Raw genomic sequence first — 57671 nt, forward strand, 5'->3', positions numbered from 1 at the left:
AAGCGCAGTTACCATACCATCGGCCAGGCAGTAGACGTTCGCTTGCCCGGCCGCGACCTCAGGGCTCTTCGTCAGGCGGCTTGCAGGTTGAAAAAGGGGGGCGTTGGCTATTATCCGAAATCCGACTTCGTCCATCTCGACACCGGGCCGGTGCGCGTCTGGTGATCGAGTCCCGGTGAGTTATTGTTACCTCTCTGATCGTAAAAACGTTTGATAAAAAAATTATAATTTTGTATGATTGTTGAGGTCTCCGCAATCTCCTCTCCTTTGTGCTCTGTTCCGCCTGGGAAGGTGCTGGGGGTTCGAGATGTGTTCGGACCATGGTTTTGCTGGAGGACTCTGCCATCGCTACGCCAATACAGGACCATCAGAATTCAGCCTTTCCAAACTGGGGATCGCCAAATGCTCTGGAGAACCGGCTTCTTGCCTGCTCCGGCATAAATTTCGCCGATCCTCGCGATCGGACCTTCCTGCTGGTCAAGATTCGCTGGTTTCTTCTCGGACTGCTGGCGACAAGCTGCCTTGCTGCAGGATTTCTTTTTCTGCGAAGTCCTTATGGATTCTTTCTCAGCCGCCCACAGCTTCTGGCTCTTTTTCTTTCCGTTGCCGTTATTCTCCTGCACAATGGCGCCGTTCATCTTTTCTACGATCGCCTTGCGCGTCCCATCTATGTAAATTCACTGCAGGTTCTTCTTGACCTGTCCATTGTGACTTTTCTGGTTCATTTCAGCGGGGGTGCCGCGAGCTGGTTCTGGCCGGTTTATCTTCTTGTGACTCTGGAGGCTGCCGTCCTTCTGGAACAGCCGCATCGGGTATGGTTCATGGGGCTTTCAGGGGCGCTGCTTTACGGCCTTGTTCTGCTGGGTGGTTATCAGGGCTGGTGGCCCAATGTCTCCATGCCGTTTGTCGATGAGAATCTGCATCAGAACGGGCTGCATCTTTTTCTGCTCTGGTTCTGGGTCAGTGTGCTCAATGCCGCTGTTGCGGTGGCGGGTGTTTTCCTGATGTCGGTCATTCGTCGAGAAAATCAGGAATTGCGCAACAGCCAGAAGGGGATGAGCGAATTTCTTGAAACAGCCAGTGATCTGATCTTCAATATCGATAAGGACGGCAGACTGCGGTTTGCCAACAGTGCCTGGCGACAGTCCATGGGGTATGATGGACACGATCTGCAGAAACTCTACCTCAAGGATATCGTTCACCCTGAATTCCGGGAGAACTGCAGCCATGAGTTCGATCGCGTTCTGCGCGGCGAAGCCGGCCGCGTAACCAACGGCCGGCTGCTCAATCGCCATGATGAAGTGCTTGAAGTGGAAGGATCTTTGACCCGCTGCTGCCTGCATAATGATGGCCTTGGCACGATCTGGGTCATCTGTCGTGACGTGACCGAGCACAAAAAGGCTCAGGCAGAACTTTACCGGCTGGCGCACTACGACCAGCTGACGGGTTTGCCTAATCGCGCTTTTTTTCTCGACCGGCTCAATCACTCCATTGCGCTGGCGCGGCGCCAGGGAAGACAGGTCGCCGTTCTTTTTCTCGACCTCGACCGTTTCAAGATTATCAACGATACCCTGGGCCACGTTCTGGGCGACCGTTTACTGCGGGAGATGGGGCAGCGCCTGCATGGATGCATCCGTGAGGTGGATGCCGTGGCGCGCATGGGGGGCGATGAATTTATCCTCTGTCTGGGGAATGTGGATGGCGCAGAGAGCGTCGAAAAGGTCGCGAAGAAAATCCTTAAAAATCTGGTGCGGCCTCTCTGCATTGACGGACATGAACTCTTCATTACCACCAGCATCGGCATCAGCCTGTTTCCCGACCATCACCAGGACGCCCAGAGCCTGATTAAAAAGGCCGACATCGCCATGTACCACGCCAAGGCCCAGGGGCGGAACAATTATCAGCTTTACCGCGAGGAGATGGATTCAGACGTAGAAAAACGTCTGGTGCTTGAAACGGCGATCCGCAAAGCGCTGGAAATGGATCAGTTTCGCATTTTCTACCAGCCCAAGGTCGACATTGCTTCGGGCCGCATTACCGCCATGGAGGCGCTGCTGCGTTGGGATCACCCGGAGCTGGGGCTGCTGCCGCCCAACGAGTTCATTCCGCTGGCGGAGGAGACGGGATTGATTTTCTCCATAGGAGAGTGGGTTCTGCTCCAGGCCTGCATGCAGAATCGCCAGTGGCAGCAGCGGGGACTGCCGCGAATGCGGGTCGCGGTCAACATCTCCGGCTACCAGCTGCAGCAGCGGGAATTCATCGATATCGTGCGACGGGTTCTTGATGAATCCGGGCTCGCCCCCTGCGATCTTGAAATCGAAGTCACCGAAACGGTGGTCATGCAGAACCCGGAATCTGCGGTGGCGATTCTCAATCAGCTCAGGGATCTGGGCGTTATGATCGCCATTGACGATTTCGGCACAGGTTATTCATCTCTTGCGCATCTCAAGCGCTTTTCGGTCAACACCCTGAAGATCGACAAGTCATTTGTGCGCGACGTCGAATTCGATGCCACTGATGCCGCTATCGCTACGGCCATCATCTCCATGGGCAACAGTTTGAAGCTCCAGGTGATTGCCGAAGGGGTCGAAACTGAAGGCCAGTTGGACTTTCTGAGGGACCACCGCTGTCAGGAGATGCAGGGGTATCTCTTCAGCAAGCCGCTGCCTGCCGAAGAAATCGAGCATTTTCTCCTGCAGGTGGACCGCCGCGGACCTGATCCCAGGTTCCATGAGTGCGAGCAATAGGGGGATGAGTCGAAATGCGAAATTCCAGCACCCGCAGAGGCGTTGAGCGCCGGCGAAAACCCGACATCTGGGTCCGCTCTCTGGAACTCCTGGTTGTCATCGGCTGGTTGCTGATGCTGGCCGCAGTTCTGGTTTTGTCAAAAGCCAAGCCGCAGGTCGAAACATTTTTCGACCGCTATTACGATATTCCTCTGCGCACCAGTTGGGATGTTGAACTGCTCGGTTACCTGCAGGGGATGATGTATCTCGGGCTTTTTCTGGGGGTTGCCGGGATGCTGGTCAACTGGCGCCGCGGCAGGCGGGCGGAAGATGAAATAAGAGTCTCTTTTGTGCTGCTGGTCATTCTGTCGGCGATCGGTCTTCTTCTGCCTCACCTGCAATCCTTTGAGGAGTCACATCCCCAGGGTGTGCTCCAGCAGAATTTTCAGGCCGATGGCAAAAAGCACCACGCCCCCGAAAATTTCCACCCGCGGCCCCCACAGGCCGCTGATGCGCCTCCCAAGTAGCATGCCCGCCAGAGTGAACACCCCCGCCACTACGGCGATGATCAGCGCCGGAAACCAGATCGTGACACCCAGCATCCCCAGCGACAGCCCCACCGCCAGCGCGTCGATGCTGGTGGCGATGGAGAGCATGATCAGGGTCAGACCGCGTGTCGGATCGCGTGGGTCACGCAGCGCCTGCTCTTCCCTGAAGGCTTCGTAGATCATCTTGCCGCCGATAAAGGCGAGAAGAATAAAGGCAATCCAGTGATCGTAGGCGGCAATCCAGCGTTGCACGCTCAATCCGGCCAGCCAGCCGATGATCGGCATCATCCCCTGGAACAACCCGAAGTGAAAACTCAGGCGAAACAGGTGCCCGCCGGTAAGCCGCTTCAGGGTCAGGCCCGCACCCAGCGCCACGGCGAAGGCATCCATGGCCAGGGCCGCGGCCAGCCCGAAGAGGGTCAGAAAGTCCATTCAATTATCCCACGCAAAAAAGAATCCCGCGAAACGTCGGTTCCGCGGGATTCTGTCCTGCATTGCCTGCCCTGTCAAGGGGCAGGGCGCTTATGGTTCTCCGATCAAAGTGCCTTGTGCCAGATATTCATGCTTTCAAGTTCGCCCGAGATATCGGTGTTGTGCGTCAGCGTGCCGCTGTAGCTGTAACCGTGCTTGGCAAAGGTGATGTTCATGCCGAAGCTGTAGGCGCGCGCAATGGTGTAGGCAGTATGGTACTCCTGGCGCCGCAACTCGTCTTCCATCTCCGCCAGCAGCACCTGGGCCAGACCGGCGCCGCGATAATCGGGCAGGGTGGCAAAATCGGTCATCTCCGCATTGCGCTCATCCGGGTAGGTTTCGGCGGAAGAGATTGCCGCCAGCTTATCGCCCTCCCAGGTTCCCCAGTACAGGATGTTGTCATCCATGGTCTCCCGCAGGTAGTCGGGATCATGGATGGGGAAGGGGTAGCTTGCAAAGACCTCACGGTAAACCTCGGCCATGGCTTCGGCGTCAGCATGTTCGAGTCGACGCAGCTCAAATCCAGGTTTAAGCTCGGGGCAGGCAGGCTGCCCGGCTTTGGATTGTGCAGTCTCGATGATTTCGCGCACCGTTTGCGGCTTTTTCTCTTTCCTGCGTTTGTCGCAGAAGTATTTTCCTAAAAAAGCGGCATCTTTGGATCCGTTGAAAAACTGCGGAATCCGTGCTTCGACCTGGTAGCCTGCCTCAGTGAAAACCGGTCGGGCTTCATCGGGGACCTTGGCGAATATTTTGGTGTAGCCATTGCTCTGTGCAAGGCTGTCAAGTTTGCCCACCAGTTCGACACTGTCGCGCGGATCGAGCTTCATCAGGTAAACGCGATTGTTGTTCTTGCCGTGCTGTATCTGGGAGCGTCCCAGACGCTCGATAATATCACTCATGGTTTCTCCTGTCGATACGGGCGTTGTTCTCGGGAGTCAGAGAGATGGTTTCATCATGATCCGACAGCAGCATCTCGATGCCGGTCGCCCGGTATTCCTCGGCATCGTCGAGCTTGAGGTGAAGCCGGCAGTCGTCGCACTTGCGATCGCAGAAAGTGGCTTCATAGCTGTCGGGCTCCTGGTACGTGGTGATGACGCCTTCGTAGTTGCGCAGCACCACTTTGTTGGTTGAAAGAGAGATCAGGTAATTGGGGTTCAGGGGAATCTTCCCCCCGCCGCCCGGCGCGTCAATGACATAGGTCGGTACGGCGAAGCCGCTGGTGTGGCCGATAAGGCTTTCCATGATTTCGATTCCCTTACCCACCGGGGTGCGGAAGTGGGTGAGTCCTTCCGACAGGTCGCACTGATAGAGGTAGTAGGGACGCACGCGGTTATGCACCAGCTTGTGCACTAGAGACTTGATCACGCGGGGGCAGTCATTGACGCCGGCCAGCAGCACGGTCTGATTGCCCAGCGGGATGCCCCCATCAGCCAGCTTGCGGATTGCCTGCTTGCTCGATGTGGTGATCTCGCGCGGGTGGTTGAAGTGGGTGTTGAGCCACAGCGGCTGATGCTTCTTGAGGATCTCGACCAGTTCGTCGGTGATCCGGTAGGGCAGCACCACCGGCATGCGGGAGCCGATGCGAATGATCTGGACATGCTCGATCTTGCGGACCTCGGTCAGAATCCAGTCGAGGTAATCGTCGTTGAGCATCAGCGGGTCGCCGCCGGAGAGCAGGACATCGCGCACTTCGGGATGATTGCGGATATAGTCCAGCCCCTGTTGCAGTTCCTCCCGCCCGGGAATGGAGTCCTGATCGCCCACCTTGCGCTTGCGGGTGCAGTGACGGCAGTACATGCTGCACACGTTGCTGATGTGAAACAGCACCCGGTCAGGGTAGCGATGGGTGATCCCCGGCGCCGGGCTGTCGGTGTCCTCCGCCAGCGGGTCGGCCATGTCGCAGCCGCCGATATCCAGTTCGGCAGGGGAAGGAAAGGCCTGTTTGAAAACAGGGCAGTTATGGTAATCCTCCGCGTCGATCAGCGACATATAGTAGGGGGTGACCGAAAGCGGGAACTTGCTCAGAGTCTCTTCCAGTTTACTGCGCTCCTCGGCGGGAAATTTGATGTCGAGCAGATTTTCAAACGTATCGATGGATTCCACCGAATGGCGCAGTTGCCAGTGCCAGTCTTTCCAGTTGGAAATTTCAGAGTTTTCATTGATTTTGCGAGCGATGTTTTGCTGAGTCTGATCGTAAATTGCCATGAAGAAATAGGCTCCTTGTATGATTGAAGAACAGAGAAGTTTTCCGTAAAAACGACATAGTATTTTAGTATGGACGAGATGTTATGTCAAATTTGCCCGAAAACCTTTGTTATGATTGCCTTGATTCAGGACGGCATGACATGTTGATTCAGACGATGGGCGGATGCTGGAAAACTATAAGCTCATGCAATTGAGATCAAAGCATTATGCAGGGGTAGATTGTGAGGGATTGGCGTCGCTGAAAAAAATGACGGGAAGAGGGGAGAAGGTATTCTTCTGAAGGAGATGGTAAGGGTGAACCGGCGCATATCGGATTGCGCCGGTTCACTGCAAGGCAGCCTTATTCGACGACTGAAACCTGTTCCATGACTACGGCTGTTTTCGGGACGTCCTGATGGAAACCGACGGTCGTGGTCGCCGTGTTCCGGATGGCATCCACCGTTTTCATGCCGTCGACCACGCGGCCGAAAACCGCATATCCGTAGCCATTGGCCGTTTTGTCGCGGTGGTTGAGGAAATCGTTGTCTGCGACATTGATGAAGAACTGGGAGGTTGCGCTGTCGACCACCTGGGTGCGGGCCATGGCGATGGTGCCGCGCTGGTTGGTCAGACCGTTGTCCGCCTCGTTTTTGATGGACTTTCCGCTTTTTTTCTCTTTCATGTCCGGCGTCATGCCTCCGCCCTGAATCATGAAGCCGTCGATGACGCGGTGGAAAATGGTACCGTCATAAAAGCCGCTGCGCACGTACTCGAGAAAGTTCTCGACCGTGATCGGTGCTTTTTCGGCATCGAGTTCAAGGGTGATGTCGCCGAGATTGGTTTTGATCAGAACCGTCGGGTTTTTCTTGTCCATGGGGGAGTCTCTCCAGGGGGTTAATAAAAAAGCTCCACGGCGGTACCGTGGAGCTTAGGGAACGGGGTTACTTGAGTTTTAGAGTTTAACGACGTTGCTGGCCTGCGGGCCTTTCTGTCCTTCGGTTACCTCGAACTCGACCCGATCACCCTCCAGCAGGGATTTGAAACCCTCGCCCTGGATAGCGGAGAAGTGAACGAAAACATCCGGACCGTTCTCCTGCTCGATGAAACCAAAACCCTTTGCGTCGTTAAACCATTTTACTGTCCCTTCAGCCATCTTTTGCTCCTTGCATTCCGGGGAGTCTCCTCCCCCGTTTTTCCTGGTGCAGTCTCCTTTGCCTTCGGCATAAAAAAACCGCGCAGTCGCATGGACTGTGCGGTTCATTAGCTTTGCCGAAAAAACAAAGTGAGTGCTGCACAACCTTGCCAGACGCAGACCTTTATAAAACAGGTGCGCCGTGAAGGCAAGGGGTTATTGAAGAAAAGAAATCATTTTTTGTCCATTTCTGATTCAGTCCGTATCCTTTATTGTGAGCTTCAGTGTCGATGTGGCGCTGAGTCCGTTAGGGTCAGTGGCAATCAGAGTGACCTGTATCGTGCGGTCCGAGGTCATATCGGGCAGGGTGCCGGTGATACGCCCCGTATTGGCATTCACCGCGAGGCCCGCTGGCAGATTGATCGCTTCGAAGGTGAGCGGCTGTGCATTGGGCTCAAGAAAGCCCGCTGCGCCGTCGATATCAACACCTGTGCCTTCATTTTGTGACAGGGGCGGCAACGGGCGGGCAAGGGGGGCCACGTTGCCATCCGGGCCGGTTTTGATCAGCAGTATATCCTGCAGCCCCTGGCCGATGGATGCTGTGTTGCCGCCGATCAGGTAGCCACCGTCCATGGCTTGTGTGATTGACCAGGATTGATCGCTTGCCGTTCCGCCATAAGTATGTTGCCAGATTTGATTACCTTCCCCGTCTGTTCTGATCAGCAGGATGTCCGGATTAAGGGCGCTGTGCCCATAGGAAAGGGTCGTGCCGATCAGGGCAAAACCCCCGTCGTCGCAGAGTGCAACCGCATGCGTTTCGTCGTGCGCTGTTCCGCCAAGGGCGATTTCCTTCTCGACGCGCAGTTCCCCGGATGCGTCGTTTGAAATAATGACAAAATAGAAATCACCATTGCTGTCCTGGTGGGATTCGGTATAGCCGACGGCAATATAACGATTGCTGTTGCCGATGCGACGCAGATCGTAGAATTCATCATAGAGTCCCGGCTCACCCAGCGTCAGGCTGGAAAGCTGGTTTCCGTCAGCGTCGATTTCTACAATGTATGCGTCCCCTCGGGCTTTGTCCGCGTAGGAATCGGTGAAGCCGGCGACCAGGAATCCGCTGCCGTCGGGTTTCTCGGCAATGCCCCAGGCATCTTCTACCAACTCGCCGCCGTAACTTCTCTCCCAGGCAACTTCCCCTCCTGCTGTCTGCTTGATCACATACATGTTGGCGTCATTGACGCCTTGGGGCGCCAGATCGGGAGACTGGGTATAACCGGCCAGGATCAAGCCGCCGTCCGCTGTCGGAAGAACGACCTGGGCCTGATCCAGATCGGTGCTGCCGTAGGTTTTTTGATTAAGCTGAACTCCCCGGCTCGTGGTTTCAACCAGGTAGGCATCGCCTGCGCCGGATGAATCCCCGGTTTCCTCTCCAAAGGAGTTGCTGAAGCCGGCCAGGTAGAACCCCCCGTCAGGCTTCGCGGCGAGACTCCAGAGCTCCTCTGCTCCCGCTCCGCCGTAAACTTCTCGCCAGATCTCATTCCCTGCCGAGTCCGTAGCGATCAGCACCATGTCGTAATCGCCCTGTTCAGCGATACTCGGTGAATTGGATTCGCCGCCGATGATATAACCTGAGCCATCCTCAAGTTCATGCACCGGGCCGCCGAAATCTACCCCCGCACCGCCGTAGGTGCGCATGAAGGTGTTCACCGCCGTGATTTCCACGATGAACTCATCGCTTGAAAAAAATTCGTCATCGACGGTGAGTCCGATGCGGTAGCTGCCGGGGACATCCGGTGTGAAGCTGACTATCTGCCCTTGTGGAGAGGAGAGTTCCGCCATACTTGCCGCCGGGGGATCAAAAGTCCAGGAATAGGTCAATGTGTTGCCTTGCGGAGCATGACTGTCGCCTGCGTTCAAGGTAACTTCGGCACCGAGTCCGACGCTGCGATCCGGGCCCGCATCGGCCACGGGGCGCGAAATGGCGGTGATGATCACGGTATCCGGGTCGCTGTCGAGGGTACCGTCATTGACAGTCAGTGCCACGTCATAGCGACCGTCCCGGTCCGGGGTAAAGGATGCCTCGGGGGATGACGGGGACTGGATAATGTCCGCATCTTCAAGCAGGCTGTCGGCTGGTCGGTTGGTAAAGCTCCAGTGGAAAGTCAGCGGGTCGCTGTCCGGGTCGAAGCTGTCCGATCCGTTGAGATAGACGGTCTCGCCCGTGTCGGCCACGGTGTTGTCTCCTGCATCGGCTACAGGCTGCTGGTCCGGCGCCGGAACGACTTCGACTATCGCCTGAGCGGTGTGGCTGTCGAGTCCGTCATCGACCGTCAGGATCAGGGTGTAGAGCCCTGTCTGCAAGGGGGTGAAGCGAGTGGTCTTTTGGTCGGCACCCTCAAGGGAGAGAACGGTTCCCTCTGCGTCGCGCACCTGCCAGCTGTAAACGATCGGCTGAGGTCCCGTGTCGGGATCACTGCTGGCGCTGCCGTCAAGCGTGACGTGGCTGCCGAGGTAGGTTTGGCGGTTGGCGCCGGCATCTGCGACGGGTGGCGCATTGACCTGAATCTCAACCGTATCCGGTTCGCTGTTGAGTTGACCGTTGTTGACAATCAGTTGTGCCAAATAGATGCCAGCGAGGTCGGGGGTAAAATGTGGTGTCGCAGCGTTATTATTAGATAACACCGTCCCGGTGGATGGGGTCGAAAGCAGGGACCAGGAAAAAAAGAGGTCCTCTTCGTTCTCGGTGCGGCTGCCCCGGCCGTCCAGCAGGACTTCATCTCCGATTGAAACCAGTTGATCCTCCCCGGCGTCGGCCACCGGACGGATCAGGTTGTTATCCTGTTCCGTCGCAGTGACGGTCGCCAGGCTGGCCGTACTTTCAATCCGGCCATCACTGACGATTAATTCTATGCGGTATTCTCCCTCCGTATCCGGTGTCAGATAGGTTGCGGATGAGGTGCTGTTGGTCAGGGCGCTTTGGCTTCCCGCAGGCTTGTGCAGCAGTTGCCAGCGGTAGCTGAGGCTGTCGCCGTCGGGGTCCGTACTTTGAGAGCCGTCGAGATAGGTGCGCACCCCAACTGAGGTCTCGACCTCTTCGGGCGTTATTATGGCCTCTGGTGGTGTGTTTGCCCCGGGCGGGGATGCTGTAACGGTCAAAGTCTGAAGGGGGCTTGTCAGTTCACCGTCGCTAACCTGCAGCGCAACGGTATATTCGCCCTGCAGGTCCGCTGTGAGGTAGACCCTGTCATCGGACGACCCTGACAGCACCGCTGAGCTTCCCGGAGGTTTTTCGGTCAATTCCCAGGTAAAGGAGAGCAGGTCATTGTCGGGGTCGCTGCTGGACCTGCCGTCAAAAAGCAGCGCCTCGCCAATTATGGAGCGCGTGCTTTCTGTAATGATTGAGGCGGAAGGCGGGCGATTATCCGGAAGACCTTCAGCGAAAACTGTTATTTGTCTGGTGTCGGAATTTTGGCTGGAAGAGACCGTCAGGCTGATGACATGCTCTCCCGGCAGAGCCGTTGTCAGAATCGTTTCAGGTTCATCGAAAGCAGACAGGGAGGCGCCGCCGGGTTCATCGACAATCCTCCATGCGAAAGACAGTTCGTCTGGGTCGATGCCTGAAATAGGAATGGCGCTCAGGCGCGTGGACTGGCCGGCGGTGATGGTGGGGGATTGCACCGAGATGCCGCCCTTGAGGTTTTCGCCCGCTGAAAGGACCAGCGTAGCGGGGCTGCTGTCTGAAAAACCGTCGCTGGCAACCAGAGTGACTGTATAGCTGCCTTCGGTGTCCAGGGTCAACTGGGTGACGGCGTCTCCGGGATTTGTCAGTTCTGCAGAGCTTCCCTCGGGTTTGCTCGTCAGGTCCCAGGAGAATGTCAGGGGATCCCCGTCCGGGTCGCTGCTGTTTGCCGCGCTTAGAGTAACTGTTTCGCCTGTCTGAGTGTTGATGAGATCCGCACTGATTCGCGCAATCGGGGCCGTGTTGCCCGGTTGCGGAATAATAGGGTCTCCGCCGCTGCCACCCCCGCCTCCGCAGGCGGCAAGAAATAAACTCAAAATCAGGGGGATCAAGCTGTGGGGATTGTATTTTTTGTGCATGCGCACCTCCGCGCTCGGTTTTTGCAGAAAATATCGTGAGTCAACCAAAAATTTAACGGTATTTTTCCGGCTTGTTCGATGCACGCCCTGTGCCTCAATGTTGAGACGGTCGATAGATTATGTTCTTTTTGATCCATTTGCATCTTTTAGGTTGCAAATTCTGAAGCTGCATGTTAAGAGAACATCCCTTACGTCGGGGTGTAGCGCAGCCTGGTAGCGCACCTGCCTTGGGAGCAGGGGGTCGGAGGTTCGAATCCTCTCGCCCCGACCATTTTTTCAAAGCGCCAGTAGCTCAGCCGGATAGAGCAACGGCCTTCTAAGCCGTGGGTCGGGGGTTCGAGTCCTCCCTGGCGCGCCATTTGTGCCGTGCCAGGCGGTGATTTGAAGTTTGTGATTGACAAACCGCGAAACGCTTGGCTAGTATCTGTTTTCGTTTTCACTATCATGGTGGGTGTAGCTCAGTTGGTAGAGCACTGGATTGTGGCTCCAGTTGTCGTGGGTTCAAATCCCATCACTCACCCCAAGTAATAAGATGGGCCCGCTTCGGGTTAACGGGGCGGGCCTTTTTCATGATGCGGCGCGAATCACGATTCGATCGCGACCCGACCCAGGCATCAGCATGGCGGAAGAGGCTGTTTGCTGATTGGGTCTTTTCCTCCAGGGTTCCTTTGTTCTTGCCAACCCTTTTGAAAAAATCCTTCGTTCTGCGCGAGAGTGGCGGAATTGGCAGACGCACTGGATTTAGGATCCAGCGGGCAACCGTGGGGGTTCGACTCCCCCCTCTCGCACCAATTTCTTTTCGGACTTGTGATCCGCCTTCCGCGCCGGTTCAGGAATGTCAATCCGGTTGGACTCCCCGGCAGATGCCGCGGGGGGCTTTTCGTTTATTAAATAATTCAGCGAGGTCAACGGCATGAGTGGTGTGAATGTCAAGGTTGAAGACGTCAACAGCGTCAAGAAGAAGCTGCAATTTGAAATTGAAGCTGCAAAGGTCGATGCCGAAATCGAAAAAGCTTACAGGAAAATCGGCAAGACGGCTAAAATGAAGGGCTTTCGCCCCGGCAAGGTGCCGCGCAGCGTGCTGGAGAAATATTATGCCGCCGACATGGAGCACCAGGTTCTCAATCGCCTGATCAACGACAGCTACCTGCAGGCGTTGATGGACAACAAGATCGCTGCCGTTTCCGATCCGGAGATGCTCGACAGTGGTTCGATCGAAAAAGGCAGCCCGTTTACCTATTCACTGCTGGTTGAAGTCAAGCCTGAAATTGAAGTGAAGGACTACGAAGGACTGGTCATCGAGAAGGAAAAGTTCGAGTTCGATGAGAAGTTTGTCGATGAGCAGATCGCCGAGATGCGCAATTCCCGTGCGGAAACGGTGGTCAGCGAACATGACAAGGCTCGCGGTGGAGATATCGCGGTAATTGATTTTGAAGGCTTTGTTGACGGTGAGGCCTTTCAGAACGGTTCTGCTGAAAACTATGAACTTGAACTCGGCTCCGGTACATTTCTTCCCGGCTTTGAGGAGCAGATTGAAGGGATGGGCCGCGGCGACGAGCGTGAGATCGAGGTTGAGTTTCCCCAGGACTATGGCGTTGAAGATCTCGCCGGCAAGCCGGCTGTCTTCAAGGTTACGCTCAATGAGATTAAAGAGCGCCGGCTGCCGGAGATCGACGATGCATTCGCTCAGCAGTTCGGTGCCGAGAATGTTGATGCGTTACGCGAAAAGATTAAGGAAGCCCATATCACCCAGGAGACCCGCCGCATAGAAGCCGAGATGCGCGAGCGCGTGATCCAGGCTCTGCTCGAGCGCAACTCCATCGAGGTTCCCGATGTCATGGTCGCCGACCAGCTTAAGCAGATGTACGAAGACGCACGGCGGCGGCTGAGCTACCAGGGAATGTCCATGGAAATGCTCGGCATGAACGAAGATATGTTTGCCGAGCAGTACCATGAGCAGGCCGCCGATCAGGTCAAGGGAGCACTTCTGCTTGAAGCAGTGGCCCGTCAGGAAGACATTAAGGTTGATGACTCGGAAATGACTGCTAAAATGCAGGAAGTAAGCGAAATGGTCGGTGTGCCGGTTGAAGAGGTGCAGAAGCGCTACGCCGAAGGCGATGTGCGCCGTGCGCTGGCTTCGCGCGTTGTTGAAGACAAGGTGTTTGACTTTCTGCTTGAAAAAGCGCAGGTGAACGAAGTCGCCAAAGAAGACCTGGGCGAGGCGGCCGCCGAGGAAGAGGAGGGCTGATCCCATGGCCGTAATCCCATTTGTTATTGAGCAGACCGGTCGCGGAGAGCGATCCTACGATATTTATTCGCGCCTGCTGAAAGATCGAATCATCTTTATCGGCGGGTCTATCGAGGATCAGATGGCGAACCTGATTATCGCGCAGTTGCTGTTCCTCGAATCGGAGGACCCCGACAAGGATATCTTTCTCTACATCAATTCCCCGGGCGGGGTGGTGACTTCCGGGATGGCTATTTACGATACCATGCAGTACCTTAAGGCTCCGGTTTCGACGATTTGCGTCGGCCAGGCTGCCAGCATGGCCGCGGTCCTGCTCGCCGCTGGAACGGCCGGCAAGAGATTTGCATTGCCACATGCACGGATCATGATCCACCAACCCCTGGGGGGATTTCAGGGTCAGGCATCCGACATCAGCATTCACGCGCGGGAAATCCTGCGCATGCGCGAGACCCTCAATGACGTTCTCGCTCAGCATACCGGTCAGCCTGTTGAGCGGATTTCGCAGGACACCGAGCGCGATTACTTTATGGATAGCGAGGCCGCGCGTAAATATGGTATCATTGACCAAATGGTAGAAAGGAAGTCGTGAGACTTCCGCGGTTTTTTTCAAAGCTCAACTCGGAGGGTAATTCGTGAGTCAAAATGATGACAAGGGCGGCGCTCTCACCTGTTCATTCTGTGGCAAGTCCCAGGATGAGGTGAAAAAGCTGATCGCCGGACCGACGGTCTACATCTGCGATGAGTGCATCGAACTGTGCAACGATATCATCGACGAGGAGGCCAAGCTGGAAGAAGCCGGCGGGTCCACCATGGATCGCCTCCCCAAGCCTTCTGAAATCAGGGCTGTGCTCGATGATTTTGTCATTGGTCAGGAGAGGGCCAAAAAGACTCTTTCGGTCGCGGTTTACAATCACTACAAGCGGGTTGAGTTTGCTACAAAACCCTCGGATGTGGAGATCCAGAAGAGCAACATCCTTCTGCTCGGCCCGACCGGCAGCGGCAAAACCCTTCTTGCCCAGACCCTGGCGCGGGTTCTCAATGTGCCCTTCGCCATCGCCGATGCCACCAATCTTACCGAGGCCGGTTATGTCGGCGAAGATGTCGAGAATATTATCCTCAACCTGTTGCAGGCGGCCGATTACGACCTGGAAAAAGCACAGAAGGGGATCATTTATATCGACGAGGTTGACAAGATCGCCCGCAAGTCCGATTCCCCTTCCATTACACGCGATGTTTCCGGGGAAGGGGTGCAGCAGGCCTTGCTCAAAATCATCGAGGGGACCATGGCCAGCGTGCCTCCCAAAGGGGGGCGCAAGCACCCGCAGCAGGAATTCCTCAAGGTCGACACAACCAATATCCTGTTTATCTGTGGAGGTGCCTTCTCCGGTCTTGAGAGCATCATCTCTCAGCGGACCGGCAGCAAAAGCATGGGGTTCGGCGCTGATATCAAAAATAAAAAGGACATCAATCTCGGCGAAATTCTGGAGCAGGTCGAGCCGGGAGATCTGCTCAAATTCGGGCTCATTCCCGAATTCATAGGCCGGCTGCCGGTGGTGGCGACCCTGGATGAGCTGGACGAGGAGGCGCTGATCGCCATCCTCAAAGAGCCCAAAAACGCTTTGGTCAAGCAGTACCAGAAGCTGTTTGAAATGGAGGCGGTCAGCCTCAAATTCACCGATGGGGCGCTTGTAGCCATCGCCCGTGAAGCGCTCAAACGCAAGACGGGGGCGCGTGGTCTGCGCTCAATCCTTGAAAACTCCATGCTCGACGTGATGTACGATATCCCTTCTCAGGATCGCGTTAAGGAAGTTGTGGTGAACGAGGACGTTATCGCCGGCAAATCGCGGCCGATGGTCTTGTTTGAATGTGCCGAGTCTGCGTAACTCAGCAGTTGTGCACGTTTTTTCTTTTTACCCGATGCGATGCGATGAGATATGGCTGAGATGACCGACACATCCGATCTTCCGGATTTTGATACCAATCGCCTGGCGCTTCTGCCCCTGCGGGATATTGTCGTTTTCCCGCACATGGTGGTTCCGCTTTTTGTCGGTCGGGCAAAGTCGATTCAGGCGATAGAGAGTGCCATGGAGAAGGGCAAGACCCTTTTTCTGGTGACTCAGAAAAATGCCAAGGTCGACGATCCGGAATTTGAGGATCTTTACGAAATCGGAACCCTGTGTCAGATCATCCAGGTGCTCAAGCTGCCCGACGGCACGGTCAAGGTGTTGGTCGAGGGGCGACAGCGCGCCCGAATCCTGCGCTTCATTCCTGACGATAATGCGCTCTATGCCGACGTCGAGGAGCTCGCCGAGGATGTTTCCGAATCCCCGACGGCCGAGGCGCTGATCCGTGGGATTAACGACACCTTCGAGAAATATGTCGGCCTGAGTAAGAAAGTGCCGCCTGAAATGGTCTCCTCTGTTTCCGGCATTCTCGATCCCTCACGTCTGGCCGATACCATTGTGGCCCACCTCAATATCGGTATCGATGATAAACAGGCGATTCTCTCTGCTCTAGACCCCCACGAACGTCTGGAAAAGCTGCTTGGTCTCATGGAGAAAGAGATTGAGATTCTTGAGATCGAGAAGCGCATCCGGACCCGGGTCAAAAGCCAGATGGAGCGCAGCCAGAAGGAATACTACCTCAACGAGCAGATGCGCGCGATTCAGAAGGAGTTGGGGGAGAAGGACGAATTCAAGCAGGAGCTGCGGGCTCTTGAGGAAAAAATAAAGAAAAAGAAGATGTCCAAGGAGGCCACGGACAAGGCCCTGGGCGAGTTGCGCAAACTCAAGATGATGTCGCCCATGTCCGCGGAAGCCACCGTGGTGCGCAATTACCTTGACTGGCTGATTTCTCTGCCATGGCGCAAGGCAACGCGAGACAACCTCGATATCGAGCGCGCCGAGGATATCCTGGAAGCCGATCATTACGGGCTGAAAAAGGTCAAGGAGCGGATCCTTGAATACCTTGCAGTGCAGGCCCTGGTTAAAAAAATCAAGGGCCCGATTCTTTGCCTTGTCGGACCTCCCGGTGTCGGCAAAACCTCCCTCGGTCGTTCCATCGCAAAATCTCTCGGGCGTGAATTCACCCGGATCTCACTGGGTGGGGTGCGCGATGAATCTGAAATCAGGGGCCATCGTCGCACCTACATTGGGGCGATGCCGGGCAAGATCATACAGAATCTGCGCAAGGTAGGTTCGCGCAACCCCGTATTTCTGCTGGATGAAATCGACAAGATGAGCACCGATTTCCGGGGGGACCCTTCCGCTGCGCTCCTCGAAGTCCTAGATCCAGAACAGAACCATGCCTTCAACGATCATTTCCTGGACGTTGATTACGACTTGTCGAATGTCCTGTTTGTGGCCACGGCCAATACGCTCTATTCTATCCCAAGGCCTCTGCAGGATCGGATGGAGATTATCCGCATCGAAGGCTATACCGAGGAAGAGAAGCTCAATATCGCAACCAAATACCTGATTCCCAAGCAGATCGAAGCCCATGGCCTGGTTCCTGAGCGGGTCAAGTTCAGTGAGGCGGCTCTGCTGGAGATTATCAGACGCTACACCCGCGAGGCCGGGGTGCGCAGTCTTGAACGCGAAATTGCTTCTATCTGCCGCAAGATGGCGCGCGAAACCGTGACCAGCAAGGATAAGCGCAAACGCTTTCAAATTACCCTGCAGTCGCTCAAGCGCTATCTCGGTGTACCGCGATTCCGTTACGGATTGCGCGAGGATGAAAGCCGAATCGGTCTGGCCACCGGTCTTGCCTGGACCGAAGTCGGCGGGGAGTTGCTGACCATAGAAACGACGGTCCTTCCCGGGCAGGGCAAGTTGACGGTCACGGGTAAGCTTGGGGAAGTGATGCGCGAGTCTGCACAGGCCGCCATCAGTTACGTTCGCTCCCGGTGGCGTGAACTTGAGTTGCCGCGCGATTTCTATTCGCGACTCGATATTCATATTCACGTTCCTGAGGGGGCGATCCCCAAGGATGGCCCCTCTGCCGGCATCACCATGGCGACCGCTCTGGCTTCAGCCTTTACCGGCCGTCCCATTGATCGAAATATGGCCATGACAGGGGAAATTACCCTGCGGGGCAGGGTCCTTGCTATCGGTGGCCTAAAAGAAAAGTTGCTTGCGGCGAAAAGAGGTGGTATAAACCGAATTCTTATCCCGGAAGACAACAGAAAAGATCTTGACGAAGTGCCCTCTGTTATACTTAAATCGCTGGAGGTCATGCCCGTCAGCCACATGGATCAGGTTCTTGAAGTCGCTCTGCTCGACAAGGTGCCTGGTCATACGTTGAGTGGCGAGATTGATAGCGCTGAACAGGAAAACGAGGCTGTTCACCACTAGCCCCTGATGTCCGGAAAAAGCGCTTGACACCCCTTTCGGACTTCTGTTATAAGTATCGCGTTTTATCGGGGGGTTTAAATATCCTTAATGCATGGAGGTATTATTGTGACTAAAGCGGATCTTGTAAACTCGATGGCGGAAAAAGCAGGTTTGACCAAGGCGGAAGCCGAGCGGGCTCTGAAAGCTTTCACCGATACCATCGAAGATGCTCTCAAGGCCGGCGACAAGGTCGCTCTGGTCGGTTTCGGAACCTTCAGCGTCGGTGAGCGCGCTGCACGCACCGGTCAGAACCCCCAGACTGGTGAGAAAATTGAGATCGCTGCCGCCAAGGTGCCCAAGTTCAAGGCCGGCAAGGCTCTCAAGGATTCCATCAACTAAAAGCGTTTATCCATTCTGTTACCGGTTTTTCCAAACCTGGTGCTCAGAATAAAAGGTGGGCATTGATGTCCCTTATCAACGATGCCTGCCTTCTTTTTGCTTTAAAATCTGGAATAATGGATCTTCAGGGGCTGTAGTAGAGTCGGTTACAACGCCGGCCTGTCACGCCGGAGGTCGCGGGTTCGAGTCCCGTCAGCCCCGCCATTCCATTTTCTCGATATGTGGGCGAATAGCTCAGCTGGGAGAGCATCGGCCTTACAAGCCGAGGGTCACAGGTTCGAGCCCTGTTTCGCCCACCACTTTTAAAATTTATTGACCCAGGGGCTGTAGTAGAGTCGGTTACAACGCCGGCCTGTCACGCCGGAGGTCGCGGGTTCGAGTCCCGTCAGCCCCGCCATTTTGAAAAGCGACACCCTGAGACCGGGGCGTCGCTTTTTTTATTTTTCGTTTCATTCTTCTTCTTTTCTTCTTCCCTGTTCTTGACCCGATCATCAACTTCCCGCTAATATCTAGATAATATTTATTAAACATGGACAATGGTGCGGGTGCTTTATGCTGAAACACATTTTTCGGGTTTTTCTACTGTCTCATTTGCTCCTCACTCTGGGGTGCGCTGGTGTCGGCAGTGGCCGGACTGCCTGGCCTCCTGATGCAATTGGTCCTGCCTGGCCTTCTGATTCTCCCCGTGTCCGTTTTCTTACATCGTTTCCCGATACTCCCGATTCAGAGGAGGGGCAGGGGAGACGGCTCTCCCGTTTTATCTTTGGTGAAGATCAAACTCCTCATCCTTTGATTAATCCGGTAGGAGTGGCTGCTGACGGGGGCGGTCGCGTCTGGATTGCCGATCCCGGAGGGCGAATTGTACACGCCTTTGATCTATCCCGGGGGCGGTCGTCGGTGATGGGGCAGGTTAATGGCGTGGCCCTGGGGGCACCTGCGGGCCTGGCGCTGGATGCCGACCGCGACCGGCTTTACCTTGCAGACGCCCAGCTCAACCAGGTTTTTATCCTGCGACCTGACGGTTCCTATGTTGGGGAAATTACGCCCCCGAATTCTTTTGGGCGTCCAGCCGGACTGGCCATTGACCCTGTCGGTAATCTGTATGTTGCCGACGTCACCCAGGGGAAGGTGTTTGTTTTCTCCCCGGAAGGGGTTTTTATCCGTGCGCTGGGCAGTCATAAAACACCGAACGGTCTTTTCCTGCGGCCCATTGCCGTTGCTGTCAGCGACCAGGGGCATGTTGCGGTTCTCGATGCCATGAATTTCCGGGTTGAAATTTTCGGTCCCGATTGGCTGCCTCAAGGTGTGGTGGGGGGACTTGGCGATTCGCCCGGGCTTTTCGCACGGCCGCGTGGACTTGCCTTCGACGGTGACGGTAATCTTTATGTGGCTGATGCTGCTTTTGACAATATTCAGATTTTTGACCTGGAAGGGCGCCTGTTGCTCTATTTCGGTAAATCGGGGGATGAAGCGGGTCAATTCTGTCTGCCTGCCGGACTTTACCATGATGGCGCAAATCGACTATATGCCGTTGATTCCTGTAATTATCGCGTTCAGATTTTTGAGTATCTGCCGATTGGCGGGCTTTAACCCTTGTGGCGGATTGTTTTTTGCATAAAGGAAAAGAGCTTTTCCACAAAATCTTTGCCTAGTTGGTGCATTGAATGAGGTTCTTAATACTCTTGTATCATTTTTTCGGGGTTCGTATGAAGCGCTTCTGGTTTGCAGCCTTGCTTGTTTCCCTTTGGGGCGGCCTCTCTTATGGCGCCACCATCGATACCAAGAGTCTTGGGCACAATGGCGGAGAAAATGCGCACCCGCACAATCTCTCGAGTCTGAATACCGGCGGAGTCGACAGCATTCACGCTCCGGCCGGCGGAGAAACCCAGATCTGCAAGTTCTGCCATACACCCCACGGTGCGGCTTCTAGACCTCTCTGGAATCGACCGGATCCGGTCGGTCCAAATGGCGATGGGTCTTTTCCGTTATATGGAGGAAGTTCCTTGGTCATTGATGACGCCGGGGTGGTAGGTGATTCGAAATACGGACAGAATACCTATCCGAACGGCGCTTCACGCATGTGCATGTCCTGCCATGACGGGGTGACCGCCATCGGCCAGGTGGTCAGTGAGCCTGCTGAGCTGGCTAATCTTCAAATGTCTATTGAAGGCACCATCGATCTGTCTGTTTCGCATCCCATCTCATTTGTTTATGACACCACTGTCGCCGGTCTGATCAATGCGCAGAAAAATGACGGCGGAACAAATACCTATCAACTGCCCAGCAGCAACGGATTGCTGGATGGTCAGAACCGGATGCAGTGTAATACGTGCCATAATCCCCATGTGGACACCCGAGATGGGGTTTATAACCTCCCTATGTGGCGTAAATACACCGGTGTTGAAAATGATGATTATGAATGGACCTGCAGCCAGTGTCATATTGGTGGGCCGACAAGTGCCGGTATATTATGGGGGAGTCCGGGGAGTCCGACTATTAACGACCATCATGATCTGATTCCATGAAAACGACCCTGATATGAGCACGAGCCTTATGTTCAGAAACCGATATTTTATCCTGCTGGCAGGAATTGCAATCTTCTGCAGTCTGGGTGCTGCATCTCTCGACGCGGCACCTCGCTCTCAGAGCCGCCTTGCCGGCGTCCATGGCGAACCGGGGCTGCTGCCCAAGTCCTGCCGTGCATGCCATCGCGGGATGGCCATAGCAGTGCAGGGCGAAGAGCGCTTGTGTCTTAACTGTCACGGGACAGGCGGCGATCGCAGCCGTATGATCTCCGGCGGCTATCTCGATCCGGGGAAAATACGCGGCTCGTTGCATGACATCGGACAGGAACTGCGCAAACCTTACAATCACCCGGTCCTGAGCGTTCGCGGAGTCCATAACGCGCGCGAGGAGTTGCCCGAAGATTCCGCCAGTGCTGCGCGTCATTCCGAGTGCGTCGACTGTCATGCCCCCCATGACCTCACACGCGATGAACCCTTTCGCGGCATCGGCGGGCGGCGGGTCGGTAATTTTTATGCCCCCATTGAGCATGAATATGAGCTCTGCTACCGCTGCCACGCCGAAAGCGCCAACCTGCCGCCGCGCTTCACCAACAAACATGCCGAATTCAAGACCACCAACCCTTCTTACCACCCGGTGGAAGGGGAGGGGGCCAGCGCTTATGTGATCAGCCTCAAAGACCCCTACGTGGGGCGCAAAACTGCGCCGGGAGAGAGGTCCACCATCACCTGCGGCGATTGCCACGGCAGTGATGATCCCGGTGGTCCGGCCGGGCCTCACGGAAGCCGTTTCCGCGGACTTCTGGTGCGCAACTACGAGATGGAGGACGGCCGCCCGGAATCCGACTACGCTTATGCCCTGTGCTATGGCTGCCACGATCGCACCAGCATCCTCAATGACGAGAGTTTCCCGCTGCATGCGCTGCACATCCAGGGGCGCTCCGGGGTCAGGGATTCGGGAACGAGTTGTTTTTCCTGTCATGACGCTCATGGCAGCACCCGCTATCCGTCCCTGATTCGATTCAATGATCGGGTTGTTAAGCCCAACGCGGCGGGAAAGCTTTCCTTTGATCCGCAGGGGACCGGGGCGCGTCGTGGTAGTTGTTCGCTACGCTGCCATGGGGTGGAGCACGATGAGAAATCATATTAATCACAGTATAAAAACACCCTTTGCCAAGTGGCCGCGCAGGCCGGGAATTAGGTTTTCCTTTAGTTGGGCGATGTGGTATTTTCTGGCCCATGCCAACGTTTAGGTGCAAAATCGGATTGGCCGATGGCCGGGTGGTCGAAAAGGACTTCGATGCCCCCAACCGGCAGCTGCTGAGAGACAATCTCGAAGAGCAGGGTTTTTATGTCTTTTCCATCAAAAAAGATCTCCTGAGATTTTTTTCTTTCAGTAATGCCGGCGGCGGGCGCCTCTCCGGACAGCGGTTTCTGTCTTTCAATCAGGAGCTGCTGGTGCTGATCCGCTCGGGATTGCCGATTCTTCAGGTACTCGATACCCTGATGGAGCGCATGGAATCGCCTGCAGTGCTGGCTGTTCTGCGCCAGGTGCGTGAAGACGTCAAGGGGGGGGCTTCCCTCTCCGACGCATTTGAAAAATTTCCGAATTATTTCCCTTATCTCTACATTGCTTCGATTCGGGCGGGCGAAAGAACCGGTGACCTGCCTGTTACGCTGGCTCGCTACCTCGAATACCAGCGCCGCATGGAAGCGATCAAGGCGCGCATTCGCAGTGCTTCGTTCTACCCGGCTTTTCTCACCGGTGTGGTAACGGTGGTCGTGTTGTTCCTGATGGTCTGGGTGGTGCCGCGTTTTACTTCTATCTATGCCGATGCGGACGTGGAACTGCCGTTAATGACCCGCATCGTGATCGGCGCCGCCGAGGGGATGGTGAGCTATCTGCCGGTGGTCCTGGTTGTGTTGCTCCTCCTTGGAGTCGCTGCTAGAATCTTTCTTTGCTCTGAAAAGGGGCTCCTTCTGCGCGATCGGCTTCTGCTGCGACTTCCTTTCTTCGGGCGCCTTTTGAGTGATTACGCTATTTCGAGTTTCTGCCGTACCTTCAGCACGACCCTTTCCGGCGGTATTCCCGCTGTCGAGGCGATGCGTATGTCGAGGGCGACTCTGAATAACCGAGACCTTGAGACGCGTATGCTCGACGCCGTGCGTCGGGTGGAGGAGGGGGTGGCGATTGCGCCGTCTTTTGAAAAAGCTGGTTTTTTCCCCCCTGTTGCCTTGCGCATGATCGGTGTGGGAGAAACCACCGGTGCGTTGGCGGAGATGCTGACCGAAGTGTCTGATTACTATGAAATGCAGGTCGGGGGGCGTCTCGACAAACTGACGACTCTGGTAGAGCCAGTCATGATGCTGGTGATGGGGGTTTTGATCGGCGGCATTGTGCTCGCCATGTATTTTCCTATCTTCCAGCTTGCAGGGACCGTAGGTTAGGATGGCTGCCGCGTGAAATATGAACGTAAGAAAATCGGTGAAATCCTGGTGGAGTTGAGCGCGATCGCTCCTGCCCAGGTCGAATTGATTCTGCAGCGCATGCCGGCCTCAGCCCGGAAATTTGGAGAAACGGGGGTCGATGAGGGGCTTTACAGTGAAGATGTCCTGGCCCAGGCTCTCGCTCTGCAGTTTCATCTTGATTATGTCGATCTTGGTACCGTTCCTCCCGACGCACACCTCCTGGCTTCGCTGCCGGTAGGACTTGCCCACAAGCATCAGTTTCTCCCGCTCGATACCCGTGAAGACGCGCTGGTGGTGGCAATTCATGATCCCACCGATATTGAAAACCTCGATCAACTGGAGATGATACTCGACAGGCCCCTTATCCTGAAGGTTGCGCCGAAAAGCCGTATTTTACGCCTGCTGGAGAGCAATGAAGGGTCGCAGCGCGTTCTGCGCGAGGCTTCCGAGGATTTCAAGCTTCAGCTGGTCAAAGAAACGGAAAAAGGCGAGGAGGTTCTCTCCCTCGATAAGCTCACTGCCGATACCAGCCCGGTCATCCGCCTGATCGATTCGACCCTCTACGACGGGCTCAAACGGCGGGCCAGCGACATCCACATCGAAACGGGCCTCGACGGGGTTGCCATCAAGTACAGGGTCGACGGTGTACTTTACCAGGCGACCGAACCCCTTGATACACGTTTTCAGGGGCCGATCATCTCACGCCTCAAGGTCATGAGCGAACTCGATATTTCCGAGCGGCGCATCCCGCAGGACGGACGTTTCAAGGTGCGGGTCGGCGGTCGCTCCATCGATTTTCGCGTTTCCATCATGCCGAGCATCTTCGGCGAGGATGCCGTTATCCGTATTCTCGACAAGGAATCCATCGCTGCCGACTTCAAGGGGTTGAGTCTCGAGGTTCTCGGCATTACGCCACGGGAAATCTCTCGTTTCCGCCGCAAGATCCGCGAGCCCTACGGCATGGTTCTGGTCACAGGCCCCACCGGCAGCGGCAAAACCACCACCCTTTATGCGGCCCTCACGGAGATCAATTCCCAGGAGGAAAAGATCATTACCATTGAGGATCCGGTGGAGTATCAGCTAAAAGGAATTGTGCAGATCCCCGTCAATGAAAAAAAGGGCTTGACCTTCGCCCGCGGCCTGCGTTCCATTCTGCGGCACGATCCCGACAAGATCATGGTCGGGGAAATCCGCGATCCGGAAACGGCGCAGATTGCGGTTCAGTCTGCGCTGACCGGACACCTGGTTTTCACCACCGTGCATGCCAACAACGTGTTTGATGTTCTGGGTCGCTTTCTCCACATGGGGATCGATCCCTATAATTTCGTCAGCTGCCTGAACATGGTTCTGGCTCAGCGCCTGGTACGCCGCATCTGCCCCCACTGCCGAAGGCCGGCAAAGGTCGAAGCGGATGAAATTGCCGAGGCGGGACTTGACCCCGACCGTTATCGGGATCATGAGTTTTTCGAGGGAGAGGGTTGCAAAGAGTGCCGTGGCATGGGATTTCTCGGCCGCAGCGCCATTGTTGAGATGCTCGAACTCAGTGATGACATGCGCGAGTTGATTTTGACCAAAGCACCGGTCACGCAGCTCAAAAAAGCGGCATCGGCGGCAGGGACGGTCTTTCTGCGTGAGGCGGCCGTTGAAAAAGTCCTCGAAGGCGTATCCACTTTTCGCGAAATCAACCGCGTAACTTTTGTGGAAAGGGGTTGATCCTCGTGCTGCGTCGTCTTTTTCCCGGGCTGAGAATTTCGCAGGAAGGGGTGCATGCCGTGGCCTTGTGCCGCCGAAGGAAGGTGCACCATCTCCGCGCCGCCCGCCGCCTCAGCTTCGACACGGGAGTGGTGGTTCCTTCCCGGCGTGAACCCAATGTTAAACGGCCGGATGCATTTGTCGAGGCACTGACCGATGTGCTGTGCCCCATGACGGGGCGCGAAGATCGCATTGCCCTGTCGCTGCCTGATGCCAGCGGACACATTGTCCTGACGCAATTGGACACCCCCTTTAAAAGTCGCGAGGAGGGGCGCGATATCTTGGGTTGGCAACTCAAAAAAAATCTACCTGGAGAATGGAAAGACATTCACCTTGACTTTCAGGTGCTACGCCGTGAGGATTCAGGGCGACAACAAGTCCTTGCAGCGATGATCGATCGCGCCGTGCTGAGCCAGTATGAAGAGTTGGTCATCCGGGCCGGCTTCCACGCGGCCCAGGTCGGATTTCACTCCCTTGATCTGTACGCCTATTATCGCTCCAGACTGGAGATGGGGGGAGATTTTGTTCTGATCGGCGTTGAAGGATCGACGCTGAGCGTTGAGATCTTTCAGGACGACGTTCCGGTTTTTTACCGCGTGCGCTCCATTATCGAGGATGCCGACCAGGTTTTTCAGGAACTCAACCGCAGTCTCTCCGGCGTGCGATCCGCTCAGCGGGGCAGGGTGTTTCTCCATAGCGATTGGACGGAAAAAGACTCTCTCAGTCAGGTTCTTAAAGCACTTTTCGATAAGGAACCGGTCGTGCTCGACCCTCAGTTGTCCCGCATGGTTGAACCCGAACACCAACAGCAATTTACTGCAGACGCAAAACTGGCATCAGCGATCGGCGCCGCCGAAAGAATGATGTGAGCCGGCCATGAAGATTTCGCTCAACCTTGCAACTCGCACCTATGTCAACCGGCGTGCTCTCTATGCTTTGTATGCCCTGCTGGCGGTGTTGCTGGTCTTCTGGCTCGGCCTCAGTCTTTCCTCCTGGCAGAAGGACCATACTGAAATCGGCCGGCTTGAGGAGCAGTTGCAGCAGGTTCGCGAACAACTCGGCGGGTTGGGGGACGAAGGGGCCCCCCCGTTTGATTCAACCGATTATCAGGTTCTGCTTGATGATCTTGCTTTCGCCGACGATATTCTGGCGCGGGATGCTTTCCGCTGGACCCGGCTTTTTCTGCGGTTGGAGCAACTTCTGCCCGAGGGAGCTTCTCTGCGCAGCTTGCGTCCCGAACATCGCGAACGGGCACTGAGCCTGACGGCCGTTGCCCGGGGAAATGAACAGATGAATCGTTTCATCGATCAGTTGATGGCGTCTGAAGATTTGAATCAGGTCTATCTGCTGAGCCAGGAAAGAGCCGAAGTGACAGACCCTGCCGGGCAAAAACGGCCCGCAGTGCGATTCTCCCTCCTTATTCAGGAGGCTTTCTGATGGCCCGCGCTTCACTCCTCGCAGCTTTTTGGCGGCAGAACCGTCTCGTTCCGGTTCTGCTCCTTGTGCTGCTTTTGATCAACACTGGCCTGCAAGTGTGGCGGGTTCGGATGGTGCGGCCGCAGGTTGCTCAGCTCCGGCAAAACCTTGAGCGGCAACAGCAGGAGCTGGAGCGGATGAGACAGCTCGGAGCCCGACAGGATTCCCCTGAAGCCGTTTACCGGCGCGGGCGCGAAGATCTTTCCAGGTTTTACGCAATGATCCCGGCCAACAGCGACCTGACCGGTTTGATTGAAGAACTTTTTAATATGGCCCACAGGGCGGGTCTGGAAATTGATCGCATCGGTTATGACCCACAGAAACTGGAGGAGCGGCCTCTTCTGGCGTACAGCCTGATGTTTTCCGTCAGCGGCAATTATGAGCAGCTCAAAAGTTTTGTGTATGACATTGAGACTTCGTCCCGGCTGATTACTTTGGACGAGATCACTCTGAGTGGCGCTGGCGGGGGGGATCGCCCCGTTTTGCTCAACCTGCGGTTTACGACCTATTTTCATGCGGATCCAACATGACTCGTCAGGGGAAAATTCTTCTTGTCTGTTTGGTTGGTCTCCTCTTGGCACTGGGCTATTCCTACTTCCGGGCGCCGGAGCAGCAGCGGGTCGTGCGCACTGAAGAGGAGACTGCAAAAGGGCGCGTGAAGCCGACCAAAGCCTCAACCCCCCGGGAAGGGAAATCGGGGGAGGATAGTTTGCCGCGTCTTCGACTCGAACCCGACCCGGGTCGGGAAGACCGGGGCGGTGAGTATGTTCAAACGGGAAAGGATCTCTTTGCGCCCCTGTATTCCGGCGGCGTGAAAACACCGCCGCCTCCCGCCCCTGCCGAAATATCCCCTGCGGTCATGGGGACTGAACCGGAAGAAAATCCGGCAGATTTGATGCCGGCGGTTTCTGCGGTTCCGGCGTTTGAATCCGCAGCTCAGCCCGCCCGTTTTGAGGTGCTGGGTTATCTGGAGATTGAAAATCGCCGGGTGGTTTTTCTTGAAACGGGTGGAGAAGTTTTCCTGGCTCGAAGGGGGGAGTCGTTCGGCGATGATTTCCGGGTGGTGGAAATGAACGACGAACGTCTGGTTGTTTCACAGCGGGGCGTGCCCCGAACCATCACCCTTGAACTGGAGGGAGAACAGGGTGTGATCGGGTTTGGGAGCGCCGCACCCTTTTCGGATAAGGGACGCAATGTTGTTCCCGAAACGCGACGTTTCCGGTAACTTGACAGAGCAGAGGCTTTCCAGGCCGTCGAAACAGGCTCCTCAGGGAAAAAACGGGGCCATACTGTCTGGAGCAAAGTAGATCGTGGCATATAAATTATCCCAGACAGGGGCTAGGGTGAAATGAAGATGAACTTGACCAAGCCGTTGTGCCGAGTCGTTGCCTTTCTGGCGGTTTTGATGCTGCTGGCCTCGGGTTGTGCGCCTGGTACCCGGCACTTTGAGCAGGGCCGGCAGCTAATGGCCGAGCAGAAATATGACAAAGCGGTGGAATATTTCACCTTGGCTCTACAGGAAGAGAAACAGAACAATTATTATCGCCTCAAGCTGCAGGAAGCCCGCATGCAGGCCGCCAAGTTTTATTTTGAGCAGGGGCTGCGGGCGAAAGAAGCTGGCCGCACGGCCGACGCCATGGAAAAATTCCAGGTGGCGCTGGCCTTCAACCCCACCATGGAAACGGCCGCGCAGGAGCTGCAGCGCGTTCGCCGCATGGTTCAGGCTCAAACACTGGTCGAAGATGCCGAGCAGTTTTTCCGTGCACGCAAATATCTGCAGGCCAAACGTATTCTCAACCGCGTGCTGGAGATCGACCCCGGGAATGAACGCGCTCAGGCTCTCATGGAAAAAGTTGCGGATGCGAAGTTGACCGTGATTGACGGTCAGGAGCTTGAGATCGCCTCCGGCAAGCCGATCACCTTGAAATTCAATGAAGCCAACCTGCGGGATGTCTTCCAGATACTGTCTCAGCTTTCAGGGATCAACTTCCTTTTCGATGAAGATCTCAAGGAAGAAAAGGTCACCGTTTATCTCGAAGAGGCCACCTTCGCACAGGCCCTTGAACTGTTGATGAAGATGAACGGTCTCGACAAGAAAGTTCTCAATCCCAAGACTATTCTGCTCTACGCCAAGACCAAGGATAAGGAAAAACAGTACCAGGACCAGATCATCCAGACCTTCTATCTTTCCAATATCGATGCGAAGAAGGCCGTCAACCTGCTGCGCACCATGCTGCAGCTGCGCAAGATCTTTGTCCATGAGGAGCTCAATGCTCTGGTCATCCGCGACACCCCGGATGTGGTGCGGTTGTCGCAGCAGGTCCTCCAGGCCGCGGATCGCGCCGACTCGGAAGTGGTCTTCGATGTTGAGTTGATCGAAGTCAGTCGCGGGGATGATACGACGCTCGGCGCTCAGCTCAGTGCCTACTCCGTTGGCCTGGGCATGGCCAACGAGGGGGGGGACAACATCGTATCGAGCAGTCTGAGTTCAGGTACCGAAACGGGAAATCTGGTCAGCAGCGCCAGTTCACTGGAATCCTTCTACACCCTGCCGTCGGCGACCTTCGATTTCGCCAAGACTCTCACCGACACCGAATTGCTGGCCAGCCCCAAAATCCGGGTGAAGAACAAGGAGAAGGCCAAGGTGCACATTGGGACGCGCGAGCCGGTGATCACGGTCACGATCAACGGCGACAACCGCTCCGACAATGTTCAGTACGTCGATATCGGCGTGAAGCTGAATGTCGAGCCAAATATCCAACTCGACGATCATGTCGTTACCAAGCTCAACCTCGAAGTCAGCAGTATCTCCGATCGTCGCACCCTGGAGAGCGGCACCTCGGTTTTCACCATTACGACCACCAATGCCGAAAGCGTGCTGAGTCTCAAGGAAGGCGAACGCACGGTCATTGGCGGGTTGATCCGCGATACGAAAAGCTCCACCACCAAGAGCATACCGGGGCTTGGGGATCTGCCGCTGGTGGGACGTTTGTTTACTCACCAAACCCAGAATGATCAGAAAAGGGAGATTCTGCTCTCGATTACACCCCATATTGTCAGAAATGTTGAGATGCCCCTGGCCAATGTCGCGACCATCTGGTCCGGGGGAGAAGACGAACTCAAGGCCGGGCCAAACTTCGGGTCGTTCCTGCCGGATTTTGCGCCCGAGCTGGAGAAGGGCAATCCTTCGCCTGTCCCGCGGCTGACTAAACCGTCCGAGCCCGATCTGCCGCGTCCCGAGTCTGCCCGTCAGGACGAAGCCGACCGGCAGGAGAGCCCCATGGAGGGTGGCAAGCCTCAGGATGGAACGCTTCCAGAGGATGTAGAGGGGTCTCAGGCTTTGTCTTCGCGCCAGGTCGAAGAGAGTGAGGTGTCGACTATCCCTGAGGAAGTTAGGCAAGAAGAGCGGTTCGCTACCGCTTTGCCCCGGGGTGAAGCCCCGCAACCGGCCGAGCCGCCATCCGCAGAACCCTGGATTGCTGCTTCCACCGATGCGGAGATTGAGCGCGTCGACCTGCCGCCACTGGAAATTGCCGCGCCGCAGACCCCGGGCCGACTCTTTTTCACGGGTCCGGAACTGGTCGAAACGGGGAAAACCCTGACTCTGAGTCTCAACGTGGCCGAGGTTGACAGCCTCTACAGTGCGCCCCTTTATGTCACCTATGATCCGGAAAAGTTTGAATTTTTGCGAGCGCGCGAGGGGGATTTTCTCAGACAGGGGGATCGCCCCACGATTTTCACCACCAGCGTTTCCGCCGAACCGGGGCTGATCATCGTCGGCTACAAGCAGGGCACCGGCGGAAGCGGGGCGAGCGGATCGGGCGAGCTGTTCAACCTGGAGATGCGTGCCAAAACCCCCGGAACGACGGAAATCGGCTTGAAGCGCATCAACTTCCGAGATCCTGGCGGAGAGCGGCTGCAGATTGAGGCTTCATCCAAAATTGTCGAGATCAGATGACCCTGACATGAAACTTACGCGGTTGGCTGCAAAATCGGCGGGCCTGACCTTCATCGAGCTGGTGCTGGCCATGGCTATTCTGTCTGTCCTGGCCGCTGTGGCTCTGCCTTTAGCGGAGATAAGCGTCAAGCGCAGCAAGGAGATCGAACTTCAGCGCGCTCTGCGCGATATCCGCGAGGCCATCGATGCCTACCATGATGACTGGGTGCGTGCGGTGGCGGAGCAGAAGATCACGCCGAGTGTCGACGATACCGGATACCCTGAAGAGCTGGAGGAACTGGTTGATGGAAAGGAGTGGGGGGATCTTTTCTCCTTTAAGCGCCGTTATCTGCGACGCATCCCCCGCGACCCCTTCGATCGTTACGGCGAGGGCTGGGGGCTGCGTTCCTACGAGGATGATCCCGATTCGATGGTCCACAGCGGCAGCGATATCTATGATGTTTATTCTCTCAGCGACGGCATCGCCCTGGATGGGACGCCCTACAACACCTGGTAGATTCATGAGGTTTTACACGTGCGCATGACCCCCGAATACGGTCGGGCCGGTTTTACCCTGATCGAACTGATGATCGTCATGACGATCCTGGGTATTCTGATGACCATCGCCGTGCCGAGTTACAAGCACAGCGTCATCAAGGCCCGCGAAACGGCACTGGCGGAGAACCTCTACCAGATGCGTCAGGCGATCGACGCCTATTTTGCCGACCGCGCCCGCTATCCCGACTCTCTGGACTCCCTGGTGGAGGCGCGTTACCTGCGGGCGGTTCCTGACGACCCGTTTACCCAGTCTGCGGATACCTGGGAGACCGTTCCCCCTGAGCCTCTTGAAGATGGAGAGCTGGCAGAAGGCGGGGTGTTCGATGTATTCAGCGGCAGCGATATGGTGGGATTGAACGGTGTGCCGTACAGCGAGTGGTGACCCCAACCCAGGAGCTTGACGCGGCCGGTTTATTGCCGAGGATGTCATGATTCAGATCTACAATGTCTGTAAAAATTATTCGAAGGACAGCGCCGCCCTCGACCAGATCACCCTCAAGATCCCGAAAGGGGATTTTGTATTTATCACCGGGCCGTCAGGCGCCGGAAAATCGACCCTTCTCAAGCTCCTTTATGCCGGCGAGCGCCCCAACCGCGGGCAGATACTGATTGACGGACGCAACGTCACACGCATGAGCGGGCGCCAGGTCCCTTTTCTGCGGCGCAAGATGGGAGTCGTCTTTCAGGATTTCAAACTGATTGCCGGGCGCACCATCTATGAAAATGTGGCTTTCGCACTTGAAGTCCAGGGGCGCAAGCGCTATGAAATCAGCAAAAAGGTCTATGCCGCCCTTAAAAACGTGGGGCTTGAGCACAAGCTCAACCGCTACCCTCTGGAACTCTCGGGGGGAGAACAGCAGCGTGTTGCCGTGGCCCGGGCGCTGGTCGTCGACCCGATGATCCTCATTGCCGATGAGCCCACCGGCAATCTCGACCCGGAAACCACTATCGAGTTGATGGAACTGTTCAAAAGCGCCAATGCCCGGGGGTCGACGGTCCTGATGGCGACGCATGACCGCGACCTGATCCGGCGCTATCCCCGCCGCATCGTCACCCTGGAGAACGGGCGTCTGACGGAAGACCGCGAGGTCTGAGGGCGCAGGGCTGGTTGGAGAGAGTAGAGACTGTGGACACTTTTCGTTATTTTATCCGCCGCGCGGTGCGCAACATGCGCCAGAGCCCTTTTCTCTGCATCGCTGCAGTGGCCACCACTGCGCTGGCGCTTGCGATCGTCGGTTTTTTCGCCATTATCGTTTTCAACGTCGAGAAGCTGACCTCCCGTTGGGGGGAGGAGGTTGAAGTCATTGCCTATCTCGACGAGGTGCCCGAAACCGAGGTGCTGCAAAAACGGATCGCCCAGATCGAGGCCATGCCCGAGGTGGATCGGGTCAACCTGGTGACGCGGGCTCAGGCTTTCGAGCGTTTTCGCGAACGCCTAGGCCCCCATGCGGAGCTTCTTGACGGCGTGGACCCCGAAATTCTCCCGGCTTCGCTGGAGATTTCGCTAAGCCCCGATCTACGGGACCGCCAAGGCGTGGATCAGCTTGTGGCAAGCCTCAAGCAGCAGGCCGGTCTCTCCGACCTGCGCTACGGTCACGAATGGCTGGCCAAGTTCGAATCATTCATGTCCCTGGTGAGGCTGGTTGGCGTCATCCTTGGGGGCTTTCTGCTTTTTGCCGCGCTGTTCATTGTCTCCAACACCATTCGCCTGACCCTGTTCGCGCGGCGGGAAGAGCTTGAAATCATGGCCCTGGTCGGCGCGACTCCTTTATTCATCAAGATCCCTTTCATTATCGAGGGGGCGGTGCAGGGGGTGGCAGGTGGCCTGCTGGCATTGACCGGGGTGTACCTGGTTTTTGCCCTTTTTCTGCAACAGGGGCTTCAGACCGTCCTTCTTGCGGCAGGGGGGCAGCAGGTGGTTTTTCTCCCCTCCGCTTATCTGGTGGGTTTGATTCTGCTGGGATTGCTGCTTGGCATCGGCGGCAGCCTCGGCGCGCTGCGCAAGTTCGTGCGGATCTGAAGTTATGCCCCTTTACCTGCGCATCTTCATCATTCTTTGCTTTGTTTTTCTGACTTCCCTCTCGGTTTTCGGCCAGGCGCAGGACCTGGCTGAGACGCGTCAAACGCTGGAGCGCATTCAGGAGCGCATCAAATCCACCCGCTCCGATCTCGAACAGATAAAATCTCATTCAGGCTCTCTGCGGCGGCAGCTTGAAGCCGTGCGCGACGATCTGGAACGACTCAACCGGCAACTGGGCGAGCTGGAGCGTTCGCGGGAGGATCTGGCCCGACGCATCAAGGACAACCAACGTCAGGCTGATGAAGCGCAGAGGCGCATCGAGGATTTACGCGCCAAGGTTGAGCAGCGGCTGGTGGTTTTGTACAAGGAAGGGGAAAGCGGCCCCTTGAGCCTGATCTTCTCTCCCCAGTCTCCGGCCCGTCAGGCCGAACAGTACGATTACATGGCGCGCATTCTTGAATATGACCGCGAACTGCTGGAGCAGTTTCGCGCAGATGTGCGTGAGCTGGAACAGGTACGTTCACGCCTGCTCGCTTTGCGCGATGAGCAGCAGCAGGTGCTTAATGCAACACGGCAGAACCGCGATACCGCTCGGGATGCGGCGCGATTGCAGGAGCAGCTTCTTTCTGCCGCCCGCCAGGAGCAAAAAGCGCTCAGCAGCCAACTGGATGAACTCAAGGATCAGGCCAGGGGATTGTCGGAACTGGTCAAAAAACTTGAATCGCAGCAGGCCCGGGCGTATACTGACAGCGGCAATTTCGTTGATCTTAAAGGGCATTTGCCCTGGCCGGTGGAGGGCCGGGTCACCTACGGTTTCGGGCAGCAGAAGCACCCGCAGCTCGGCACCACCTTCGACAGTCACGGCATCGAAATTGCCATCGATTCAGCTCAACCCGTTAAAGCGGTGGCCGATGGTCGCGTCATCTACGCCAACTGGTTCAAGGGGTACGGCAATCTGCTGATCCTCGATCATGGCAACAGTTATTATACCCTGTATGCCCAGAATGCCCGGTTGACCAAAGGGGTCGACGACGTGGTCGCGCGCGGTGAAACCATCGGCTTCTCCGGGCTGCCAGGCAGCAATGGGATCTATTTCGAAATCCGTAAGGGAGGAACTCCCCAGGATCCCGGTCCATGGCTACGTAAAAGGTAAATTTTTCCTGTCGCCGCACCGTTGTTCCGCTTCTATCCACCCGGTTTATGCGAATAAACCGGGTTCGCCATTTCTCAACGCTTGATCGGAGGTCATTTGATGCCCCCACGTAAACGTTCCTCAGGTTTGCTCATCATTCTGGCGGTTGTGCTTCTCGGTGGATTTTCCTTTGGAAATTTCAGCCGCTGTGCGCAGGCCGACAGTACGAAGGAATATCAGGAGCTGGATCTTTTCACCGATGTCCTGGCGCTGGTGCGCAAAAGCTATGTCGAAGAGGTGCCGCTGAAGGATCTGATCTACGGTGCCATCAATGGCATGCTGGCTTCCCTTGATCCTCACAGCTCCTTTCTGCCGCCGGATATGTACCAGGAAATGAAGATCGATACCCGCGGTGAATTCGGCGGACTCGGCATCGAGATCACCATCCGCAACGGCATCCTCACCATCGTCTCGCCGATTGAGGATACCCCGGCCTTCCGCGCCGGTCTGCAGGCTGGAGACGAGATCGTTAAAATTGAAGACCGGATGACCAAAAACATGACCATTATGGACGCGGTCAAACTGATGCGCGGCAAGCCCGGCACCGACATTACCATCTCCGTCATGCGGGAAGAGTTCGACAAGCCGAAGGAATTCACCCTGACCCGCGAAATTATCAAGGTCCGTAGCGTCAAGGCCCGCACCCTTGAAGACGGGTACGGTTATATCCGCCTTGTCCAGTTTCAGGAGCGTACCGCCGACGACCTGCGTGCCGCACTGAAGCAGATTCACAAGGAAAATCCCGATGGTCTGGCCGGGTTGATTCTCGATTTGCGCAACAACCCGGGCGGCCTTCTCGATCAGGCCGTAGCGGTGTCTGATGTCTTTCTCTCCGAGGGGTTGATCGTTTATACCGAGGGGCGCGACCAGAACAGCCATTTGCGGTTCAGCGCGCGGGGCAACGGGTCCGAGGCCGATTACCCGCTGGTTGTGCTGATCAACGGCGGCAGTGCCAGCGCCTCGGAGATCGTGGCCGGCGCCCTGCAGGATCACAAGCGCGGCATTGTGATGGGGACGCCGAGCTTCGGCAAAGGGTCGGTGCAGACAATCATCCCGCTTGGCGATGACTCAGGCCTGCGTTTGACCACGGCCCGTTACTATACCCCCTCGGGTCGCTCGATCCAGGCCCAGGGCATTCAGCCGGATATTGAAGTGCGCTCCGCCACCCTGACGGAAAAGGCCGAAGGGTTTGCGTTCCGGGAGGAGGATCTCGCCAAGCACTTCGAATCATCTACGGAAGATAACGGTAAAACCGCTGATTTTGAATTGGATGAAGAGTCGCGCAAAGATTATCAGTTGATGCGTGCTCTTGATCTTCTCAAAGGGTGGCGTATTCTTAAAAACCTTGATCGGCAGGCCGCCTGAATCAGGATAACAACCTTTTTTCGAAGGGGGGCTTGACCCCCCTTTTCGCAGGTTTTATGGCACCCGCTAAAAAGAAAGCGCCGAGCAAGGCGTCCTCCGGCAAGACCCCGCCCAAGACCCCGCCCAAGAAAACGGCGAAGAAAGCGGCCCAGAAGGCGGCAAAGAAAGCGCCGCAGAAGACGACGCCCGCCGCTTCTGGCGGAAAGTCACCCCGAAGCAGGAACCCTAAGGTCACAGCAGGGGAACTCAAGATCTGGGTGGCGCTGCTGTGCGTTGTGATTTTCCTTGTGGCCGCAGTGGCGCTTCTGCAAAAAGCACGCAAGGTTTTTGACCCGGGGGACGCCGACCCTGTTCCCGTTGCATCCACCGAGGTTGAAAAACTCGGTTTCGAGCAGGCCCGCACCATTTTCGAGCAGGCCATGGATGAGATCGTCGATGGCCCCTCTGTCGAACGTACGCGCAGCACTGACAGCGTCGCCTATCGGATTCTGAACGAGGATTTGTCGCAGGAGGAATTCACCCATCTCGAAGCCGTGCTGGGCGCCAGTCCGGGACAGTGGCGGCTCAACCGTCCGCAAACCGGGCATCTCGTTGCCAGGGCGGAGGACAGGTGGCAGTTCGAACTGCTGTTCGTAACGCCTCCCTCCCCGCCGCCTTTGGAGAACGTTGAGCAGGGCCCGCGGGTGGCCATCATCATGGATGATATGGGCAATGACACCTTCAGCACTCGGGAGCTGCTGGCCATCGACCTCGAGGTGACGTTTGCCGTTCTGCCGGAAACCGAATCTTCAACTGAGACAGCGCGACTGGCTCATGCACAGGGGCGCGAGGTGATGCTGCACCTGCCCATGGAGCCGATCGGCTATCCTCAACCCAATCCGGGACGAAACGCCCTGCTGATCAGCTTGTCCGCCGAGCAGATCCGGGCGCGCATGGCTTCCTATCTTCAGCAGGTACCCCATGCCGTCGGCGGCAACAATCACATGGGGTCGCGCTTTACCCAGCATGAGGAGGGGATGCGGGTGGTGCTCGATGAGCTGGCCCGGCATAACCTCTTTTTTGTCGACAGCCTGACCACCAACGGTTCGGTCACCCGTCGCTTGGCCGCGGATCGCGGTGTGCCTTTCGGGCGTCGCAGCCTTTTTCTGGATAATGATGCTGATGTGGAAAAAGTCCGCCAGCAGATCCGCAAGCTGATCAGCCTGGCGTTGCGAGAAGGAGAGGCGGTAGGAATCTGTCACCCCTATCCGGAAACGATGGAAGCGCTACGGCGCGAACAGGAGTCTTTCGCCGCCGCAGGCGTCAAGGTGGTTCCCATGTCGCATCTGGTAAGGTCGCTGCCGCGATCCTGACAAGGAGCGGTCCGATGTCATGAGGTGTTTTCAGGTAGCGGATTGGGAAGGCAGCGCGTCTGATTCAGAATCGTCCGTAAAGTTTTCAGCTGCCTGCTCATCGGCGTTCTTCAAGCTCTCTCTTTCAGCTTCGAGCTGAGCGATGATTGACGCGATGCGTCGCCGGGGCGTTTTGTGCATATCGTCGAACACCTGGCTGGCCAGGTGGATAAACTGCTGATGCACCTCGGTGTTGCGACCGTAGCTCAGGACGGGATGGATTTTCCCTTCCGGGTTGGTGTTGAGAGACTCGACCTTGGGACTCTTGGAAATAAAACCATCCAGGCAGCGATAACCTCGGTTGATGGCGTAAGCGCGCAGCAGTTCCTGGGTGTTTTTGAACGGCCCATCGAAGCGGATGCGCGAATCGACCAGGCAGGGAAGGATGCGAAGCGGACGGCGCGAGAGACCCTGCTGATCGAAAAAATCGTACAGATTGCGGCAGTTCTCCAGCGAGGGGGCGTCTTTGACCGGCACGATGACCCGGTCGGCGGCGAACAGGGCATTGCGGGTCAGGATATCCAGATCAGGGCGGGTGTCGACGATGACAACCCCGCTCAGGCTGGCGCCCGCCAGCCCCAGGGCCAGATCGGCGACGCTGTGTACGCTGCCGCGCAAGGTTTCCGTATCGCGCCAGGAGGGGATGAAGCAGACGCCGTACTGCCCCAGTTCGATCAGATCTTCAACGCCGTGGTCACCTGTGAGAAGATCACGGACCGTGGCACGCTCCCGCCCCCGGCCGATGCGGAACATGCGGTCGACGCTGAAGTGGTTGTCGAAGCTCAGCAGCGTCACCGGCAGATCTTCGTCGATGGCCTTGAGGTAGATGGCCAGATTGGTGGCCAAGGTCGTTTTTCCGACCCCGCCTTTCTCGCTGGAAATGGTGACCACGTAAGGGCCGGTCATGCAGCGTCTCCTTGTAGAACGAACTTGAGGTTTCCTGCGAACTCCCGTTCAGAGCAGGTATTTCGCCGGCTATCTTGGGCCATTCGCCGCCGTGTGTCAACGGCCTGTCGCCCGGATCGCCCTGTTTCCTCCGTACTTCACCGTACTTTTTCAGGTTTGCCCATGTCTGAATCCCTGCCATTGCTTTCTGTCGCGCGTCTGGTGGCACTGCTGCGCGAAACCGTTGAGGATAATTTTGTCCAGGTGCTGGTCGAAGGCGAAATTTCCAACTATGCCCGCCCGCCCTCAGGCCACGCCTATTTCACACTGAAAGATGACAAGGCACAGCTGCGTTCCGTGATGTTTCGTCCCTACAACCGCCTTCTGCGCTTCGTGCCTGAAAACGGCATGCAGGTCATCTGCGGCGGGCGCATCAGTCTTTACGAGCCGCGCGGCGAGTTGCAGATGGTCGTCGAAACCATGGAGCCCAAGGGGCTCGGCGGCCTGCAGGTGGCCTTTGCGCAGCTCAAAGAACGATTGGAGAGCGAAGGGTTGTTTGCGCCGGAGCGCAAGCGCCCCCTGCCGGGCTTCCCGCGCTGCATCGGGGTGGTAACATCTGCCTCCGGTGCAGCGATTCACGACATCCTCAATGTGCTGCGCCGCCGCCTGACCGGCGTGAGGATCATTCTGCGGCCGGCCCAGGTGCAGGGCAGGGGAGCTGCGGCCGACATTGCCTCCGGCATCGCCGACCTCAATCGGCAGGGCGAGGCCGACGTCCTTATCGTCGGCCGGGGCGGCGGTAGCCTTGAGGATCTGTGGGCCTTCAACGAGGAGGAGGTGGCCCGTGCCATTTATGCCTCGCACATTCCCGTCATCAGCGCCGTCGGCCATGAGACCGATGTCACCATCGCGGACCTGGTGGCCGACCTGCGTGCGCCCACTCCCAGCGCCGCTGCTGAAATGGTGGCCAAGAGCCGCCTTGAACTTGAAGGTCACCTCGATCACCTGTCCATGCGCCTTGCCTCCCAGATGCGTTCCCGTTTGAACCTGCTGGAGGAGAGGGTCGAAGGGCTGGCCCGGCGTCTGCGTTCGCCCATCGAAGATCTGCAGCAGTGCCGCGGTCGAATCGATGAACTCGAACAGCGCCTGCAGAAGCAGATGGTCAGAGAAGTCGCGACCCGGCACGAGAAACTTGGCGCATTGACCGGACGCCTGGACGCCTTGAGCCCCCTCGGCGTCCTCAAGCGCGGCTATGCCATCGTGATGCACAGCGAGAGCGGCGAGGCGGTCCGCCGTGCCGAGGCGGTGGCGCTCGGCGATCCCCTGCATATCCGGTTGAAACAGGGACATCTGCAGGCCCGGGTGACGGAGGTGGAACCCTGAGTGCGTTCCCTGTCCGTTTTCCTTGAAACCAGTCATTGACGCACTCGCAAAAAATCTTGACCCGACCCGGTCAGGGTGTCAATAATCTCTATTTGCCCCAAAAGTCCCGTTTCTGTTCGGGCTTTGTGCAAGGAGACGCTCACTATGCAGGACCCCGATTTCGAAAAAGCTCTCAAGCAGCTGGAGGATGCCGTCACAAAACTTGAAAGCGGCGAGCTTTCCCTGGAAGAATCGCTGCGCTGCTTCGAAGACGGCGTTCGTTCGGCTCGGCAGTGCCGCACTGCGCTTGATTCCATGCAGACACGGGTCGAGCAGCTGCTGAAGAAAAGCGACGGAAAGATTGAAACCGCCGCGTTGCACTTCGACGATGAAAATGGACAAGACTGAGGGAGGATTCGTGGATCTCAAGGCTTATCTCAAGCAAAAGGCCGCGCTGGTGGATGAGGCGATCATGCGCTATCTGCCGGCGCCCGACACCATGCCCGCCAAATTGCACCAGGCCATGCGCTATTCGGTCATGGCCGGCGGAAAGCGGGTGCGCCCGGTGCTGATGCTCGCGGCCTGCGCGGCGGTGGGCGGCAATGAAAAGAATGCGCTTCCGGCGGCCTGCGCCATGGAAATGATCCATACCTATTCGCTGATTCATGACGATCTGCCCGCCATGGACGACGACGATTTCCGCCGTGGGCGCCCGACCAACCACAAGGTTTATGGCGAGGCGACCGCCATCCTGGCCGGCGATGCCCTGCTGACCGAAGCTTTCATTCTGCTCAGCGACGCCAGGATCAATTCTGATGTACCACCCGAGGTTCTGTTGCGGGTCTGCAGCACCATCGCCCGCTGCGCCGGTTCCATGGGGATGGTGGGCGGACAGGTGGTGGATATGGAATCGGAAGGGAAGGAGATTGATTTCCCGACCCTCGAATATATCCACACCCACAAGACCGGTGCCCTGATTCTGGCGGCCATTCAAAGTGGCGCCCTGATCGGCGGCGCCGATGAAAAGACTTTTGATGCGTTAAAACGCTACGGCGGCGCGGTGGGGCTGGCCTTCCAGGTTGCCGACGACATTCTCGACGTGGTCGGCGACAGCCAGGCCCTGGGCAAAAGCGCCGGCCGCGACCACGCGCGCGGCAAAAACACTTATCCGGCCCTGATCGGGCTTGACGCCAGCCGCTCCCGGGCGCGCGACCTGGTCAATGTCGCGCACCAGGCGATTGAGCCTTTGGGCGAGGCCGCCGAACCACTGCGCGCCATCGCCTCCTATATCATCGAACGTGAGACCTGAGAACCCAGGCCTTAAACAGTATAGTGGAATCCGATATGAATCTGCTTGAACAAATCCACTCACCAGCCGATCTGCGCAAGCTCCCCAAAGAGCAGCTCCCTGCCCTGGCAGAGGAGATCCGACGGTTTGTTATCGAGACGGTCGCCAAAAACGGAGGGCATCTCTCCAGCAACCTCGGCGTCATTGAGCTGACCCTCGCCCTGCATCGAGCCTTTGATACTCCAAGCGACCGCATCGTATGGGACGTCGGGCATCAGGCCTACACTCACAAGCTGATCACCGGCCGCAAGGCGAAATTCTGCTCGCTGCGTCAGGTCGACGGCCTCAGCGGTTTTCCCAAGCGCGACGAAAGCGAGTACGACTGCTTCGACGTTGGCCATGCCAGCACCTCTATCTCCGCAGCTCTCGGCATGGCCTGCGCACGCGATGCCACAGGCGGCAGGGAGAAGGTGGTGGCGGTGATCGGCGACGGCTCCCTCACCGGCGGATTGGCCTTCGAAGGGCTCAACCAGGCCGGGCACCTCAAGAAGGATTTCATCCTCATCCTCAACGACAACGAGATGTCGATATCTCCCAATGTCGGGGCGGTGTCCTCCTTTCTGAGCCGCAAAATGACCTCCGACCTGTTCATCAAGTTCAAGAAGGAGACCGAGAATTTTCTCACCCATCTGCCCGGGTTCGGCCGCGATCTGCTCAGCCTGGCCAAGCGCGCGGAAGACTCCCTCAAAGGATTTCTCACCCCCGGCATGCTGTTCGAGGCTTTCGGCTTCGATTACATCGGTCCCATCGACGGGCACAACCTCGAGGAACTCGAAGAAACCCTGCGTAATGTCAAAAGACTCAACGGTCCCGTGCTGGTACATGTGCTCACCCGCAAGGGCAAGGGTTTTGCCGCCGCCGAGTCCGATCCAGCCACGTTTCACGGCGTTGGCCCCTATGATGCCCAGACCGGAGTTGTGCATAAAAAAGCCGGTGCCGCGCCCAGCTATACATCGATCTTCGGCGAGACTCTGGTGAAGATGGCGCAAGAGGATAAGCGCCTGGTAGCGATCACAGCCGCCATGCTCGAAGGCACCGGCCTGAAAGCCTTTGCCGAGCGATTCCCCGAGCGTTTCTTCGATGTCGGCATTGCCGAGCAGCATGCGGTTACCTTCGCCGCAGGGCTTGCCTGCCGCGGCATGCGGCCGGTGGTGGCGATTTACTCCACCTTCCTGCAACGCGCCTACGACAACGTCCTGCACGACGTCTGCCTGCAGAATCTACCGGTGACATTTGCCATGGATCGCGGCGGGCTGGTCGGCGCCGACGGCCCTACCCACCACGGGGTGTTCGATTATTCCTATCTGCGCCACATCCCCAACCTGGTTTTCATGGTGCCGCGCGACGAAGTCGCCCTGCAGCGCACCATGGCCACGGCGCTGCAGCACGACGGCCCCTTCGCCTACCGCTATCCCCGCGGCGAATCCGAGGGCCTGCCTCAGCCCACCGAAATTACCCCCGCGCCCATCGGCCGCGGCGAGAAGCTGCGTGACGGCAAAGACGGCGTGATCTTCGCCATCGGCACCATGGTCGGCGAAGCGCTCAAAGCCGCTGAAGCTCTTGCCGGCGAAGGGCTGGAACTGGCCGTCGTGGACGCCGTGTTCCTCAAACCCCTCGACCGCGACCTGATGCTCGAAGAAGCGCGGCGCACCGGCCGCGTCATCACTGCCGAAGAAAACGTCCTGCAGGGCGGCTTCGGCTCCGCCGTACTCGAACTGTTCGAACAGGAACAGGTCGATTCCGTCCGCACCCTGTGCATCGGCCTGCCCGACGAATTTGTCGAGCAGGGGACCCAGCAGCAGCTGCGCCAACGCCACGGCATCGACGCTGCGGGCATGGCCGAACGCATCCGCAAGTGGTACGCGTAAACCGGCCGAGTCAATCCCAAAAATTCATTTCTGAAATAAAGGCGAGCCGCTTAGTATCACAGGAAACCCCCTGGCTTTGCCGGGGGACCCTAAAAGTTTGACATTTGCGGGAGTATGGTTCACCCCGTCATTACGGTTCTAAGTTTTTGACTTTGCGATTGCGTTAAAGCCCCTTTGAGGGGCTAGCAATCGCTTAAAGCCCCCAGTTTGACTGGGGGATACTTACTTTGATATAAGGAGCTCTCCTTTTTTTAATGATCTCCCTAGGCTCATCTAAGGTTTTTCGAAGGGCAAAATAAGGGATTCCCTGATTGTTTTCTTGTATATGGTGGAGTAGGGTGGGAAGAAAGAATTGGGTTGTGAGACTTATTGTGTCACGTTGCTATGAGGTAATTTCTTCATAGAAGAAATCCGAAGGTGAAATATGATGTTCTGAGAGAGGGGATTATGCATCATTACTATGCCCATTCATCTGACAATCCCGACAAATCAGAATGGCAAAAGCTACCCGATCATTTGAATAACACGGCCGCGCTGGCCGAACGTTTTGCGGCGGTCTTCAGCGCCGGGCAATGGGGGCGGCTGGCGGGTTTACTGCACGATGCCGGAAAGGCCACGCCCCGTTTCACCGCGCGGCTGGAAGGTAATTCAGCACGGGTCGATCATTCCACCTTCGGAGCGCAATTGGCCCGGGATCGGCTGGGTCGCCTCGGAGTCCTCCTGTCCTACGTCGTTGCCGGACATCACGGTGGCCTCCCCGACGGCGGTGGGCAGGAAGGCAAACTGCATTTTCGGTTGAAGCACGCCAAGATGCCACCCGACGTAGAACTGCTGCCGGACGTCGACCTGCGCGGCGATCTTCTTCCGCCCTTCAAGCTTCCCGCCGAGCGTAAGGCGTTCAGCCTGGCATTTTTCACGCGGATGATTTTTTCCTGCCTGGTCGATGCCGATTTTCTCGACACCGAAGCCTTCTGCGCGCCGGAAAAAGCCCGGCAGCGTGCCCCCGAGGCAGATGGGGATCTGTTCAAACATTTGCAGCGAAGCCTGGCGGAATTTCTTGCCGACAAAGCCCGCACGGCTGTCCCCACCCCCGTCAACGACCTGCGCCGCGCCATCCTCTCCCAATGTCGGCAAAAAGCCGGCCAACCCCAGGGGTTTTTCTCCCTGACCGTGCCCACCGGCGGGGGCAAAACCTTTTCCTCCTTGGCCTTCGCCCTGGATCATGCGGTTGTCCATGGTCTGCGTCGCGTCATCTATGCCATTCCCTTCACCTCCATCATCGAGCAGAACGCCAGGGAATTTAAGGCGGCACTGGGCTCTGACTATGTTCTGGAGCACCACTGTAATTACAAGGAAAGCGATGATCCGGAAGAAAGCGCCTACAACCGCCGCCGCGGGTTGGCCAGTGAAAACTGGGATGCCCCGCTTGTCGTGACCACCAACGTGCAATTCTTCGAATCGCTGTTCAGCAACAAGTCATCGCGCTGCCGCAAGCTGCACAACATCGCCGGCAGCGTCATCGTGCTCGATGAGGCCCAGGCGATTCCCACCGACTACCTTGAACCCTGCCTTGCCGCGCTGCGCGAACTGGTCGAACGGTACGGTTGTTCCGTGGTTCTGTGCACGGCGACCCAACCGGCGCTCGACGACGGCAGCCTGCGCATGGCGTTGCCGCGCGTTCAGGAAATCGTGGATGACCCCCAAGGGCTCTATCAAAACCTGCGGCGCACGCAGGTGCATCTGATCGGGAAAGTCTCCGATAAGGATCTCGCCGCGCGCGTTGACGCCGAACGCCAGGTGCTGTGCATCGTCTCCACCAAGAAACAGGCGCGCACTCTCTTCGAGAAAGTCCGTCAGTCTGGAGAAGAAGGCACCTTCCATCTCTCGACTAACATGTATCCCATTCATCGGCGACGTATCCTTGAAGAAATCCGCACCCGCCTCAGGGAGAAAAAAGCCTGTCGCCTGGTGGCCACCTCTCTTGTCGAAGCGGGAGTCGATCTCGATTTTCCGGTCGTTTATCGCGCCATGGCCGGTCTGGATTCCATTGCCCAGGCGGCAGGACGCTGCAACCGCGAGGGACGGCTTCCGGAGAAAGGCAAGGTGTTTGTCTTCGAAGCCGAAAATCCCCCGCGCATGCCCTGGATCAGGCGTTGCGCGTCGCGCGCCGCCGAAACCCTGCGCGCCTTGCCGGAGGCTGATCCCTTGGGGCTTGAGGCCATGCACCGTTATTTCGAACTGCTCTACGATGTGGAAGATCCGGACAAAAAGCAGATTATGGATTTGCTCAATCCAAAGCAACTGACCGGCGAACTGATTCTGCCTTTCCGCGAAGCGGCCCAGGCCTTCCGGTTCATCGAGGAGGACACCGTCGGCGTCATCGTCGCCCTGGACGCCGAGGCGCGTGAGCTTGTCCACGAATTGCGCCACACCCCCTATCCGCGCGCCACCCTGAGAAAATTGCAGCAATACACGGTCGCGGTGCGCTCCAGGGAGTTCGCGGCATTGCAAGGCGCAGGCGCCCTGGAGATGGTCCTCAGGGATTTCCCGCTGCTGTGCAATGACTCGGCGTACAGCGAAGACGTGGGGTTATGCGTTGATGGCAGCGAAGTGCGGGAACCACGGGAGTTGATTCTGTAACTTGGTTGAATAAGGAGAAAAGGAGGAATCATGGCCTATGGCGTAAAGTTAAAAGTCTGGGGGGATTATGCCTGTTTCACACGCCCGGAAATGAAGGTCGAACGCGTCTCCTACGATGTGATGACCCCTTCGGCGGCGCGCGGCATTCTGGAGGCGATTCACTGGAAGCCGGCCATTCGCTGGGTGGTGGATCGCATCCATGTGCTGCGCCCCATCAAGTTCGACAACGTGCGGCGCAACGAGGTCAGTTCGAAAATCCCCAAGCCCAATCCGGCAACAGCCATGCGCGAAGGCAAGCGGCTGTACTTTCTTGTGGACGACGGCGACAATCGCCAGCAGCGCGCCTCGACTCTGCTGCGCGATGTCGAGTACGTCGTCGAAGCCCATTTTGAACTCACCGACAAGGCGGGCCCGGACGACAACGAAGGAAAGCATCTGGCCATTTTCAATCGCCGCGCTGCCAACGGGCAGTTTTTTCATCAGCCCTGCCTTGGCTGCCGGGAGTTCCCGGCTTATTTCGAGTTGTTGGACGGCGAGGTGCCGCCTTCGCCCTATGTCGGGAAATCCAGGGATTTGGGCTATATGCTGCTTGATCTGGATTTTACCGACAACATGACGCCGCTGTTTTTCCGGGCGGTCATGGAAGACGGTATCATCAGTACGCCCGCACCCGGTTCGACGGAGGTGCGCACATGATTTTGCAAGCTTTGAACAGCTATTACGAACGCATGGCGTCGGAACCCGATTCAGAAATGCCGCCTTTGGGAACCAGCATCGAGGGCATTTCCTTTGCCCTGGTTCTGGGTGAGGACGGTAGCCTCAAAGACGTGGAAGATCTTCGTGAGCAGGACGGGCGCAACCTGCGCGCCCGTAAAATGCCCGTCCCGGCAGCGGTGACACGGACTTCGGGGGTCAAACCTAATTTTCTCTGGGATAAGTCGAGTTATGTCTTTGGCTCCGATGGCGAAGGCGCTACAGAAAAGAATCGGGAGCGCTTCGCGGCCTTCAAGGGCTTTCTGCGGCAGGTCGGTGCGGCGGTGGATGATCCCGGGCTCTCGGCCGTTTTCAGATTTCTGGATGCCTGGCACTGTGACGAGGCACAAACCACCATCAGCCGTTTTGTGCCCTGGGAAGAAGCCGCCAACGCCAATTTCGTGTTTCGCCTGGACGGCGCCCCCGGCTTTATCCACAATCGCCCGCCCGTGCAAAAGGCCTGGATCAAATACAACCAGGAAAAAGAGGCCGGAGAACTTGTTCAGTGCCTGATTTCCGGTGAAGCTGATACGCCCTTGGCGCGTGTTCATACGCCCATCAAGGGGGTGCGCGGCGGGCAAACTTCGGGCGGATATATCGTGTCTTTCAATAAGCCCGCCTTCGTTTCCTACGGGCAGGACAAGGCATCGGTGGCGGAATCCTCGGCCTTTGCCTACACCACGGCGCTCAATGCCCTGCTTGCGGGGAAAAGCCGGCGCAAGGTGCATATCGGTGATACCACCCTGGTGTTCTGGGCGCAGCGCGCCAGCCCGGCGGAGGATTTCCTCGCCGACCTGATTGAACCTTCTACAGAAAACAAAGATACAACTGAAAGCCTGGATGATCCGCAAACCGCCGGGAAGATCCACGGTTTGCTGCATGCCATCCGCGAAGGGCGCCGCGCTGTCGACATCTTGCCGGACCTCGATGAATCCGTGCAGTTCTATATTCTCGGGCTGGCGCCCAATGCTGCGCGCCTATCCGTGCGCTTTTGGGAGGCGAACAACCTGGGGGCCTTGCTGGAGCGCATCGGCAGGCACTTTCAGCAATTGAGACTGGTGCGGCAATTTGACAGCGAGCCCGAGTTTGCGCCCCTGTGGCGGCTGCTGTGCCAGACCGCCGCCCAGGGGAAAAGCGAAAACGTCTCGCCGGTCCTGGCGGGGGGCATGACCAAAGCCATGCTCACCGGCGGCCCTTATCCGCACAGTCTCCTGCCGGTCGTCTTGGATCGTATTCGTGCCGAGCATGGCGTTACCTATTTTCGCGCCGCTTTGCTCAAGGCTTTTCTGATGCGCAATCATCACATGGAGGTGCCCGTGTCCCTTGATCTCGAAAAGAAAGATCTGCCCTACCTGCTGGGGCGCTTGTTTGCCGTCCTGGAAAAATCCCAGGAAGAAGCCGTTCCCGGCGCTGGTGCCACCATCAAAGACCGTTATCTGGCCTCGGCTTCGGCCACGCCGGGCCTTGTTTTCCACGTGCTGCTGAAAAGCGCGGCCAATCATGTCGCAAAGCTGCGCAAAGACCCCGAGAGAAGGGGCAGGGCGTTTCATTTCGACAGCCTGACCCAGGACATTCTCGCCGAGATCGCCGACTTCCCCAAAACCCTGGCCGCCGTTGAGCAGGGGCAATTCATGATCGGCTACTATCATCAGCGCAAAGACTTTTTCACTAAGAAAAATCAGGAGGGATAAACCATGACCGCTATCGCCAATCGCTACGAATTCGTGCTGCTCTTCGATGTGCAAAACGGCAACCCCAACGGCGACCCCGACGCCGGCAACATGCCGCGCATCGACCCGGAAACCGGCCATGGGCTGGTGACCGATGTCTGCCTGAAGCGCAAGATCCGCAACCATGTGGCTCTGGCCCGGGACGGCGCCGAAGGCTACAACATTTACGTGCAGGAAAAAGCAGTGCTCAATCAGACCAACCAATTGGCCTATAAAGCTTTCGACCTGAAGGCCGAAACCAAAAAACTGCCCAAGAAACTTGAGGACGCGCAGAAGGTGACCGGCTGGATGTGCGCCAATTTTTTCGATATCCGTAGCTTCGGCGCGGTGATGACCACCGAAGTCAACTGCGGTCAGGTGCGCGGCCCGGTGCAGTTGGCGTTTGCCAAGAGTGTTGAGCCCATCGTGCCTCAGGAAATCAGCATCACCCGCATGGCCGTCACCAACGAAAAAGACCTTGAAAAAGAGCGCACCATGGGCCGCAAGCACATCGTTCCTTACGGGCTCTATGTCGCGCAGGGTTTTGTGTCCGCGCCCCTGGCGCAAAAGACCGGCTTCAGCGAAGACGATCTGGAACTTCTCTGGGATGCGCTCATCAACATGTTTGAACACGATCGCTCGGCGGCGCGGGGCGTGATGAGCAGCCGCAAGCTTTTTGTATTCAAGCACCGAGACAAACTGGGCAACGCCCCCGCGCACAAGTTGTTCGACCTGATACGCGTCGAGCGCGCCGCAGGGTCGCAGGGGCCTGCCCGATCGTTCACGGATTTCGATGTAACCGTCGGTGCAGCGCCCACCGGGGTAGAAATACTCAAACCTCTTTAGGCAACACTAGGGCGGTTTTGCCTTTGTGCCCTGGTTGTGCCAAGCGATGAAGCATCATCGCTGTATTCATTGTTTATGGGAAGGGAGGGGACAGGCTGTCCCTCTCCCTGAGGGAATGCAATCCGTGACAATTCGTCACGGGTAGCTTATGCCTTGGGAATATTCATGGACCAAAAACTGGAAAAACACTTCCGCGAGCGAGCGGTTGTGCTGGGCAATTCCGGCGACTCGGCCGCCTTGCCGGAACTGATTGATTTGACGCGCTCACCCGCCGCCAACGTGCGGCGGTTGGCGGCGTCTGCCATCGGCAAACTGGCGGGACTGGCCGAAGCCAAAGTCGCCGTGGCGGCCTTGCAGCCGCTGTTGCAGGATGGTTCCCCGCAGGTGCGTCAATATGCGGCCAAAGCGCTCAGTGCCTATGGCGCCGAGGCGAAGTGCGCCTTGGCGGATTTACGTGACATGGCCATTAGTCCGGTGGAAAAAGAGTACAACAACAATGGCGCCAAACTGGCCATCGAAATCATTGAGGAAGCGAGTCGGATCGTAGAGAGACAAGCGGTACACTGCTGCCGGCGCTGCGGAGTCAAGCTTGAAGCGGACGAGTACACCCGTAGCCATAAGGCATTTCAGCGGCCGTTCTGCAACTATTGTTTCGACGAGGTTTTTCTCGAGCGGCGCAATTTCGAGACCAAGGTGCAATTACAGAAAAACATTCGCGCCAAGGACGGGACCTGGGTGCAGTCCGACGGAGAGCGGCTGATCTGTGAGGTATTGCATGCTGAACGCATTCGTTACCGCTACGACGAGCGATTCCGCATCCTTGACGGCTATGCCATCCGTCCCGATTTTTATCTGCCGGAGTTCGATGTGTATATCGAGTATTGGGGCATGGACACCGCCGATTACAAGATCGGCATGCTCAAAAAACAGCAGCTTTACCAGCAGCAGGGCAAACGACTGGTTTCGCTTTACCCCGAGGACAAACCGCGCATGCGGGACGCCCTGCTGGATAAACTTGGCAAGTATCAGTGACTTGCTGCGCCTGCGCTGTGCGACGTCGATACAGGGTGGGCATTTCGGAGGGTTTTGCATGTATGCCGAAGCCGATTACGTCATGCTGTCCGCGTTGCAGCACTACCAGTATTGCCCGCGCCAGTGCGCTCTGATTCATATTGAGCAGATCTGGGCCGAGAACCTCCACACCGCCGAAGGGCGCATTTTGCATGAGCGTGCCGATAGCCGGGAAAAAGGAGCGAAAGGTTGTGTACGCACTGTACGCACCCTGCCGATTCGCTCCGCGCGGCTGGGCTTGAGCGGGCAGGCCGATGTTGTTGAATTCCATGAGGACGGCAAGGTTTTTCCGGTCGAATACAAACGTGGCAGGCCCAAAGCCAACCGCTGCGACGAGGTGCAACTCTGCGCCCAGGCGCTTTGTCTCGAAGAGATGCTGGGCGTGGCGATTATGGAGGGTGCTTTGTTCTATGGCCGGAACAAACGCCGCCACGCCGTCTTTTTTGACGGCCAACTCAGGCACTTGGCGGAAGAAACGGTTTCTCAGGTGCATGAACTGTTTCGCACGGGTGTGACGCCCAAAGCGGAATATGCGAAGAAATGCGATCAATGTTCACTCATGTCCGCATGCCTGCCGAAGAGTTGTACGGACGCACGGTCGGTTCGGAAATATCTGGCGGGAATGCTCAGGGGGATCGATGAGAAAGATGCTCAACACCCTGTATGTGACGACTCAGGGCGCCTATCTGAATAAAGAGGGCGAAACTGTCGTTGTCAATATCGAACGCGAAACGCGGCTGCGCCTGCCCATTCACACTCTCAGTTCCATCGTGTGTTTCGGGCAAGTGACATGCAGTCCCTTTTTGCTTGGCCATTGCGCTGAGAATGGGGTTGCGGTCAGCTTCATGACCGGCTATGGGCGCTTCCTCGCCAGGGTGCAGGGCCCGGTGGCAGGCAACGTCCTGTTGCGCCGCCAACAGTATCGCCAGGCCGATGATCTGGCGGCGTCGGCGAGGTTGGCGCGTATGTTCGTACTCGGCAAAATTCTCAATTGTCGCACCGTCATGGCGCGGGCAATGCGCGATCATGGCGGCAAGGTTAATGCTGATGGCATCGATAAAACTCTCCAGGTTTTTTCACGGGTATCTCGCGGATTGGTGAATGAGACTGCCCTGGACAACATTCGCGGCATCGAAGGACAGGCGGCCAATGACTATTTCGGGCATTTCAACGATTTGATCGTGGCTCAGAAAGCGGACTTTGTTTTTGCCGGACGTAACCGCAGGCCGCCCCTGGATCGGGTCAACTGTCTGCTGTCTTTTCTCTACTCGCTTCTTTATCACGATGCGCGCTCGGCCCTTGAAACCGTCGGGCTCGATCCCGCTGTGGGCTTTCTGCACCGTGACCGCCCTGGGCGCTTGAGTCTGGCGCTCGATCTGATGGAGGAATTTCGCCCGGTTCTGGCGGATCGTCTGGCCTTGTCGCTTATCAATCTCGGGCAGGCCAGGAAGAAGGGCTTTCGGGTGTTGGAGTCCGGCGCAGTGGTCATGGATGACGAGACACGCAAGACGCTGCTGACTGAGTACCAGAAACGGAAGCAGGTCGAAATTGAGCATCCCTTTCTCAAGGAAAAGCTACCCCTCGGCATGTTGATGTTCGCTCAGGCGCAACTGCTCAGTCGTTATCTGCGCGGGGATCTTGACGAATATCCGCCGTATCTGTGGAGATAACAATGATGGTGCTTGTAAGTTATGACGTAGCGACAACCGATTCAGCAGGCGCCAAGCGGTTGCGCAAGGTGGCCCGGATTTGTACCAATCACGGCCAGCGGGTTCAATATTCTGTGTTTGAGTGCATCGTCGATCCAGCGCAATGGGTCGTGTTACGCCAGCAGCTTATTCGGGCTATCGATGATGCGCAGGACAGCCTCAGATTTTATTTCCTGGGAGCGAATTGGCGGAAACGGGTCGAACATATTGGGGCAAAGGTCGCAATAGACCAAGAGGGCCCTCTAATACTTTAGCGAACCCCAAGCGGTTTCAGATTACCCAGGGGGTTCGCATAGCCTGATTTTTGGTAGCTTTTCGAACTTTTAGAATTCGATATGTCAAACTTTCAAGCTGAAATAAGTAGGTTCGCGGAATTTGGATTTAAAGAGATTCAAAAACAGTAAGTTGCAGCAGGACAGTCGCCCCCCGTGCGGGGGCGTGGATTGAAACGCCGTGAGCAAAGCGTTTTCAATCGCGGAAGCTGTCGCCCCCCGTGCGGGGGCGTGGATTGAAACATGGGTGAACCGCAAGAGGTCGCTTATACAGACGTCGCCCCCCGTGCGGGGGCGTGGATTGAAACCGGTCTTTACGATGTAGAGACCGGCGAGAAGGTCGTCGCCCCCCGTGCGGGGGCGTGGATTGAAACATCATCAACGCAGACTTTCCGACGCTTGGTCGCGTCGCCCCCCGTGCGGGGGCGTGGATTGAAACAGGAAATTGTTAATAGTGAGGAGGAGGGAGCAAGGTCGCCCCCCGTGCGGGGGCGTGGATTGAAACAAAGTCCCACCAGCTTATGTGGCGGCTGAAATATCGTCGCCCCCCGTGCGGGGGCGTGGATTGAAACGTAGTCGGCTATCTCGTTGCCGCTTTTATCTACGGTCGCCCCCCGTGCGGGGGCGTGGATTGAAACATAAACAGGCGTCCCGACTTTGAGCGCGAACTTGAGTCGCCCCCCGTGCGGGGGCGTGGATTGAAACATCTCGCACAGCAAGGCATAATGCTCAGTCCGGCGTCGCCCCCCGTGCGGGGGCGTGGATTGAAACCTCAGATGCTGTGGCAGATGGCGTGTTCCGGCCGTCGCCCCCCGTGCGGGGGCGTGGATTGAAACGTGGAAGCTGTCACAGGCCGGCATGCCGTCTCCGTCGCCCCCCGTGCGGGGGCGTGGATTGAAACACCTGGTTGACGGCCAACCAGTAATAAGGAGCCGTCGCCCCCCGTGCGGGGGCGTGGATTGAAACCAGATCAGGCGCTGACAAAGATCCCCGGCAAAGCGTCGCCCCCCGTGCGGGGGCGTGGATTGAAACAGTTGATCTTTGATGGATTGCATGATTTACCCTTGTCGCCCCCCGTGCGGGGGCGTGGATTGAAACAGCAGGTTGTAGGTTACGTCCTCATAGTTCCGACGTCGCCCCCCGTGCGGGGGCGTGGATTGAAACGCCCATGATCTGGCTGGCTGTTTTAGTCGCGGACGTCGCCCCCCGTGCGGGGGCGTGGATTGAAACTGTCCATGGGTGTTCCTCCTTTTGGTTGTTTGTGTCGCCCCCCGTGCGGGGGCGTGGATTGAAACGAGCATCCTATCTTTTGCTTCAAGGCAGAGGGGAAGTCGCCCCCCGTGCGGGGGCGTGGATTGAAACTTCCGAGGAGGAGGGAGCAAGTAAAGCGCGGATGTCGCCCCCCGTGCGGGGGCGTGGATTGAAACATTGATCTTTTGTTGCAATGCACTCAGAGTGCGCGTCGCCCCCCGTGCGGGGGCGTGGATTGAAACATCAGCCGATTTGTCATCAGAATCAGTTTGATTCGTCGCCCCCCGTGCGGGGGCGTGGATTGAAACTATCTTTACAGCGTAGGTTTTTGTTGTTAAAGTGTCGCCCCCCGTGCGGGGGCGTGGATTGAAACTAAACACCTACCCTGGCCCTTATATGCCTGGACGTCGCCCCCCGTGCGGGGGCGTGGATTGAAACTCTGCTACTGGGGAACGTCGTTACCATTTTATCGTCGCCCCCCGTGCGGGGGCGTGGATTGAAACACCTTGCCTTTAGCATCCATTTACTTTTTAGGGCGTCGCCCCCCGTGCGGGGGCGTGGATTGAAACCTGTTCGGTGGTAATTCTTTGCTTTATGCCTTTGTCGCCCCCCGTGCGGGGGCGTGGATTGAAACTATATAATAAATAAGCAATTCGCGTGCCAAAAATGTCGCCCCCCGTGCGGGGGCGTGGATTGAAACGCTATTTGCTCCGCTGTTAGCATGGCCTCTTAGCGTCGCCCCCCGTGCGGGGGCGTGGATTGAAACATAGCAAGGGGGCTGTGAAACATTCGGGATGGCCTGTCGCCCCCCGTGCGGGGGCGTGGATTGAAACAAACACCTACCCTTACAAGGCTATGCCTTGCCTATGTCGCCCCCCGTGCGGGGGCGTGGATTGAAACTTCTATAAATTAAATCGTAAAGACTCTCCCAAAGCGTCGCCCCCCGTGCGGGGGCGTGGATTGAAACCCTGTTGTGTAGGGTATATGCCTCGATGCTCTGTCGCCCCCCGTGCGGGGGCGTGGATTGAAACACACAAGTCGCCAAAAACCCATCCCCTTAAATCGTCGCCCCCCGTGCGGGGGCGTGGATTGAAACAAAAGCACCAGCCAGAAGGGCGTGCAAAGTAATTCTGTCGCCCCCCGTGCGGGGGCGTGGATTGAAACTCGTTATCGCTCTGTTTATCAGCTCTGGCATGATGTCGCCCCCCGTGCGGGGGCGTGGATTGAAACCGATACGACTCAAACCACTTATGACGGTCCGGCCGTCGCCCCCCGTGCGGGGGCGTGGATTGAAACATAGTAAAATAGATGAAATCAAACATCGTCCTTGTCGCCCCCCGTGCGGGGGCGTGGATTGAAACTGTTTGGCGGGAACACTTTGCTTTATGCTTTTGGTCGCCCCCCGTGCGGGGGCGTGGATTGAAACATCAAGCGCAGCCGCAAATATCTCGGCCACAAAGGGTCGCCCCCCGTGCGGGGGCGTGGATTGAAACTGCCGCTTGCTTAAAAACAACGTCGTCGGCCACGCGTCGCCCCCCGTGCGGGGGCGTGGATTGAAACTATAAACAACCGTTCTTTCTTCGTTTTTGCTGTCGTCGCCCCCCGTGCGGGGGCGTGGATTGAAACGCCCGACAAAACACCCTCGATGAACAGCTCGAACGTCGCCCCCCGTGCGGGGGCGTGGATTGAAACTCTAAGCCGTTGTTTGGGTAGTCGTTGCGCAGCGTCGCCCCCCGTGCGGGGGCGTGGATTGAAACCTGCTCGAGGTTGACGGTGGGGGCTGCGGGCTGCGTCGCCCCCCGTGCGGGGGCGTGGATTGAAACATCTCGTTTATGATCTGCTCGGCTGAGGCGAGCGTCGCCCCCCGTGCGGGGGCGTGGATTGAAACATTATCATCTGCACCAACGCCGTTGACGAAGCCGTCGCCCCCCGTGCGGGGGCGTGGATTGAAACGTCCACGACCACAAACCCTTTCAAGGAAAAGGGCGTCGCCCCCCGTGCGGGGGCGTGGATTGAAACACCCAGTTCGAGACCAGCTTGACCGATCTCGGCGTCGCCCCCCGTGCGGGGGCGTGGATTGAAACGCCGATATCGCGAAAGACCGGCGCGAGGTTGCGTCGCCCCCCGTGCGGGGGCGTGGATTGAAACCCCGCAACCAGGTCGAAATCGAGCTCGCCGAACGTCGCCCCCCGTGCGGGGGCGTGGATGGCTACATATCGGGTCGGACCAACCCAACTATTTGAAAATAAATCGAAAATCTGTTGTGTGGCGCACTGTTTAGGGCCTTAGACGGTCCATTTTGACCATAAAATGAGATGTTTAAGGGCGGAGGGGGCTATGCTCAGTTACCGTTTGGAGTAATCACAGAAGGCCCGGGCTCAATCGGGGCCTCATCAAGATACCCCTTAGGAGCAAACCCCATGAAATGCTTAGTCTATAATCCTCAGAAAGGCCGCCTGGAAACGCTTGAGGTGGAAGTTCACACCTGAGAACACGACGCGGTTCAGCAGCCGCGGCAATGGTAGCGTCACCATGATCACCGACTGGGACGGTGGGCTGCTTATCAAGTCGGGCTTCGACCACACGATTTACCTGTACGATGTCTCCAGAGCGGATATCGGGCACAGTCAGCAAAGGGCCAGAGAGCTTCAGCAGCAATATGCCTAGCAGAGCTGTGGGAGGCGGCTGCAAGAAAGCTCAGCAGCCTACTGCTGCAGCACTCACGAAACGGGAATTTTAATTGTCGCTGACCGGGAAAAATAGTTGACGTTGATCAGGTGAGAGTTCGGCAAGCAGGTGAAGCAGGATGAGGCTATACAGTTAGCGGACTACAAAAGTGTTCTGCTGGTAAACGATCTATTTTGACTGTGTGTAACTTATAGGCTACAATTGTGTCAACTTATCCTTATGAAATTGACTATTACGTTACCGAAGACGGAAGCATACCGTTTAAGGAATGGCTTGAGAGTTTACGCGATGTACAGGGGAGGGCACGAATACGTGTGGGGTTGGATCGGGTCCGACTGGGGAATTTGGGCGATCACCGTTCCCTTGGTGGCGGCGTCCAGGAACTGCGGATCGCTTTTGGGCTTGGCTATCGCGTTTACTACGGTATCGAGGGGCGGCGCATTGTTCTGATTCTACTGGGTGGAGACAAGTCCTCTCAAAAAAGGGATATCGCTAAAGCCAAACAATTCTGGCGGGACCAGCAAAGGAGATCGGCGCATGATTAAAACTACAGCATACCAACGCGACCTGGTCGACGCGCTTAAAGATCCGGTTGAAGCCGCGGCTTATCTTAACGCTGCAATTGAAGATGGAGATCGTGCCGTATTTTTGCTGGCGCTACGCAATGTGGCCGAAGCCAGCGGTGGTATGAGTGCTTTAGCGGAAAAAGCACAACTTAGTCGCGAAAGCCTCTATCGCACACTGTCAGCACGTGGAAACCCCGAAATCAAAAGTTTAAACGCAATTCTTCATGCCATGGGGTTGCGGCTCGCAGTTGAACCAGAAAATCGGGAAACCTCGGCTGCCTGAAATCTCGGTTTTGCTTTCGATTGGATCAGGAGGGAGGTCCGACCCTATTTTGCCACCGCTGAATGAAGTTTTTTTTGCAGGAGGAAGACAGATCAAATCGTTTCTTTTTTTTCTTCTCGCGGCCGCCACTGTTCTTTGCTTTTCCGGATGCAGCAAGGAGACGATCGGGGGAACTGCGGTTGGCGCCGGCGCTGCCGGCGCTGCGTACGAATACCAGAACAAACAAGCACTTGATGACCTGGAGGATGATTATGAGGGGGGTCAGATTGACAAAGAGGAATACTTGCGAAGAAAGGACGAAATTGAGGATAAATCGGCCATCTATTGATTGATTTTCCAACGCATTTCTTGTACCCCCTCGGGTCGAATCTTCCCATGTAGCTGACGCCAAATTTCATTTTTTGAAAAACTAAAGACGAGCCACTTGGATTGATATAAGCAACTCATCTTTATTCTTTCAGCGGAGATAACCAATAAGGATTGATACGACCCGAAGGCGTCGTCTCAATCCATTGTTCAAGAAGCCCGAGTTTGGGCACGATCTTTCAATATAGGGGATTGGTTTTCAGGTGGGGGGGGGCGATGGCCCGGGTGGGGGAGAAATGAACCTGCCAATGGGGCCTTGCGAGCCCCTTGACGGCGCCAAGAGGGCAAATGCTAGTAAAAATACCCTCGGATTTCCTGCCAAGTTACCTCATTTTTAGCACGTTGGGCGCACCGGTGCCTTCCTGCTCAGAAAGAGGTTCTGGGCAGACCATTGAGGGCCCGACATGGGGTTTTGGAGAGGTGCAGGGTGTTTCTACCCCGTCCGCGCCCGCTTCTCAGGTTTGCGTTTCGGTGGCAAGATCAGACGGTACCCCTCAAGTTCTTTCCCACACTGCCGACAGCTTAACGGCGGTTGTGGTTCCGGCATCACCTTCGGTACCGTGACGGCAAAGCCGTGGGCAATCTGAATGCGGGCGCGAACCTCCGCAAGAGGCATGCGGCATCCAGGGCTCAAGAAACCGTAGTAGCGCACCTTCATAAAGCCCCAGGGCAGCACATGTTGCAGGAACAGTCGGAGGAACTCCAGGGCGGACACTTCGCGGGTGCGTGGTCGACTGCTCCCCTTCTTCTTGTAGCTGAAGGTGACCCGGCCCTTTTCCACCGAAACGATGCGACTGCTGGAGATCGCCACACGAAAGACGTAGGGCGCCAGATACTTCAGCGAACCTTCGGCGTCGCCGACGGCCTGGCAGTTGACGTTCCAGTCGGTTTTCCATACGCTGCTGGGGATCTCGCCGAGCCGACCGGCCTTCTTGATGCGCTCGCGGAACTTGGCGCGAACGATGAGTGAGAGGGCCTGAACCGGCAGGTAGAACTCGTTGCGCGATGGCATCCATTGCCCGGTGCCCGAAGCGATAGCCCCGCCGGTCACCACATAGTGGATGTGCGGGTGATACTGTAGTTGGCGGCCCCAGGTATGCAGCACGCCGAAGAACCCCGGCAGGTCGCCCCCGATGAAGCGGGAATCCTTGGCCAACCGCTTCATCGCCTCCGAAGAGGCAGCGAACAGCGCTGAGTAGGCCAGCCGCTGGTTGCTGCGCATAAAGGGACGC

General features: G+C 57.0%; 49 protein-coding genes, 7 tRNA genes and 1 CRISPR repeat array (2 of these 57 running past the window's edge). Of the genes, 48 read left to right on the plus strand and 8 right to left on the minus strand.

Going from position 1 to position 57671, the window contains the following annotated elements:
- The 3 genes from mepK to GSUB_RS19005 form a co-directional block, all read left to right on the plus strand.
- Positions 1-165 carry the 3' end of a peptidoglycan L,D-endopeptidase MepK gene (gene mepK, locus GSUB_RS05945; protein WP_052464637.1) on the plus strand. The gene continues 408 nt to the left of window position 1, outside the view, so the window shows 165 of its 573 coding nt (coding positions 409-573); the start codon falls outside the window, past its left edge; its stop codon occupies positions 163-165.
- A gap of 155 nt (positions 166-320) precedes the next feature.
- Entirely contained in the window at positions 321-2747 is a 2427-nt protein-coding gene (locus tag GSUB_RS05950; RefSeq protein ID WP_052464639.1) for a putative bifunctional diguanylate cyclase/phosphodiesterase, read from the plus strand.
- Positions 2748-2761: 14 nt separating this feature from the next.
- Complete coding sequence (locus tag GSUB_RS19005; protein ID WP_144401959.1) at positions 2762-3253, plus strand: hypothetical protein; 492 nt, start codon at positions 2762-2764, stop codon at positions 3251-3253.
- Here the strand turns inward: GSUB_RS19005 and GSUB_RS05955 are convergent.
- The 6 genes from GSUB_RS05955 to GSUB_RS05980 form a co-directional block, all read right to left on the minus strand.
- Positions 3140-3706, minus strand: coding sequence for a manganese efflux pump MntP (locus GSUB_RS05955; protein WP_040199731.1), 567 nt, complete (start codon positions 3704-3706; stop codon positions 3140-3142). The two genes, GSUB_RS19005 and GSUB_RS05955, sit on opposite strands and share 114 nt — an antisense overlap.
- Before the next feature lie 104 nt (positions 3707-3810).
- Positions 3811-4644 carry a putative beta-lysine N-acetyltransferase gene (gene ablB, locus GSUB_RS05960; protein ID WP_040199732.1) on the minus strand — a complete coding sequence of 278 codons (834 nt, stop codon included), beginning with the start codon at positions 4642-4644 and terminating at the stop codon, positions 3811-3813.
- Positions 4637-5950 carry a lysine 2,3-aminomutase gene (gene kamA, locus GSUB_RS05965; protein WP_040199733.1) on the minus strand — a complete coding sequence of 438 codons (1314 nt, stop codon included), beginning with the start codon at positions 5948-5950 and terminating at the stop codon, positions 4637-4639. The genes ablB and kamA overlap by 8 nt, the downstream gene beginning before the upstream one ends.
- A 340-nt stretch (positions 5951-6290) precedes the next feature.
- Positions 6291-6803, minus strand: a complete 513-nt coding sequence (locus tag GSUB_RS05970) for a peptidylprolyl isomerase (RefSeq protein WP_040199734.1) — start codon at positions 6801-6803, stop codon at positions 6291-6293.
- Between the two features lie 78 nt (positions 6804-6881).
- On the minus strand, positions 6882-7082 hold the full coding sequence (locus GSUB_RS05975) for a cold-shock protein (protein ID WP_040202169.1): 201 nt from the start codon (positions 7080-7082) through the stop codon (positions 6882-6884).
- 234 nt (positions 7083-7316) lie between these two features.
- A complete protein-coding gene (locus tag GSUB_RS05980) occupies positions 7317-11162 on the minus strand; it encodes an Ig domain-containing protein (protein WP_040199735.1) in 3846 nt (1281 codons plus the stop codon).
- Between the two features lie 194 nt (positions 11163-11356).
- Here GSUB_RS05980 and GSUB_RS05985 point away from each other — a divergent pair.
- The 29 genes from GSUB_RS05985 (at position 11357) to GSUB_RS17950 (ending at position 36783) form a co-directional block, all read left to right on the plus strand.
- Positions 11357-11433: transfer RNA gene (locus GSUB_RS05985), tRNA-Pro, on the plus strand.
- Between the two features lie 10 nt (positions 11434-11443).
- Positions 11444-11520: transfer RNA gene (locus GSUB_RS05990), tRNA-Arg, on the plus strand.
- Between the two features lie 89 nt (positions 11521-11609).
- Positions 11610-11685 (plus strand) — tRNA-His (locus GSUB_RS05995).
- 185 nt (positions 11686-11870) lie between these two features.
- Positions 11871-11953, plus strand: a tRNA-Leu gene (locus tag GSUB_RS06000).
- Between the two features lie 122 nt (positions 11954-12075).
- Positions 12076-13410 carry a trigger factor gene (gene tig, locus GSUB_RS06005; RefSeq protein ID WP_040199736.1) on the plus strand — a complete coding sequence of 445 codons (1335 nt, stop codon included), beginning with the start codon at positions 12076-12078 and terminating at the stop codon, positions 13408-13410.
- Positions 13411-13414: 4 nt separating this feature from the next.
- Positions 13415-13999: an ATP-dependent Clp endopeptidase proteolytic subunit ClpP gene (gene clpP / locus GSUB_RS06010; RefSeq protein WP_040199737.1), complete on the plus strand. Its 585-nt coding sequence runs from the start codon at positions 13415-13417 to the stop codon at positions 13997-13999.
- A 43-nt stretch (positions 14000-14042) separates the two neighbouring features.
- Positions 14043-15293, plus strand: coding sequence for an ATP-dependent Clp protease ATP-binding subunit ClpX (gene clpX / locus GSUB_RS06015; protein ID WP_040199739.1), 1251 nt, complete (start codon positions 14043-14045; stop codon positions 15291-15293).
- Between the two features lie 51 nt (positions 15294-15344).
- Positions 15345-17762 (plus strand): endopeptidase La, encoded by a 2418-nt coding sequence (lon, locus tag GSUB_RS06020; protein ID WP_084211786.1) that lies wholly within the window; start codon positions 15345-15347, stop codon positions 17760-17762.
- Positions 17763-17867: 105 nt separating this feature from the next.
- On the plus strand, positions 17868-18140 hold the full coding sequence (locus GSUB_RS06025; RefSeq protein WP_040199740.1) for an HU family DNA-binding protein: 273 nt from the start codon (positions 17868-17870) through the stop codon (positions 18138-18140).
- Positions 18141-18267: 127 nt separating this feature from the next.
- A tRNA-Asp gene (locus GSUB_RS06030) sits at positions 18268-18344 on the plus strand.
- 19 nt (positions 18345-18363) lie between these two features.
- Positions 18364-18439, plus strand: a tRNA-Val gene (locus tag GSUB_RS06035).
- Between the two features lie 21 nt (positions 18440-18460).
- Positions 18461-18537, plus strand: a tRNA-Asp gene (locus GSUB_RS06040).
- A 155-nt stretch (positions 18538-18692) separates the two neighbouring features.
- Positions 18693-19730: an SMP-30/gluconolactonase/LRE family protein gene (locus tag GSUB_RS06045; RefSeq protein ID WP_084211788.1), complete on the plus strand. Its 1038-nt coding sequence runs from the start codon at positions 18693-18695 to the stop codon at positions 19728-19730.
- Between the two features lie 116 nt (positions 19731-19846).
- Complete coding sequence (locus GSUB_RS19010) at positions 19847-20665, plus strand: hypothetical protein (protein ID WP_144401960.1); 819 nt, start codon at positions 19847-19849, stop codon at positions 20663-20665.
- 28 nt (positions 20666-20693) lie between these two features.
- Positions 20694-21812, plus strand: coding sequence for a cytochrome c3 family protein (locus GSUB_RS06055; RefSeq protein ID WP_040199742.1), 1119 nt, complete (start codon positions 20694-20696; stop codon positions 21810-21812).
- An 89-nt stretch (positions 21813-21901) separates the two neighbouring features.
- Positions 21902-23110 carry a type II secretion system F family protein gene (locus GSUB_RS06060; protein ID WP_040199743.1) on the plus strand — a complete coding sequence of 403 codons (1209 nt, stop codon included), beginning with the start codon at positions 21902-21904 and terminating at the stop codon, positions 23108-23110.
- Positions 23111-23122: 12 nt separating this feature from the next.
- On the plus strand, positions 23123-24844 hold the full coding sequence (locus GSUB_RS06065) for a GspE/PulE family protein (protein WP_040199744.1): 1722 nt from the start codon (positions 23123-23125) through the stop codon (positions 24842-24844).
- A gap of 5 nt (positions 24845-24849) precedes the next feature.
- Entirely contained in the window at positions 24850-25752 is a 903-nt protein-coding gene (locus GSUB_RS17945; protein ID WP_052464642.1) for a type IV pilus biogenesis protein PilM, read from the plus strand.
- A gap of 7 nt (positions 25753-25759) precedes the next feature.
- Entirely contained in the window at positions 25760-26320 is a 561-nt protein-coding gene (locus GSUB_RS06075) for a PilN domain-containing protein (RefSeq protein ID WP_040199745.1), read from the plus strand.
- Entirely contained in the window at positions 26320-26889 is a 570-nt protein-coding gene (locus GSUB_RS06080; RefSeq protein ID WP_040199746.1) for a type IV pilus inner membrane component PilO, read from the plus strand. Before GSUB_RS06075 ends, GSUB_RS06080 begins: the two co-directional genes overlap by 1 nt.
- Positions 26890-26933: 44 nt before the next feature.
- Entirely contained in the window at positions 26934-27584 is a 651-nt protein-coding gene (locus tag GSUB_RS06085; RefSeq protein ID WP_144401961.1) for a hypothetical protein, read from the plus strand.
- A gap of 129 nt (positions 27585-27713) precedes the next feature.
- On the plus strand, positions 27714-30317 hold the full coding sequence (locus GSUB_RS06090) for a secretin GspD/PilQ domain-containing protein (RefSeq protein ID WP_158414047.1): 2604 nt from the start codon (positions 27714-27716) through the stop codon (positions 30315-30317).
- A gap of 7 nt (positions 30318-30324) precedes the next feature.
- A complete protein-coding gene (locus tag GSUB_RS06095) occupies positions 30325-30813 on the plus strand; it encodes a type II secretion system protein (RefSeq protein WP_040199748.1) in 489 nt (162 codons plus the stop codon).
- A gap of 24 nt (positions 30814-30837) precedes the next feature.
- A complete protein-coding gene (locus GSUB_RS06100; RefSeq protein ID WP_040202174.1) occupies positions 30838-31236 on the plus strand; it encodes a type IV pilin protein in 399 nt (132 codons plus the stop codon).
- 46 nt (positions 31237-31282) lie between these two features.
- Positions 31283-31948 (plus strand): cell division ATP-binding protein FtsE, encoded by a 666-nt coding sequence (gene ftsE, locus GSUB_RS06105; RefSeq protein ID WP_040199749.1) that lies wholly within the window; start codon positions 31283-31285, stop codon positions 31946-31948.
- 32 nt (positions 31949-31980) lie between these two features.
- Positions 31981-32874 carry a permease-like cell division protein FtsX gene (gene ftsX / locus GSUB_RS06110; RefSeq protein ID WP_235269914.1) on the plus strand — a complete coding sequence of 298 codons (894 nt, stop codon included), beginning with the start codon at positions 31981-31983 and terminating at the stop codon, positions 32872-32874.
- Positions 32875-32878: 4 nt separating this feature from the next.
- The gene (locus tag GSUB_RS06115; protein WP_040199751.1) at positions 32879-34027 is read left to right on the plus strand and encodes a murein hydrolase activator EnvC family protein; all 1149 of its coding nucleotides are present in this window, start codon (positions 32879-32881) and stop codon (positions 34025-34027) included.
- Positions 34028-34126: 99 nt separating this feature from the next.
- Entirely contained in the window at positions 34127-35431 is a 1305-nt protein-coding gene (locus tag GSUB_RS06120) for a S41 family peptidase (protein WP_040199752.1), read from the plus strand.
- A 56-nt stretch (positions 35432-35487) separates the two neighbouring features.
- Complete coding sequence (locus tag GSUB_RS17950) at positions 35488-36783, plus strand: divergent polysaccharide deacetylase family protein (protein WP_144401962.1); 1296 nt, start codon at positions 35488-35490, stop codon at positions 36781-36783.
- 30 nt (positions 36784-36813) lie between these two features.
- Here the strand turns inward: GSUB_RS17950 and GSUB_RS06135 are convergent, their stop codons facing one another.
- Entirely contained in the window at positions 36814-37728 is a 915-nt protein-coding gene (locus GSUB_RS06135; RefSeq protein ID WP_052464645.1) for a ParA family protein, read from the minus strand.
- Positions 37729-37890: 162 nt separating this feature from the next.
- Between GSUB_RS06135 and xseA the strand changes: the two genes are divergently transcribed.
- The 16 genes from xseA (at position 37891) to GSUB_RS06215 (ending at position 56401) form a co-directional block, all read left to right on the plus strand.
- Positions 37891-39090 carry an exodeoxyribonuclease VII large subunit gene (gene xseA, locus GSUB_RS06140; protein WP_040199754.1) on the plus strand — a complete coding sequence of 400 codons (1200 nt, stop codon included), beginning with the start codon at positions 37891-37893 and terminating at the stop codon, positions 39088-39090.
- A gap of 144 nt (positions 39091-39234) precedes the next feature.
- Positions 39235-39477: an exodeoxyribonuclease VII small subunit gene (xseB, locus tag GSUB_RS06145; protein WP_040199755.1), complete on the plus strand. Its 243-nt coding sequence runs from the start codon at positions 39235-39237 to the stop codon at positions 39475-39477.
- 10 nt (positions 39478-39487) lie between these two features.
- Complete coding sequence (locus GSUB_RS06150; protein WP_040202178.1) at positions 39488-40378, plus strand: polyprenyl synthetase family protein; 891 nt, start codon at positions 39488-39490, stop codon at positions 40376-40378.
- Between the two features lie 35 nt (positions 40379-40413).
- Positions 40414-42285, plus strand: coding sequence for a 1-deoxy-D-xylulose-5-phosphate synthase (gene dxs, locus GSUB_RS06155; RefSeq protein ID WP_040199757.1), 1872 nt, complete (start codon positions 40414-40416; stop codon positions 42283-42285).
- A 447-nt stretch (positions 42286-42732) separates the two neighbouring features.
- Positions 42733-44925 (plus strand): CRISPR-associated helicase/endonuclease Cas3, encoded by a 2193-nt coding sequence (locus GSUB_RS06160; protein WP_040199758.1) that lies wholly within the window; start codon positions 42733-42735, stop codon positions 44923-44925.
- A gap of 30 nt (positions 44926-44955) precedes the next feature.
- Entirely contained in the window at positions 44956-45621 is a 666-nt protein-coding gene (gene cas5c, locus GSUB_RS06165) for a type I-C CRISPR-associated protein Cas5c (protein ID WP_040199759.1), read from the plus strand.
- Positions 45618-47369: a type I-C CRISPR-associated protein Cas8c/Csd1 gene (gene cas8c / locus GSUB_RS06170; protein ID WP_040199761.1), complete on the plus strand. Its 1752-nt coding sequence runs from the start codon at positions 45618-45620 to the stop codon at positions 47367-47369. The genes cas5c and cas8c overlap by 4 nt, the downstream gene beginning before the upstream one ends.
- A gap of 3 nt (positions 47370-47372) precedes the next feature.
- Complete coding sequence (cas7c, locus tag GSUB_RS06175) at positions 47373-48233, plus strand: type I-C CRISPR-associated protein Cas7/Csd2 (RefSeq protein WP_040199762.1); 861 nt, start codon at positions 47373-47375, stop codon at positions 48231-48233.
- A 165-nt stretch (positions 48234-48398) separates the two neighbouring features.
- Positions 48399-49265 (plus strand): HEAT repeat domain-containing protein, encoded by an 867-nt coding sequence (locus GSUB_RS06180; protein ID WP_040199764.1) that lies wholly within the window; start codon positions 48399-48401, stop codon positions 49263-49265.
- Positions 49266-49323: 58 nt separating this feature from the next.
- A complete protein-coding gene (gene cas4, locus GSUB_RS06185; RefSeq protein WP_052464646.1) occupies positions 49324-49998 on the plus strand; it encodes a CRISPR-associated protein Cas4 in 675 nt (224 codons plus the stop codon).
- Positions 49943-50974 carry a type I-C CRISPR-associated endonuclease Cas1c gene (cas1c, locus tag GSUB_RS06190; protein WP_040199765.1) on the plus strand — a complete coding sequence of 344 codons (1032 nt, stop codon included), beginning with the start codon at positions 49943-49945 and terminating at the stop codon, positions 50972-50974. The genes cas4 and cas1c overlap by 56 nt, the downstream gene beginning before the upstream one ends.
- Before the next feature lie 2 nt (positions 50975-50976).
- Positions 50977-51267 carry a CRISPR-associated endonuclease Cas2 gene (gene cas2, locus GSUB_RS06195; protein ID WP_040199767.1) on the plus strand — a complete coding sequence of 97 codons (291 nt, stop codon included), beginning with the start codon at positions 50977-50979 and terminating at the stop codon, positions 51265-51267.
- A 164-nt stretch (positions 51268-51431) separates the two neighbouring features.
- A CRISPR array of direct repeats spans positions 51432-54749; the repeat unit is 32 nt; unit sequence GTCGCCCCCCGTGCGGGGGCGTGGATTGAAAC.
- Between the two features lie 253 nt (positions 54750-55002).
- The gene (locus GSUB_RS06200; RefSeq protein ID WP_235269915.1) at positions 55003-55203 is read left to right on the plus strand and encodes a hypothetical protein; all 201 of its coding nucleotides are present in this window, start codon (positions 55003-55005) and stop codon (positions 55201-55203) included.
- A gap of 224 nt (positions 55204-55427) precedes the next feature.
- Complete coding sequence (locus GSUB_RS06205; protein ID WP_040199768.1) at positions 55428-55769, plus strand: type II toxin-antitoxin system RelE/ParE family toxin; 342 nt, start codon at positions 55428-55430, stop codon at positions 55767-55769.
- Positions 55762-56073: an addiction module antidote protein gene (locus tag GSUB_RS06210; RefSeq protein WP_040199770.1), complete on the plus strand. Its 312-nt coding sequence runs from the start codon at positions 55762-55764 to the stop codon at positions 56071-56073. Before GSUB_RS06205 ends, GSUB_RS06210 begins: the two co-directional genes overlap by 8 nt.
- A complete protein-coding gene (locus GSUB_RS06215) occupies positions 56039-56401 on the plus strand; it encodes an SHOCT domain-containing protein (RefSeq protein ID WP_144401963.1) in 363 nt (120 codons plus the stop codon). Before GSUB_RS06210 ends, GSUB_RS06215 begins: the two co-directional genes overlap by 35 nt.
- 471 nt (positions 56402-56872) lie before the next feature.
- Here the strand turns inward: GSUB_RS06215 and GSUB_RS06220 are convergent, their stop codons facing one another.
- Positions 56873-57671, minus strand: partial view of an IS91 family transposase gene (locus GSUB_RS06220; RefSeq protein ID WP_040199773.1) — the 3' portion only. Its footprint extends 305 nt past the window's final position; the window shows 799 of its 1104 coding nt (coding positions 306-1104); its start codon lies beyond the right edge, outside the window; the stop codon is at positions 56873-56875.

Source organism: Geoalkalibacter subterraneus (assembly GCF_000827125.1).
In the GTDB taxonomy this organism is placed as follows: domain Bacteria; phylum Desulfobacterota; class Desulfuromonadia; order Desulfuromonadales; family Geoalkalibacteraceae; genus Geoalkalibacter_A; species Geoalkalibacter_A subterraneus.

Bases quoted from the DNA above. Each gene is read 5' to 3' on its own strand.
- GSUB_RS06120 (WP_040199752.1), top strand. From the start codon at position 34,127: ATGCCCCCACGTAAACGTTCCTCAGGTTTGCTCATCATTCTGGCGGTT.
- cas2 (WP_040199767.1), top strand. From the start codon at position 50,977: ATGATGGTGCTTGTAAGTTATGACGTAGCGACAACCGATTCAGCAGGC.
- GSUB_RS06095 (WP_040199748.1), top strand. From the start codon at position 30,325: ATGAAACTTACGCGGTTGGCTGCAAAATCGGCGGGCCTGACCTTCATC.
- cas8c (WP_040199761.1), top strand. From the start codon at position 45,618: ATGATTTTGCAAGCTTTGAACAGCTATTACGAACGCATGGCGTCGGAA.
- GSUB_RS05955 (WP_040199731.1), bottom strand. From the start codon at position 3,706: ATGGACTTTCTGACCCTCTTCGGGCTGGCCGCGGCCCTGGCCATGGAT.
- kamA (WP_040199733.1), bottom strand. From the start codon at position 5,950: ATGGCAATTTACGATCAGACTCAGCAAAACATCGCTCGCAAAATCAAT.
- GSUB_RS06100 (WP_040202174.1), top strand. From the start codon at position 30,838: ATGACCCCCGAATACGGTCGGGCCGGTTTTACCCTGATCGAACTGATG.
- clpP (WP_040199737.1), top strand. From the start codon at position 13,415: ATGGCCGTAATCCCATTTGTTATTGAGCAGACCGGTCGCGGAGAGCGA.
- GSUB_RS05980 (WP_040199735.1), bottom strand. From the start codon at position 11,162: ATGCACAAAAAATACAATCCCCACAGCTTGATCCCCCTGATTTTGAGT.
- ftsE (WP_040199749.1), top strand. From the start codon at position 31,283: ATGATTCAGATCTACAATGTCTGTAAAAATTATTCGAAGGACAGCGCC.
- cas1c (WP_040199765.1), top strand. From the start codon at position 49,943: ATGAGAAAGATGCTCAACACCCTGTATGTGACGACTCAGGGCGCCTAT.
- dxs (WP_040199757.1), top strand. From the start codon at position 40,414: ATGAATCTGCTTGAACAAATCCACTCACCAGCCGATCTGCGCAAGCTC.
- cas5c (WP_040199759.1), top strand. From the start codon at position 44,956: ATGGCCTATGGCGTAAAGTTAAAAGTCTGGGGGGATTATGCCTGTTTC.
- GSUB_RS06160 (WP_040199758.1), top strand. From the start codon at position 42,733: ATGCATCATTACTATGCCCATTCATCTGACAATCCCGACAAATCAGAA.
- xseA (WP_040199754.1), top strand. From the start codon at position 37,891: ATGTCTGAATCCCTGCCATTGCTTTCTGTCGCGCGTCTGGTGGCACTG.
- GSUB_RS06080 (WP_040199746.1), top strand. From the start codon at position 26,320: ATGGCCCGCGCTTCACTCCTCGCAGCTTTTTGGCGGCAGAACCGTCTC.
- GSUB_RS19005 (WP_144401959.1), top strand. From the start codon at position 2,762: ATGCGAAATTCCAGCACCCGCAGAGGCGTTGAGCGCCGGCGAAAACCC.
- tig (WP_040199736.1), top strand. From the start codon at position 12,076: ATGAGTGGTGTGAATGTCAAGGTTGAAGACGTCAACAGCGTCAAGAAG.
- GSUB_RS19010 (WP_144401960.1), top strand. From the start codon at position 19,847: ATGAAGCGCTTCTGGTTTGCAGCCTTGCTTGTTTCCCTTTGGGGCGGC.
- GSUB_RS06115 (WP_040199751.1), top strand. From the start codon at position 32,879: ATGCCCCTTTACCTGCGCATCTTCATCATTCTTTGCTTTGTTTTTCTG.
- GSUB_RS06135 (WP_052464645.1), bottom strand. From the start codon at position 37,728: ATGACCGGCCCTTACGTGGTCACCATTTCCAGCGAGAAAGGCGGGGTC.
- GSUB_RS17950 (WP_144401962.1), top strand. From the start codon at position 35,488: ATGGCACCCGCTAAAAAGAAAGCGCCGAGCAAGGCGTCCTCCGGCAAG.
- cas4 (WP_052464646.1), top strand. From the start codon at position 49,324: ATGTATGCCGAAGCCGATTACGTCATGCTGTCCGCGTTGCAGCACTAC.
- GSUB_RS06055 (WP_040199742.1), top strand. From the start codon at position 20,694: ATGTTCAGAAACCGATATTTTATCCTGCTGGCAGGAATTGCAATCTTC.
- GSUB_RS05975 (WP_040202169.1), bottom strand. From the start codon at position 7,082: ATGGCTGAAGGGACAGTAAAATGGTTTAACGACGCAAAGGGTTTTGGT.
- ablB (WP_040199732.1), bottom strand. From the start codon at position 4,644: ATGAGTGATATTATCGAGCGTCTGGGACGCTCCCAGATACAGCACGGC.
- GSUB_RS06180 (WP_040199764.1), top strand. From the start codon at position 48,399: ATGGACCAAAAACTGGAAAAACACTTCCGCGAGCGAGCGGTTGTGCTG.
- GSUB_RS05950 (WP_052464639.1), top strand. From the start codon at position 321: ATGGTTTTGCTGGAGGACTCTGCCATCGCTACGCCAATACAGGACCAT.
- xseB (WP_040199755.1), top strand. From the start codon at position 39,235: ATGCAGGACCCCGATTTCGAAAAAGCTCTCAAGCAGCTGGAGGATGCC.
- cas7c (WP_040199762.1), top strand. From the start codon at position 47,373: ATGACCGCTATCGCCAATCGCTACGAATTCGTGCTGCTCTTCGATGTG.
- GSUB_RS06060 (WP_040199743.1), top strand. From the start codon at position 21,902: ATGCCAACGTTTAGGTGCAAAATCGGATTGGCCGATGGCCGGGTGGTC.
- lon (WP_084211786.1), top strand. From the start codon at position 15,345: ATGGCTGAGATGACCGACACATCCGATCTTCCGGATTTTGATACCAAT.
- GSUB_RS06090 (WP_158414047.1), top strand. From the start codon at position 27,714: ATGAACTTGACCAAGCCGTTGTGCCGAGTCGTTGCCTTTCTGGCGGTT.
- GSUB_RS06075 (WP_040199745.1), top strand. From the start codon at position 25,760: ATGAAGATTTCGCTCAACCTTGCAACTCGCACCTATGTCAACCGGCGT.
- GSUB_RS05970 (WP_040199734.1), bottom strand. From the start codon at position 6,803: ATGGACAAGAAAAACCCGACGGTTCTGATCAAAACCAATCTCGGCGAC.
- GSUB_RS06045 (WP_084211788.1), top strand. From the start codon at position 18,693: ATGCTGAAACACATTTTTCGGGTTTTTCTACTGTCTCATTTGCTCCTC.
- GSUB_RS06210 (WP_040199770.1), top strand. From the start codon at position 55,762: ATGATTAAAACTACAGCATACCAACGCGACCTGGTCGACGCGCTTAAA.